This is a genomic window from Peribacillus sp. FW305-BF15 (assembly GCF_058783805.1).
Genome location: NZ_JBYSYV010000008.1, coordinates 115343 through 173013, shown reverse-complemented (window position 1 = coordinate 173013; position 57671 = coordinate 115343). Strand labels below are relative to the sequence as shown.

Below are 57671 nucleotides of genomic sequence, written 5' to 3'. Positions count from 1 at the left end.
AGAAAGTCGGTTTGCGCTGGTTAATGAATATACTTCCTCCGGTTGTGGTGGGACCGGTGATTATCGTAATCGGATTAAGCCTTGCCGGAACGGCAGTGGACATGGCAATGTATGATCCGCAAGATAAATACAGCGTCACTTATATAATTATAGCGCTGATCACTTTAGCGGTAACCATCATCTGCAACGTGTTCTTTAAGGGATTCATAAACTTGATCCCCATTTTAATGGGAATCATAGTGGGCTACGGCTGTTCGGCTGTAGCAGGAATAATAGATTATGAACCGATCAAGGCAGCAAAATGGTGGGAAATGCCTGAATTCATGTTTCCGTATGTAACCTATACACCTACCTTCTCATGGGAAGTCATTGCCATCATGGTACCGGTTGCCATCGTAACTTTATCAGAACATATCGGACATCAGATGGTACTGAGCAAAGTAGTCGGCAGAAACTTTTTGGAAAAGCCAGGCTTGCATCGCTCGATTTTAGGAGATGGCGCAGGAATCATGATTGGGTCCTTCATCGGTGGGCCGCCGCTGACTTCGTATGGTGAAAATATTGGGGTCCTGACCATGACGAAGGCGTACAGTGTCTATATCATCGGAGGGGCAGCATTGACTGCAATCATCTTTGGCTTTAACGGTAAGATTTCAGCAGTCATCAGCTCGATACCTACAGCTGTGATGGGCGGCATTTCCATCTTGCTCTTCGGTATCATCGCCTCAAGTGGATTGAGGATGCTGATTGATAATAAGGTAGACTTTGACAAAAAAAGAAACTTGATGATAGCTTCAGTCATCTTGGTGTTAGGAATCGGAGGAGCGTTCGTACAACTATCGGAAACGGTATCGCTTTCCGGAATGGCACTTTCAGCCATCGTCGGAATCCTTCTTAACTTGATTCTTCCTGACCGGGAAAAAATATCCGGAGATATATTTGGAAAATAAGATATTGCATCAAAACAATAGATCACCTTTTAAAAGAAGTCCAGAGAGGCTTAAAAGGGTGTTGCTGTAAAGATGAATGAGAACGGGGAAAAGTGTAAACCAATCCGTGTCCTCACAATCTTTATGACCTACACCCTGTCCTTAATGGCGGGGTGTTTTTTATGCCCCGCATCACAAATGTGAGAGGAGCAGGATCGATGAAAAAATTATTGACCATGAATGAATTGACAATAAGTGAAATTGAAAGGATTTTACATGAGGCAGAGTGTTTTGCCAACGGAGCCAGCTGGATTCCAAAGCAGCTGACCACAGTTGCCAATCTCTTCTTTGAACCAAGTACACGTACAAAATCAAGCTTTGAAATGGCTGAAAGAAAATTGGGACTTGAGGTCATTCCTTTTGATGCGGGTACATCATCCGTGTTAAAAGGCGAAACCTTATATGACACAGTTAAAACGTTAGAAGCGATAGGTGTAAATGCCTTGATCATCCGTCATGAACAGGATAATTATTTTGACGAATTGAATGAGAAGATCGGAATTCCAATAATCAATGCAGGGGATGGCTGCGGAAATCACCCAACCCAATCATTACTGGACTTATTGACGATTAAACAAGAGTTTAAAAGTTTCAAAGGTCTTAAGATTGCGATAATCGGTGATGTAAGGCATAGTCGGGTTGCGAAATCGAATGCAGAAGCACTGACTCGTTTAGGAGCGAATGTCGTATTTTCGGGCCCGCCTGAATGGTTTGACAGATCAAACAGTTTAGGAAGATATGAAGACATCGATCATGCGGTAGCTACATCGGATGTGGTCATGCTGCTTAGAATACAGCATGAAAGGCATATTGATAAATACGATCAGGCAAATGGAGATTACCTGGAAAAATTCGGCCTGACCAAACTACGTGAAAAAAATATGAAACCGGATGCGATCATCATGCATCCTGCACCAATAAACCGCGGTGTTGAAATAGACAGTGATTTAGTCGAATGCAGCCGCTCGAGAATTTTTAAACAAATGGAAAATGGCGTATTCATTAGAATGGCCGTATTAAAAAATGTGCTCGAACAAACCGAAGGGGGAAACATCCATGAAAACAGTAATCAAAAATGGAGTATTGCTAGATAATCAAAACTCATTCAAAAAAGCGGACATTGAGATAGAAGGCAAGGTCATCACAAAGATCGGCGAGAACTTGGAGACGGAAAATTGTAACGTAGTTGACGCTAGAGGATTACTGATTACACCCGGGCTTGTTGACCTGCATGTCCATTTACGCGAACCGGGCGGCGAACATAAGGAAACAATCGCAAGCGGGACGCTTGCAGCGGCAAGAGGCGGTTTCACTACGGTAGCGGCGATGCCTAATACTAGGCCAGTTCCTGATACAGTGGAGAACCTAGAAGCGCTTAACAGGAAAATTGAAGAAACGGCTCATGTCAGAGTACTCCCATATGCATCCATCACGATTAGGGAAGCTGGCAAGGAGCTGACCGACTTTGCTTCACTAAAACAAACGGGTGCTTTCGCCTTTACGGACGATGGCGTAGGAATTCAAGAAGCCGGGATGATGCTGGAAGCGATGAAACGGGCAGCCGCTCAAGATATGGCCATTGTTGCTCATTGTGAAGACAATAGCTTAATCAATAAAGGCTCCGTACATGAAGGAAGATTCTCAAAAGAACAAGGAATCAATGGGATTCCGTCGGTATGTGAAGCTGTACATATCGCCCGGGATATCCTTCTTGCCGAAGCGGCGGACTGCCATTATCACGTTTGCCATATTTCCACGAAGGAATCGGTAAGGACGGTAAGGGATGCCAAACGCGCCGGTATCCGTGTCACCGCCGAAGTTACACCGCATCACTTATTATTGTGTGAAGATGATATACCGGGACTTGATACGAATTATAAAATGAACCCGCCATTAAGGGGCCGTGAAGATCGGGATGCGTTGATAGAAGGATTGCTTGACGGAACCATCGATTTTATAGCAACAGACCATGCCCCGCATGCGGCAGAGGAAAAGGCGCAGGGAATGCAGCTGGCTCCTTTCGGAATAGTAGGATTGGAAACGGCCTTCCCGCTGCTTTACACCGAATTGGTTAAAAAGGGCATCATAACATTAAAGCAATTGATCGATTTCATGACAATCAAACCATCCGAAAGCTTCTCCCTTCCTTATGGAGAGCTAAAAGAAGGTGCTACTGCGGATATCGTACTCATCGATTTGGAAACGGAAAAAGAAATCAATGCTGAAGAGTTTGCTTCAAAAGGGAAAAATACACCTTTTAATGAAAAGAAATGTTATGGCTGGCCAGTCATGACGATTGCAGAAGGAAAAATAGCTTGGGAAAAAGGACGTGTTCAAGGATGAAAAGACAGCTAATTTTAGAAGATGGGACAGTATTCCTTGGGGAAGCATTCGGAGGGGACGTAGAAAAAATAGGTGAAGTCGTTTTTAACACAGGAATGACGGGTTACCAAGAGATTTTATCCGATCCATCGTATTGCGGTCAAATCGTTACACTTACGTATCCATTAATCGGGAACTACGGAATAAACCGCGATGACTTTGAATCCATCAATCCAGCGATAGCAGGATTTGTCGTTAAGGAAACAGCAGAACTTCCTTCCAACTGGCGAAACCAACTATCACTAGATGAATATCTGAAAATGAAGAACATACCTGGAATAAGCGGAATCGATACGAGAAAGCTGACAAGAATCATCAGGAAATCAGGTGCACTGAAAGGGGCGCTTTGCAATATCAATAAAGATGCAAATGAAGTGGTTTCCCAATTGAAGGCAACGGTGATTCCTTCTAATCAGGTAAAACAGGTTTCAACAAAAGCACCTTATTCCAGCCCGGGCAGAGGCCCGCGGGTTGTTCTTGTAGACTACGGCATGAAGCATGGGATTTTACGTGAGTTGACGAAGCGCGGCTGTGATGTCGTGGTTGTGCCTTATAACGTCACGGCCGAAGAAGTGATGCAATACCATCCGGATGGCGTAATGCTTTCAAACGGCCCTGGAGATCCGAAAAGTGTTCTTGAGACGCTCGAAATGATCCGTGCAATCCAAACGCAAGTACCGTTATTCGGAATCTGTTTAGGACATCAATTATTCGCACTTGCAAACGGGGCGGATACGGCAAAATTAAAATTCGGCCATCGAGGTTCGAATCATCCGGTCAGGGACCTTCGTACCGGAAAAGTATCCATCACATCTCAAAATCATGGATATACAGTTGAAGAGCTTTCCATTGAAAGTACAGATCTTATTGTGACACATACAGCATTGAATGACGATACGATTGAAGGCCTGCGCCATAAAAAGTATCCGGCTTTCACCGTACAATATCACCCGGAAGCATCACCAGGTCCGGAAGATGCCAACTACTTATTCAATGAATTCTTACAAATGATTGAAGCTGCAACCAACAAGGGGGAAAAAACATGCCAAAACGCAATGATATAAAAAGCATCTTAGTAATTGGTTCCGGTCCGATCGTCATCGGACAGGCCGCCGAGTTCGATTATGCAGGAACCCAAGCGTGTATAGCCTTAAAAGAAGAAGGCTATCGAGTGATCCTGATTAACTCTAACCCTGCGACAATCATGACAGACACTGAAATGGCTGACGCGGTTTATATCGAACCGATCACATTGGAATTTGTCAGCAAAATCATTCGTAAAGAGCGCCCGGATGCACTGTTACCTACCTTGGGCGGACAGACTGGCTTGAACATGGCAGTTGAGCTTGCCGAATCAGGAATTCTGGAAGAATGCAATGTCCAAATTCTTGGGACTAAACTTTCGGCTATACAACAAGCGGAAGACCGTGACCTTTTCCGTACGCTAATGAACGATCTTGGGGAACCTGTGCCTGACAGCGACATTATTCATAACCTGGAAGAAGCTTATACATTCGTTGAACGAGTCGGCTACCCGGTCATTGTTCGTCCAGCCTTCACGCTTGGCGGAACAGGCGGTGGGATTTGTGATAACGAAGAGCAGCTTATCGAGATCGTTGAGGGTGGCCTGAAAAGCAGCCCGGTTCACCAATGTCTGCTTGAGAAGAGCATTGCCGGTTTTAAAGAAGTGGAATATGAAGTGATGCGTGATTCCAATGATAATGCAATAGTCGTTTGTAATATGGAAAACTTCGATCCTGTCGGTGTCCATACAGGCGATTCAATCGTCGCGGCACCAAGCCAAACATTAAGTGACAGAGAGTATCAAATGCTTAGAAATACGTCTTTGAAGATTATTCGCGCCTTGAAAATTGAAGGTGGATGTAATGTTCAGCTTGCGCTAGATCCAAACAGCTATCAATATTATGTCATTGAAGTGAACCCAAGGGTCAGCCGTTCTTCGGCACTTGCTTCAAAAGCGACTGGTTATCCAATTGCAAAGCTAGCAGCAAAGATAGCCGTTGGTTTGACGCTCGATGAGATGATGAACCCTGTCACTGGCAAAACCTATGCCAGCTTTGAACCGGCACTGGACTATGTCGTTACGAAAATTCCGCGCTGGCCTTTCGATAAGTTCGAAAGCGCCAACCGTAGGCTCGGTACCCAAATGAAAGCGACCGGAGAAGTCATGGCAATCGGCCGTACATTCGAGGAATCAATCTTAAAAGCTGTCCGTTCCCTTGAAGCGGGTATATTCCACCTTAATTTGAATGACGAGTTTGAGGATGGAAAGATAGAGAAACGGATCAGAAAAGCCGGAGATGAACGGTTATTCTATATCGGTGAAGCGTTAAGAAGGGGAAAAACGATCGAAACCATCCACGAATGGAGCCAGATCGATTTATTCTTCTTGCATAAGTTGAAAAAGATAATCGACTTTGAAAAGCAGCTTAAAGAACATTCTTTTGATTGTGAAGTATTGCAAAAGGCTAAAGAACTAGGGTTTTCTGACAAAACGATCGCGGAAATATGGGGAGTTCCCGAAATTGATGTCTATGAATACCGGAAACAGCAAGGAATCATCCCTGTTTACAAAATGGTTGATACATGTGCTGCCGAATTCGAATCGGAAACTCCGTATTTTTATGGGACATACGAAGATGAGAATGAATCCATCGTCACTGACAAGAAAAGTGTCATTGTTCTGGGATCAGGCCCAATTCGGATCGGGCAAGGAGTAGAGTTTGATTATGCGACCGTACACTCGGTATGGGCCATCAAGGAAGCGGGATATGAAGCGATCATCATCAACAACAATCCCGAAACAGTTTCGACGGATTTCAGTATCTCCGACAAACTTTATTTCGAACCATTGACTATTGAAGATGTCATGCATGTCATCGATTTGGAAAAACCGGAAGGGGTCATCGTCCAGTTTGGCGGACAGACAGCAATCAACCTTGCAGATGGTCTGGTTGAAAGAGGAGTGAAAATCCTAGGTACTTCACTTGAAGACCTGGATAGGGCGGAAAATCGCAATAAATTCGAAAAAGCACTTCAGGATTTAGGCATTCCTCAGCCAAAGGGTAAAACTGCAACATCGGTTGATGAAGCGATCGTCATCGCTGAAGATATCGGGTACCCGGTTTTAGTAAGGCCATCGTATGTCCTCGGAGGAAGAGCGATGGAAATCGTCTATAAACAAGAAGAATTGCTGCATTACATGAAAAATGCCGTGAAAATTAATCCGGATCACCCTGTCCTGATAGACCGCTACTTAACAGGTAAGGAAATCGAAGTGGATGGTATTTCCGATGGCGAAACGGTCGTTATCCCTGGGATCATGGAGCATATTGAGCGCGCCGGCGTCCATTCAGGTGACTCGATTGCAGTCTATCCGCCACAAAACTTAACGGAAAAACAAAAAGAAGTAATCATTGATTATACGACCCGGTTGGCAAAAGGCTTGAATATAATCGGTCTCTTGAACATCCAATATGTCATCAGCAATGAAGAAGTGTATGTGATTGAAGTAAATCCACGTTCCAGCCGAACCGTTCCATTCTTAAGTAAAATTACGAATGTGCCGATGGCTAACTTAGCCACGAAGGTCATCTTGGGTCACACACTTGAAAGCCAGGGTTACAAATCGGGGTTAGTGCCAGAACAAACGGGGGTCTATGTGAAAGTGCCGGTCTTCTCATTTGCGAAATTAAGAGGTGTGGACATTTCACTCGGACCTGAAATGAAATCGACTGGTGAAGTAATGGGGAAAGATACCACCCTTGAAAAAGCTTTATATAAAGGGCTGGTCGCTTCCGGTTTCAAGATCAAGGGGCATGGTTCGGTGTTATTGACGATATCGGATAAAGATAAGCAGGAAGCGCTGCTTTTAGCAAGGCGTTTCCATAATATCGGCTTCAAGCTGATAGCCACCAGCGGAACTGCTGCCCTATTGGAGCAATCAGGAATTCCGACTGCGATTGTCGGAAAAATTGGCGAAGAAGGTACAAACCTGCTGGATGTCATCCGGAACGGGGAAGCGCAATTTGTTATAAATACTTTGACAAAAGGTAAGCAGCCGGCACGGGATGGTTTCAGAATCCGACGTGAATCGGTTGAAAATGGAGTGACATGCCTAACATCACTTGATACGGCAGAAGCCATTTTAAGAGTGATAGAATCCATGACCTTCTCGGCAGAAGCAATGGGAAAAACGGAAAAAAGTCGTGAGGTGAGCTATATATGATCAAGAAGGAAAGAATGAAGGTGTTAAATCATAAGGAACTGGCCCCGTCCATCTTTGAACTTACCCTGCAAGGTGAATTGGTTTCAGAGATGAATCAACCAGGCCAGTTTGTCCAAGTCAAGACAACAGAAGGCACTGAGCCATTGTTAAGACGCCCGATTTCGATTTCTTCTTACAACAGGAGTGAAAAACAGTTCACGATGATATACCGGGCTGAAGGTAAAGGAACGACACTGTTATCGCAGCGTAAAGAGGCGGAAGCGGTCGATATCCTTGGACCCCTTGGCAACGGATTTCCCGTTCATGAGGCTAAACAGGGTGAAACGGCATTATTGGTTGGCGGCGGGATTGGTGTCCCGCCCCTGTATCAATTATCACAAATGTTGGTTGCGAAAGGTGTTACGGTAATCCATGTATTGGGCTTCCAGACCAAGTCAGCCATCTTTTACGAAAAAGAATTCAGTGAATTAGGTGATACCTATATTGCCACGGTGGATGGTTCATACGGGACAAAAGGATTTGTTACGACGGTAATAGACAATCTGGAGCAAGAGTTTGCAACGATCTTTTCATGCGGGCCTACACCAATGTTAAGAGCCTTGGAATCGGGCTATCGTGAGAAAAAGCTTTTCCTGTCCCTTGAGGAAAGGATGGGATGCGGCATCGGTGCCTGCTTTGCTTGCGTGTGTCATACAGGGGATGACCCAACTGGTTTCAGTTATAAAAAGGTTTGCAGCGATGGACCCGTATTCCGGGCAGGAGAGGTGGTATTATGAGCAGGCTTTCAGTTGAATTACCAGGATTACACTTGAAAAACCCGGTCATGCCAGCATCTGGATGCTTTGGATTCGGCCGTGAATACAGTCAATTTTTCGACTTGGATATTCTTGGGGCGATCATGATCAAAGCGACCACTCCTGAGCCGAGGTTCGGCAACCCGACTCCGCGTGTTGCGGAAACCTCTTCGGGAATGCTGAACGCCATCGGTCTGCAGAATCCAGGCTTGGAAAAGGTCATCAGTGAAGAGCTGGCCTGGCTAAGTAGGTATGATGTTCCCATCATTGCCAACGTTGCAGGTTCGCAAATAGAAGACTATGTAAAAGTTGCCAGTGAAATAAGCAAGGCGGGGAATGTGAAAGCACTTGAATTGAATATCTCTTGTCCGAATGTAAAAGAAGGAGGCATAGCTTTCGGTACGGTACCGGAAGTTGCCAAAGAGGTAACCATGGCGGTAAAGGAAGTATCTTCCGTCCCAGTCTATGTGAAGCTTTCACCGAATGTCAGTAATATTGTGGATATGGCCAAAGCAGTTGAAGATGGCGGGGCCGACGGGTTGACCATGATAAATACATTAGTCGGCATGCGACTGGATTTAAAAACGGGCAAACCGATCCTTTCTAACAGAACGGGTGGATTATCTGGTCCTGCAATAAAACCTGTAGCGCTCCGGATGATTTATGAGGTTAGCCAGCAAGTTTCTATTCCAATAATCGGAATGGGCGGCATCGCTACGGCGGAAGACGTCATTGAATTTTTCTATGCGGGTGCCAGTGCTGTTGCAGTGGGAACCGCGAACTTCGTGGATCCCTTTGTATGCCCGACCATCATCGAAGAATTACCGAAATTGTTGGATGAGCTGGGATTTGACCATATTTCAGAATGTACCGGAAGGAGCTGGAAGCAAAATGAAACAGTCACTAATAATCGCTCTTGATTTCCCTGACCTCCTTCAAACGGAGACATTTCTAAAACAGTTCCATTCGGAAAAACTGGCTGTAAAAGTGGGGATGGAATTATTTTATCAGAATGGTCCATCAATCGTTTCTTTCGTAAAGGAGCAAGGCCATGATGTGTTTTTGGACTTGAAGCTTCATGATATTCCAAATACCGTTAAAATGGCCATGACCGGATTGGCAGCTTTAGGAGCTGACATGGTCAATGTACATGCGGCAGGTGGACAAAAGATGATGGAAGCAGCCATGGAAGGTCTGGATAAGGGTACGTCCGCTGGTAAAAAACGTCCATTATGCATTGGGGTTACCCAACTGACGAGTACGTCACAAGAACAAATGAATGCTGAGCAAAACATTGCCGGGTCTCTGGAAGATTCGGTCCTCCATTATGCAAAACTTACTAGACAGGCAGGATTGGATGGCGTCGTCTGTTCTACCCATGAAGTAAAGAACATACATGAACGCATCGGTCATGAATTCTTGACCGTCACACCTGGAATCCGAAGTGCAGGTGGACAGACGCATGATCAAAAGAGAATTGCCACGCCTGAACAAGCTAGGGATTTTGGAGCGGATGCCATCGTTGTAGGGAGAGCCATAACGGGGGCGGCAGATCCATTAAGGGCGTATTTGGATATGAAAGCAGCTTGGGAGGGAATATCATGTTAAATAATAAGATAGCTGAACATCTATTGGAAATAAAAGCAGTGTACCTACAGCCGAATGACCCCTTTACTTGGGCATCTGGAATTAAATCACCCATTTATTGTGATAATCGCTTGACCCTTTCATACCCAGAGGTTCGCAATGAAATAGCGGAAGGATTGAAAGGTTTGATTGAACAGCATTTCCCTGAGGCTGAACTGATTGCAGGCACAGCAACTGCCGGCATTCCGCATGCAGCTTGGGTGAGTGAAAAATTAAATGCACCGATGTGCTATGTTCGATCCAAAGCCAAGGAGCACGGTAAGGGCAATCAAATCGAAGGCCGCGCAGTTCAAGGACAAAAAGTGGTCGTTGTAGAAGACTTGATTTCAACCGGCGGAAGTGTGATTACTGCTGTTAACGCGCTGAAAGAGGCTGGATGTGATGTTCTAGGAGTCGTTTCGATCTTTACTTACGAATTGGAAAAGGGAAAAGAAAAATTCGAAGCTGAGGGCATTATTAACCATTCGTTGAGTGACTACTCTACTTTGATAAAAGTCGCTAATGATAAAGGGTACATCACGGCAGAAGAATTGGAAAAACTAAAAAAATGGCGGGAGAATCCGGCTGATACAGCTTGGATTTCGGCATGAAAATAGAGGGGGCCCAATCACTCAGGACTGGGCCCCCTCTATTTTTTTACTCCTTTACCGCTTCCTTTAAGCGTATGACAGTATCGGCATTCGGTGTAATATAAACGGTCTGCTGCTGGTCATAGATTACGAACCCGGGCTTGGAACCATTCGGTTTCTTAACATGGCGAACCTGTGTGAAATCAACGGGCACTGAACTCGATTGCTTTGCTTTACTGAAGAAAGCTGCTAATACGGCGGCCTCTTTTATTGTTTTTTCACTTGGCGATTCATTTCGAATCACAACATGTGAGCCGGGTATATCTTTTGTATGAAGCCATATTTCATCCCGGCGTGCAAACTTGTTCGTTAAATAATCATTTTGTTTATTATTTTTCCCGACAAAAATGAGATCTCCATCCGTAGCATAATATGTTTCAAGCTGCGGTTTTGCATTTGCAGGCTTTTTCATGCCTTTTTTCTTTTTTTGCCTAATGTATCCTTCTTCCTGAAGTTCTTCCCGAATCTCCTCTATATCCCTGGGTGACGCTGATTGGAGCTGCTGATGCAAGGCTTCGAAGTAGGCCAATTCCAATTTTGTCTTTTCGATTTGTTCTTGGACGACTCCGACTGCATTTTTGGACTTTTGGTATCTTGAGAAGTACTTTTGTGCATTATCTGACGGATTTTTTAATGGGTCAAGCGGGATGGTGACCATACTTTGTTCTTCATCATAATAATTGACAACTTCTATTTCCTTCATGCCTTTTTTCATTTGATATAGATTAGCTGTAAGCAGCTCACCGAACAACTGATACTGTTCACCGCGTTCCGTATCTTTCAATGTACGTTCGAGCTTGCCGATTTTTTTTGAGTTCTTTTCGATTTCATTAGTAATGAAACGTTCTACATCCTGGCTCTTTTGCTTAACCCGATCTCTTTCTGCCTTTCCGAAGTAATAGCGGTCGAGCATCTCGCTCAATGAAGAAAACGTACGTTGATTCCCAGACAGATGCTCTAGTGAAAGCATATAAAAAACTTCTTTATTTCCATCTTGTTTGATCGTGGCAGCATATTTCCGTTCCGAGATTTCCTGGATAATCTTTAAAAAGGCCGTTGGAAGGGTCGTGCTGTTGGCAAGTCCGGCCCGGTAGACGGCTTCCTTTGCAACTAATGGTGAAACCCCTGAAAAATGGGCAACAAGCTGTCGATCCAGCTTTCCTGCATTGAAGTCAATATTCTTCCTGATATCGTCCTCGGTAGCCTTGAAGGGATCATTCTTTTCCTGTGCGGGTGGAGCCTTATACTCGTGGCCGGGCAATATCGCCCGATAACTATTGACGGCATGTGAAACATGCTTAATGCTGTCCAAAATCATATTTCGTTCTTTATCTACTAAAACAATGTTGCTGTGTCGCCCCATAATTTCGATGATTAACTGCTTTTGAGAGACATCGCCAAGCTCATTACGGCCCTTCACTTCAAAAATGATCATCCTATCAAGTTCATATTGATAAATGTTTTCTATCGTATAGCCTTCGAGGTGCTTCCTAAGAAGCATGCAGAACATGGGTGCCTCTTTGGGATTTTCATAACTTTCTTCGGTCATTTGCACCCTCGAATAACTTGGATGGGCTGATAATAAGAGCTTATGGTTCTTACCTCCAGCACGAACAACCAGTATTACTTCATTTTTATAAGGCTGATGTACCTTATTGATTCGTCCACCTTCTAATAAAGAAGCGATTTCTTCCGTCATCGCTTTCGTAAATAATCCATCAAATGACATTCTATTTTTACTTCCTTTACATAAGATTTTCTAAGAACTCATTTTTGCAGGGCGTTATAAATGCATCACGTCTGCCCATTTTAGTAAATCACAATTTTTTTAGCCAACTGGGTGAAAGCAGCAGTTCAGGTACAGTGAATGGATGTATTTTTATTTCCTGATAGTGAATACAAAAATTGGTCCATTCATCATGATTACAATTCGTTCATTCAAAAAATTATCCGGATCGTTCTTCTTTCTGCAATTCTGTTTAATTATAGCATTATTTTGGACGAGTCTGAATAATCATGGAAGAAGAGCAGGTTGTTTTATGTATCGGTAAGCAGGCAGGTGTTGGAAGAGTAAAGCAAAAAGCGCCTGTTGAGATGTATACAGGAGCCTATTTCATTCTATTCAAAGGGATGTGTGATACTTGATGGAGTTCAGGGAAATGAATAATCAAGAAATGGAGAAAGCGCTTCAAACAAACGTTACACACGGTTTGGACGATGATGTAGTAAAGGACAGGCTGCAAAAGAATGGTTTTAACGAATTGAAGGAAGGAGAAAAACAGTCAGCCATTCTTTTATTTTTCGCCCAATTCAAAGATTTCATGGTCATAGTTTTACTTGCCGCGACATTGGTTTCGGGGATATTGGGTGAATATATCGATGCGATTGCCATCATGGCGATTGTTTTTTTGAATGGATTACTTGGTTTTTTCCAAGAACGGAAGGCAGAAAAATCCTTGGATGCCTTAAAGGAAATGGCTGCACCGCAAGTTAACGTGCTTCGAGATGGCCAGTGGATGAAAATCCCATCGAGAGAAGTGGTTGTTGGGGATATCCTGAAGTTTTCGAGCGGTGACCGTATTGGTGCCGATTTACGGATCATCGACCATTCAAGCCTTGAAATAGAAGAGTCGGCACTTACCGGCGAGTCACTCCCGGCCGTTAAATGTTCTGATCCATTGATGAATGAGGTTGAAGGTATCGGTGATCAGGAAAATATGGCGTTTATGGGAACGATGGTGACAAGAGGGAATGGAGTCGGAATCGTGATCGCTACTGGAATGAATACGGCGATGGGAAAGATTGCGGATCTCCTGCAGACTGCGGAAACAAAAGAAACACCGCTTCAACGGAGGTTGGAGCAGCTAGGCAAAATTTTGATCGTCACGGCCTTAATATTAACTGTAATCGTAGTCCTGACTGGTGTCATTCAAGGACATGACCTTTATACGATGTTTTTGGCCGGGGTATCTCTGGCTGTTGCGGCGATTCCCGAAGGCTTGCCGGCCATTGTGACCGTAGCCTTGTCTTTAGGTGTTCAGCGTATGATCAAACAAAAAGCGATTGTCCGTAAGCTTCCTGCCGTAGAAACGCTTGGCTGTGCAACAGTGATTTGCTCAGATAAAACAGGTACACTGACACAAAACAAAATGACGGTGACGAAGGTTTGGAGTGGAGGAAAAACTTGGGATGTCGGCGGTACTGGTTACAATCCGGTCGGAGAATTTTCTTTAGATGGAGTTTCAGTTGCCCCGAAAAACCATAATGCCTTGCTTCAAATAATTACATTCGGCATGCTCTGTAATAAAGCTGAGTTAAAGGAAAATGGAAAACAATATATTCTAGACGGTGATCCGACAGAAGGGGCGATGTTGGTCGCGGCAATGAAAGCTGGATTGACGAGGGAACACCTATCTAAGAGGTTTACGATAGTAAAGGAGTTTCCATTTGATTCGAGCCGCAAAATGATGAGTGTCATAGTGAAGGATGATAAAGAGAATCATTTCGTTATCGTAAAAGGTGCCCCGGACGTATTGATTGCCCAGTCCGACACGATTCTTTGGGAAGGAAGGTCGGAAATATTAAATCGGGAGAGCAAGGAAAGGGTGCAACATGACATGAATGGGCTTGCTTCGCAGGCACTTAGAATGATTGCAGTAGGTTATAAACCTCTTTCAAAAGGAACGATTTTGCTGCATGAAACCGAAGCTGAGCGTAATTTGACCTTCATGGGACTTCAGGGCATGATCGATCCCCCGCGTCCGGAGGTGAAACAGGCAGTTAAGGAATGCAGGGACGCCGGGATCAAAACTGTCATGATTACAGGCGACCATGTGATAACTGCAAAGGCAATTGCTAAAGAACTTGGAATTTTAAAAGGAAAAGACCGTGTACTTGAAGGACGGCAATTGGCGGACATGGAAGTCGGGGAACTTGAGGAAGTTGTTGAAACTGTTTCGGTATTTGCCCGAGTTTCCCCGGAACATAAGTTGAAAATCGTAAAAGCCTTGCAAAATAAAGGACATGTCGTTGCAATGACAGGGGATGGTGTCAATGATGCCCCTGCGATAAAATCAGCGGATATTGGTATATCCATGGGCATCACGGGGACTGATGTTGCTAAAGAAGCTTCTTCCTTGATATTGGTTGACGATAACTTTGCCACAATAAAATCGGCCATTAAAGAAGGCAGGAATATTTACGAAAACATCAGGAAGTTCATCCGTTACCTGCTTGCCTCCAATGTTGGGGAGATTTTGGTCATGTTTTTTGCGATGCTATGTGCCTTGCCATTACCATTGATACCAATCCAGATCTTATTCGTAAACCTTGTAACCGACGGACTGCCCGCGATGGCATTGGGCCTGGATGCCGCAGAAGAAGATGTAATGAAAAGAAATCCAAGAAATGCCAATGAAGGTGTTTTTGGAAGGGGGCTTGGCTGGAAGATCATCTCACGCGGTTTTCTGATAGGGGTTTCCACATTGATTGCATTTTATGTTGTATATCGTGCAAATCCGGATAATCTTGCTTATGCACAAACGATTGCTTTCGCTACCTTGGTCTTGGCTCAGCTTATACATGTATTCGATTGCCGAAGTGAACGTTCGATCTTCTCGAGAAATCCATTCGGTAACCTTTATCTAGTGGGGGCGGTACTTTCCTCCCTATTATTGATGGTAGCCGTCATGTATGTGCAGCCTTTACAAACCATCTTTCATACGGTACCGATTTCGGGAAGGGATTGGCTATTAGTAATAGGAATGGCATCCATACCAACTTTTTTACTGGCTGGAACCTTTTTAGCAAGAAAAGCACAGTGATATATGGTATAATCTTTAAGGTGGTAGAGTCTTGCTCTATTGCCTTTTTATTTTTGTGGTATTTTATTTGTAAGCTAATGTTTCCGTACTTTAGCTAATATATAATGAATGTCAAAAGGCCAAATTACTACATTATGTTTTGATAGGATGTGGAACCATGGTTACCAGTATGACGGGCTATGGAAGAGAAGAAGCGGAAAACGAACAGGTCAGGGTTTTTGCTGAAATCAAGACCGTTAACCATCGTTTTTGTGAATATACGATTCGAATGCCGCGCCAGCTTTTGGTTTTGGAAGAAAAGGTGAAAAAGAAGGCGAATCAATACATAAGAAGGGGACGGGTGGAAATCTTCATAACAGTGGAAGGTGAGAGCCTGGTTTCCAAAAAGGTGAAGATCGATTGGGATCTTGCTGATCAATATGTGGGATTGATGGATGAAGTCAAGGGAAAATACAATCTGGAAAGTTCAATTACATTACAGGATATGCTGCAACTTGAATCGATTTTCATGACGGAAGAAGTACCTGTGGTTCCTGCCGATTTGGAATCCCTTTTAATGAAGGCCGTCACGGGGGCATTGGAAAATCTGAAAAAAATGCGGGATCTCGAAGGTCAGGAACTTGCCTCGGACATGAAACGCCAGCTTGAAAAGTTTGGTGAGATTGTAGCAGGAGTCAAAATGCATGCACCTTCAGTCGTCGAAAAATATAAAGCCCGATTGGAAATCAAACTGGCCGAGTTGACTGATGGTTTGATTGAAGATAGCCGTATTGTGACAGAAGCGGCCATTTTTGCAGATAAATGTGATATAAATGAAGAACTGACCAGACTCGATAGCCATTTACAGCAATTTTCAAGGACCCTTACCCATAGTGAACCAATTGGGAGGAAACTTGACTTCCTTGTCCAGGAAATGAATAGGGAAGTCAATACGATTGGATCAAAGGCAAATGATTCGGCCATTACGAAAGATGTGGTGGAAATGAAAAGTTTGCTTGAAAAATTAAAGGAACAGGTTCAAAATATCGAGTAGTCGGTTTATGATGAACCTAACAAGGTGACAATAGATATGAATGGGGGACAAAAATGTCAATTAAGCTCATTAATATTGGTTTTGGGAATATCGTTTCCGCGAACCGGATCGTATCCATCGTGAGCCCTGAATCGGCTCCGATAAAAAGGATCATCCAAGACGCCCGAGATCGCGGATCCTTAATAGATGCTACATATGGCAGAAGAACCAGGGCCGTTATAATTACAGACAGCGACCATGTTATCTTATCTGCCGTTCAACCGGAAACGGTTGCTGCAAGGCTACAAGATAGAGATGACAGCGTAGAAGAGGGGTAACTGAAACAATATGAGAGAAAAAGGTTTATTAATCGTTTTGTCCGGACCATCCGGTGTTGGTAAAGGAACTGTTAGGAAGGCGATTTTTTCTCAGCCAGGAACGGCATTCGAATATTCAATTTCGATGACGACAAGGCTGCCTCGCCATGGTGAAGTGGACGGAGTGGACTATTTCTTCAAAAAACGCGAGGAATTCGAAGCACTGATCGAAGAAGGCAAATTGCTGGAATATGCTGAGTTCGTCGGTAATTATTATGGAACACCCGTGGATTATGTCCGTGAAACAATCGATTCCGGAAAAGATGTATTTCTGGAAATAGAAGTTCAAGGAGCTAAACAGGTCCGGGAGAAGTTCCCTGAAGGACTTTTCATTTTCCTTGCTCCTCCGAGTTTGACCGAACTCGAAAGCCGCATCGTTACTCGCGGAACCGAGACGGAGGAAGCGATAAAAGGCCGGATGAAAGTGGCCAAGGAAGAAATAGAACTTATGGATCTGTATGATTATGTTGTTGAAAATGATCATGTGGATGCCGCATGTGCTAGAATTAATGCAATTGTAATAGCCGAGCATTGCCGTCGGGAAAGAGTTGCTGTTTTATATAAAAAAATGCTGGAGGCGGAATAAATTATGTTATATCCATCAATTGATTCTCTATTACTTAAAATCGATTCAAAATACTCACTTGTATCAGTGGCAGCTAAGCGTGCCAGGGAAATGCAAATTAAAGATAATTGCCTCATAACGAAACCGGTTTCCCATAAATCAGTAGGTCGTGCCCTTGAAGAGATTCATTCCGGTAAATTGACTTACGATAATTCTTACGAGGAAAACTAAAAGAACACATAGCTTGACCTATCGGGCCTGACACCCTAAAGCAAACAGGAGCGTTACATTTGGAAAGTGCTTCCTTTCTGCGGCCAAGGTGTCAGGCCTGTTTGTTTTGATTTTTTTAAAGTAATGTTTGGGGGAATCCATAGGTTATTGCGCATTTCAAATGAAATTTCTTCGGTTTTCCGTCATAATTAGAAAGAATAGAATGTATAGTTAGGGGAAATTTGCATGCTTATCGATAAAAAAGTACTTCTTTGTGTCACCGGCGGGATTGCTGTATATAAGGCTGCTGCCCTGACAAGTAAATTAACTCAGGAAGGTGCGCATGTTAAAGTGATCATGAGTGAATCAGCACGTAAGTTCGTGACGCCGCTCACCTTTCAAGCACTTTCGAGAAATGATGTGTACACAGATACTTTTGATGAGAAGGATTCTTCAGTCATTGCCCACATCGACTTGGCTGATTGGGCTGATATCATCCTGTTGGCTCCAGCTACAGCCAATGTCATTGGCAAAGTAGCCAATGGAATCGCGGATGATATGATCACGACCACCCTATTGGCAACGGAAGCACCTGTTTGGGTTGCGCCGGCAATGAACGTGCACATGTACGCACATCCAGCGGTTCAGAAAAATATGGAGACACTTCGGTCGTTTGGATATCAATTCATTGAACCGGGTGAAGGGTATTTGGCCTGCGGATATGTAGGGAAAGGGCGATTGGAGGAACCTGAAACAATCGTAGAACATCTTAATCAATATTTCAATGAACGCAAATTACAGCAACAGCCTCTTAAAGGAAAGAAATATTTAATCACGGCAGGACCGACACGTGAAGCGATTGATCCGGTGCGTTTTGTGACGAATCATTCCAGCGGCAAAATGGGCTATGCCTTAGCCGAAGCGGCAATTGAAATGGGCGCTGAGGTAACATTGATTACCGGCCCAGTGAACTTGACGCCACCTCCCAAGGCCAGAGTAATACCAGTGGAATCAGCAGCAGATATGTATGATGCGGTATTCGATCAGTTCGCTGCCAGTGATGTCGTAATCATGACGGCTGCTGTGGCGGATTATAAACCGAAGGTCTATCATACTCGAAAGATGAAAAAGCAGCCAGGGGAAAATGTGATTGAATTTGAACGGACAAAGGATATTCTAAAGGAACTCGGTGAAAATAAAACGCATCAGATTTTGGTGGGCTTTGCGGCTGAAACGAACAACGTTGAAGAATACGCAAGAGGAAAATTGGTCAAAAAGAATGCAGATATGATCGTTGCCAATAATGTTACCGTTGCAGGGGCAGGATTTGGAACGGATACGAACATCGTGACCATTTACGATAAAGATGGAAGTGCGACCGAACTTCCAAAAATGAGTAAAGCGGATATAGCTAAAAGCATCCTGGCAGAAGTATCTCGCAAGCAAAAGGAATGATGTCTTATGGATATAGCATCCGTCATCGTGGATGTACCTGCTAAACAAACGGATCGAGAATTCGACTATCGCATCCCTGAAAAGTGGAACCAAGTCATCAAGCCCGGAATGAGAGTCATCGTCCCATTCGGTCCAAGAATGGTGCAGGGGTTCGTCACAGGCTTAAAAGCTAAAAGCGACTTTGCGAAATTACGCTTTATAAAGGAACCAATGGATTTGGAGCCCATCATCAATGATGAATTGCTTCAGCTTGGTGACTGGTTGACCAAGGAGGCGATGTGTTTTAAAATTTCAGCGCTACAGGCCATGCTTCCGGCAGCGATGAAAGCAAAGTATGAAAAAGTCATTAAAGTAGTTGAAGATAAAAAGGACCAGATTCCTCCCTCCATTCAAAACCTTTTCGGAAAAAATGATTCACTATCTTGGAAAGACGTGATTGAAGGAGAGAATGCCTCCCTGGTCCAAAAGGAAATGCAAAATGGCAATCTTGAGCTCGAATACAATGTGAAAAACCGACTTAACAAGAAGACGGTCCGAGTCATTAAATCTTTGCTTTCCCCTATGGAACTGAAAGAAATGGCATCAGCCATATCCAGCCATGCAAAAAAACAACAGGAACTCCTTCAATACTTTATTGAACATCAAGAACCCATCCCGTTAAAGGAATTGCTTGAATTGATGAACACATCAAGCGGTACCGTCAAATCCCTAGTTTCAAAAGGGGCCTTGGCTGAAATGGATCAAGAAGTATACCGTGATCCTTATGAAAACCGTGTGTTCGAAAAATCCATTCCCTTTACACTGACAGCTGAACAAGCCGCTGCATTAAAGCCGATCCAAGAGAAAATACATCATGATGAACATGATGTCTTCCTTTTATATGGTGTAACCGGCAGCGGGAAGACGGAAGTGTATTTACAGGCAATTGCCTCTGTCATTGAAAAAGGGAAGGAAGCCATCATGCTTGTACCTGAAATCTCCTTGACGCCACAGACGGTGAAGAGGTTTAAGGAACGATTTGGGGAGCTGGTAGCTGTCATGCATAGCGGTTTATCCGTAGGTGAAAAATATGATGAATGGCGTAAAATTCACCGCAAAGAAGTAAAAGTGGTGGTCGGGGCGCGTTCTGCCGTGTTTGCTCCTTTTGAAAGCCTGGGGCTGGTCATCATTGACGAAGAGCATGAATCCAGTTATAAGCAAGAAGAAACACCAAGGTACCATGCTAGGGATGTTGCCATTGAAAGAGCAAAATCATATGGTTGTCCGGTTATTCTTGGCAGCGCCACACCTACACTTGAATCTTTTGCTCGAGCCAAGAAAAATGTCTATAAATTATTGACCCTTAGCCAGAGGATGAATAAAAATGCTTTGCCAGCAGTGGATATTGTAGATATGAGGGAAGAACTAAGAACGGGAAATCGTTCCATGTTTTCGGAGCTGCTCTTTACCAAGCTGAAAGACCGGCTTGAGAAGGGGGAGCAAACAGTCCTGATGCTAAATAAAAGGGGGCATTCTTCCTTTGTGATGTGTCGAAGCTGCGGATTGGTCATCAACTGCCCTAATTGTGACATTTCACTTACATATCATCGCTTTAATGATATAATGAAATGCCATTATTGTGGGTTTGAAGAGGGAATGCCTTCCGTTTGCCCTGAATGTGAAAGTGAACATATAAGGTTCTTTGGTACAGGGACTCAAAAGGTTGAAGAAGAGCTTGCAAAAATCCTGCCTGAAGCAAGGGTCATACGAATGGATGTTGACACGACGAGTAAGAAGGGTTCACATGAGCGATTGCTGAATGCCTTTGGTGAAGGAAAAGCGGATATATTGCTAGGCACCCAAATGATAGCCAAGGGCCTTGATTTTCCTAATATCACTCTTGTTGGAGTCCTTTCAGCCGATACGATGCTACATCTGCCTGATTTCCGCTCTTCGGAAAAGACATTTCAGCTGCTGACGCAGGTCAGCGGAAGGGCGGGACGTCATCAGCTTCCGGGAGAAGTGGTCATCCAAACCTATACGCCTGAGCACTACAGCATCGAGCTTTCTGCCCTGCAGGATTATGATGCTTTTTATGAACGGGAGATGTATCTAAGGAGGCAAAGTCATTACCCTCCATATTATTATGTTGTCCTTATAACCGTTTCACATGAAGATTTAATGAAGACGGTGAGTGTTACTGAGAAAATCACCAATTATTTAGGCTCGCGATTGAATCGGGATTCTGTCGTACTAGGTCCGGTTGCTTCGCCCATTAGTCGAATCAACAATAGATATCGCTATCAATGTCTGATAAAATACAAACGAGAGCCGGACCTGAATCAGCATTTACGCACACTTTTAGAGCATTACCAAAAAGAAACCGCTCAAAATCATCTGCAGATTTCAATAGATTTAAATCCACAGATCATGATGTAATTATTTTAGAGATGGATGATTACCGCGAGCTGTAACAGCTTGCGTTTTTATATAATGAAGTGTTGTTTTTCATATCTAGGAGGGTACCTTTAATTTTGGCTATTTTACCGATTGTTTTGTTTCCTGAAAAAATTTTACAACAAAAATGCGATAAAGTAACAAGTTTTGATAAAAAGTTGGCAAAGCTGTTAAATAACATGTATGAAACGATGGTGGAGGCGGATGGCGTTGGACTTGCAGCACCTCAAGTTGGCGTGAAAAAGCAAGTGGCCGTCGTTGAAATAGAGGAAGGATCAGGTGCAATCGAACTGATTAATCCGGAAGTGCTGGAATTGGAAGGAGAACAGACAGGTGTTGAAGGATGCTTGAGCTTCCCGAGTTTATATGGTGAAGTAGTGCGTCCTTACCGTGTCAAAGTCCGGGCACAAGACCGAAAAGGATCTTATTTCGAGATAGAAGCGGAGGATTTCCTTGCAAGGGCCCTTCTACACGAAATCGATCATCTGCAAGGAGTCTTATTTACAAGTAAGGTTTCCCGGTATATTTCGGAAGAAGAGTTAGAAAGGTATGGAGAAGAATGACAAAAATAATTTTTATGGGTACACCGGACTTTTCGGTGCCGGTATTGAAAAGAATCATTGATGAAGGGTATGATGTGATCGCTGTTGTCACACAGCCAGATCGTCCAGTGGGCCGCAAAAAGGTGCTTACGCCGCCGCCAGTTAAAGTCGAAGCCGAAAAGCATGGGATACCCGTTTATCAGCCTGAAAAAATCCGGGAAAAAGAAGAACTTGAAAAAATCATTGCATTGAATGCTGATTTAGTGGTGACGGCGGCATTCGGACAAATTCTTCCGAATGAATTGTTGGATGCCCCTAAGTACGGTTGTATTAATGTACATGCCTCCCTGCTTCCTGAACTGCGTGGAGGGGCGCCAATTCATTATTCCATTTTACAGGGGAAAGAAAAGACAGGGATAACCATCATGTATATGGCAGAAAAATTGGATGCCGGTGATATATTGACTCAGGCGGAAGTTACTATAGAGGAAGAAGACAATGTTGGTACACTGCATGATAAATTAAGTAAGGTAGGATCGGATTTACTTGCGGAGACACTTCCGAAACTTATAAATGAAGAGTTACAGGCAATCAAGCAAGATGATGCTAAAGCATCTTTTGCGCCTAACATCAAACGGTCGGAGGAAAAAATCGACTGGTCGAAATCAGGGGAAGACATCTATAACCATGTACGCGGCCTGAATCCTTGGCCTGTTGCTTATACAACCTTAGACGGTTCCATTATAAAAATATGGCAAGTAAAGAAATTAGAAGCTGGCAAGCAGGCCTTGCCGGGCACGATCGTTGAGGTGCAAAATGATGGTTTCATCGTTTCGACAGGCAATGAGACGGCAATACTAGTAACAGAACTGCAGCCTTCAGGAAAGAAAAAAATGCCGGCGAAAGATTACTTGCGCGGAGCCGGATCGTTCATTAAAGCAGGCATGAAGTTAGGAGAACAGAATGAAGCAAACTAAAAAGGGAGTACGTGAAATCGCTCTCGATATTTTGGAATCTGTAGAGAAAAACCAATCCTACAGTAACCTATTATTGAACAACTTGATTAAAAAGCACCAGTTATCCGCCGTGGACAGCGGTTTGCTTACAGAGATAAGCTACGGTACCATCCAGAGGAAAATGACTTTGGATTATTTTTTGAACCCGTTTATTAAACAACCTAAAAAAACGCAAAGCTGGGTCATCAATTTACTTAGACTTTCCGTTTACCAAATGGTCTATTTAGATAAAGTGCCTGATCATGCAATCATTTTCGAGGCCGTAGAAATTTCCAAAAAGCGCGGACACAAGGGCACCTCTTCGATGGTCAATGGTGTGCTTCGTAATATTCAAAGAAATGGTGTTCCTTCTTTAGAGGAAATTAAAAATGATCTGGAACGGCTTTCCATAGAAGTGAGTCATCCTATTTGGCTGGTCCAGCGTTGGGTAGAGCAATTTGGCTATGAAAAAACCAAGGAAATGTGTGAAATCAACTTAACTGCGCCATTACAGACAGGACGTGTTAACTTAAAAAAGATCTCACGCCGTGAACTGATCAGCATATTAACGGAAGAAGGATATGATGTTGAAGCGAGTGAAGTCGTTCCCGAAGCAATCGTCAGCTATAAAGGGAATCTTGCTCATTCAGAAAGCTATAAAATGGGGTATTTATCGATTCAGGACGAGAGTTCAATGCTAGTTGCCCATGCATTGGGTGCGAATGAAAATGATGCTGTGCTCGATTGCTGTGCTGCACCTGGAGGGAAAACGACCCATATCGCAGAAGGCTTGACCACAGGACAAGTATATGCACTCGACCTTCATGAACATAAGGTCAAGCTAATTAAAGAGCAGGCGGAGCGCCTAAAACTCAGAAACAATATTAAGACAATGGCCCTTGATAGCAGAAAAGTGCAAGAGCACTTTAATAAGGAAGGGTTTGACAGGGTCCTGATCGATGCACCATGTTCCGGGTTGGGAGTCATGCGCCGGAAACCTGATGTAAAGTATACTAAAACAAAAGATGATATAATGAAACTCTCAAGTATACAACAACAATTATTGGAATCGGCTGCCCCGCTTGTTAAGCAAGGAGGACGGTTAGTATATAGTACCTGTACGGTGGATAAAGAAGAAAATGACAAAGTCGCTGCAGCATTTTTGGAAAGCCATCCGGATTTTGAAAGCGATGCAACCTTGTCCACAAGAATGCCTGAAAGCGTTCAGCCATATATCGAGGGTCATACGCTGCAAGTTTTTCCGCAATATTTTAGCAGTGACGGATTCTTTATTGCGAGTTTTAGAAAGAAGGTGCTGTAATGGCAGAAATCACTAAATCATCTAGAGTAAGAAAAGACACGACACCAGAAAAACCATCGATCTACTCATTGGAGCTTCACCAAATTAAAGAATGGCTTCTTCAAAATGGAGAGAAGGCATTCCGGGCCGAGCAAGTATATGACTGGCTATATAAAAAGCGTGTCTCCAGTTTTGAAGATATGTCCAACCTTTCGAAATCATTACGGGATAAGTTGGAGTCGCAATTCACCTTCACAACATTGAAGACTTTGATTCAGCAAACGTCCAATGACGGAACGATGAAGTTTTTATTTGAACTCCAAGATGGATATTCGATTGAAACGGTGCTGATGCGTCATGAATACGGAAACTCCATTTGCGTGACAACGCAGGTAGGATGCAGAATTGGCTGTACATTCTGTGCTTCGACACTTGGCGGTTTAAAGCGGAATCTTGAATCAGGGGAAATTGTTGCCCAGGTCGTTAAAGTTCAGCAAGCACTTGATGAGTCGGAAGAGCGTGTTAGTTCCGTCGTTATCATGGGAATTGGTGAACCGTTTGATAACTACGATAATATGATGTCATTCTTGAAGAATATAAACCATGAAAAGGGCTTGAACATCGGGGCCCGTCATATTACCGTTTCCACAAGTGGAATCATTCCTAAAATCTATAAGTTTGCCGAAGAAAGCATGCAAATAAACTTTGCTGTTTCCCTTCATGCACCGAATACGGAATTGAGAAGTAAATTGATGCCGATCAATAAGGCCTACAAACTTCCAGACCTGATTGAGGCCATCAAATACTATACAGAAAAAACAGGCCGCCGTGTAAGTTTTGAATATGGTCTATTCGGTGGCGAAAATGATTCAGTGGAGCACGCTGAAGAATTAGCAGCTTTAATAAAAGAGATAAAATGCCATGTGAACTTAATACCGGTTAACTATGTACCGGAACGCAACTATGTACGAACACCTCGGGACCAGATTTTTGAGTTTGAAAAAACATTGAAGAAGCGCGGAATTAATGTAACGATCCGAAGGGAACAAGGCAGTGATATTGACGCAGCCTGCGGCCAGCTTCGGGCCAAGGAGCGCAAAGAAGAGACGAGGTGACCCTATGAGGGCAATATTTAAGACAGACCGTGGAAAAGTCCGCCAGCATAATGAAGATAATGGCGGAATCTTTAAGAACTCGGAAGGCGTTCGCCTTGCCATCGTTGCAGATGGCATGGGCGGCCACCGTGCCGGGGATGTAGCCAGTGCAATGACGATAGACCTTTTGAAAAAGGGCTGGGAAGTATCCACCGGAATCGAAACGGCAAATGATGCCGAAGATTGGCTTAAGCAGCAAATCTTCACGGTCAATCAGTTGCTTTTTGAACATGCAGAAGCGAATACGGAATGTAAGGGCATGGGGACCACCATTGTTGCAGCCATTTGCACCGACAAGTTTGCTACCATTGCCAACATCGGGGACAGCCGGTGTTATTTGTATAATGAGAGTGGTTTTAAGCAGGTCACGGAAGATCATTCACTCGTTAACGAATTGGTCCGTTCCGGTCAGATTTCGAAAGAAGATGCCGAAAACCATCCACGGAAAAATGTTTTATTACGAGCCTTGGGGACAGAAATGCAAGTGGAAATGGACATTATGACGGTCATCTTCGAAGAAAATGATTTACTATTGCTTTGTTCGGACGGATTGACGAATAAAGTGAGTGAACTGGAACTGGAAGAAACGGTAACCAATGCACAGTCACTTGAAGAAAAGGCGAATTCATTAATAGATAAGGCCAATCACTACGGTGGGGAAGATAATATCACTCTTGTGCTTGTTCAATTTACTGAAGAAAGTGAAAGCAGGTGAATTGAATGTTGATTGGCAGAAGGATCAACGGCCGTTATAAACTGATCCAGATGGTCGGCGGCGGCGGTATGGCTAATGTTTACCTTGCAAGGGATATGATCTTGGATAGGGATGTTGCATTGAAAATCCTTCGCATGGATTTTAATAATGACGAAGAGTTCATCAAGCGCTTCAATCGGGAAGCCCAATCGGCAACCAGTTTGGCCCATCCCAATATCGTAAGTATTTATGATGTTGGTGAAGAAGATTCCATCTATTATATTGTAATGGAATACGTTGACGGTTTTACACTTAAGCAATACATACAAAAATATTATCCAATTCCAGTTGATGAAGCCTTGGATATCATGAGGCAAATCACGGCAGCGATTTCCCATGCCCATCATAATGGGATCATCCATCGTGACATCAAACCACAGAACATTTTGATTGATAAGGAAGGAACCGTCAAGATTACGGACTTTGGGATTGCATTGGCCCTAAGTGCAACAAACATAACGCAGACCAACGCAGTCTTGGGTTCGGTTCATTATTTATCTCCGGAACAGGCCAGAGGCGGTATGGCCAATAAGAAATCGGACATTTATTCACTTGGCATCGTCATGTTTGAATTGTTGACGGGAAGATTGCCTTTTTCGGGTGAATCAGCCGTGTCGATAGCTCTTAAACATTTACAATCGGAAACTCCTTCACCAAAACGCTGGAATTCTGAAATACCCCAGAGTGTGGAAAATATTATCTTGAAAGCGACAGCCAAAGATTCATATTACCGCTATGAGAGTGTGGACTCGATGGAGGATGATATACGGACGTCGCTTAATCCGGAGCGTTCAAATGAACTTCCTTTTGCGATTCCTGAAGATCATGATGCAACAAAAGCCATCCCCGTCATAACGGATGATCAGCTTTCAAGCATCGACGAGACAATCATAAGGGGTCCCGAAAAAAATACGTTAGTTTATGCGGACGATGAGGAAAGTGAATCAGAAGCAGAGAATAATTCAAAAAAGAAACAGAAGAAACAAAAGAAACAGAAAAAACAAAAAAACAAGTCGGAACACAAAGGTAAAAAGCGAAAGAACATGCCTGCGATCTTGGTGACCACCTTTTTAGTTCTCGCACTGCTTGCTGTTTTATCTGTCACAGTTTTACCTCCCCTTCTTGTCTCGAAGGAAGTGACGATCCCTGACCTTAAAGGGGAAGAATTGGATGACGCCATTACTGAATTGCTTGAAATGGATTTGGAAATTGGAGAGACGATCGAGATTGAAGATGAAGAGGTTGAAGCTGGTCTTGTGATCAAAACCAATCCTAAGGAAGGTAAGACGGTCAAGGAAGGTGCAGTGATCGATATTTATCAAAGCGTTGGTAAAGAGACGATTTCATTGTCCAGCTATGAAGGTCGAGATTACTCTGATGTTAAATCCCTGCTTGAAAAAATGGGATTCAAAAACATAAGCGTTACTGAAAAATATGATGACAGTGCTCCAGGCACGATCATAGATCAATCTCCCTCGGGTGCCACTGAGGTCGTACCATCCGAAACGGAGCTTGAGCTGACGGTCAGTAAAGGGGCAGATCTGTTGAGCTTGAAGAACTTAACGGGGTTCAATAAAGCTGCCCTTGATGATTATTCCAGTGAAAGTGGAATAAAGATCGATGTCGAAGAAGAAATCTATGATGATTCCGTAGCGGAGGGGCTTGTCATTTCCCAGTCACCGGAACCTGCTACGAAGGTGGAAAAGGGCAGTACTGTGAAAGTGGTCATTTCAAAAGGGAAAGAAGAGATTCCGCCCAAGAGTGTAACGGAGGAAGTCAAAATCGAGTATGATCCGGTTGAGCCAGGCAAATCACAAAAAATCCAAATTTTCATCGAGGATATCGACAATAGCATGACGGAGCCTCAAGAAACATTCTATATATTGCAAGATGCGAAGAGAACGATCGAATTAATGGTTTCCCCGGATAAGAAAGCAGGATATAAAATCATGAGGGACAATCAGGTCATCATTGACGAATCCGTCTCATATCCAGAATAAATTTAATAATTAGGAGTGTGGTTATGCCCGAAGGAAAAATTATCAAAGCATTAAGTGGATTTTATTATGTCCTTGATGGTGAAGAGGTCTATCAATGCCGTGGAAGGGGCCTGTTCAGGAAGAATAAGGTAACCCCGCTCGTTGGTGATTATGTTGTTTTTGAAGCGGAAAATAAAACGGACGGGACCGTGACCGAAATAAAACCTCGAAAGAATGAATTGATACGTCCGCAAATCTCGAATGTAGACCAGGCAATCCTTGTCTTTTCGGCAGTGGAACCTGATTTCAGTCCGGCCTTGCTTGATCGATTTCTCGTATTGATCGAAGATAACGAAATCGAACCGATTATCGTCGTGACGAAACTGGACTTGGTTACAGCTGAAAATCAAAAGAATTTGTCTCAGTATATCAAGGACTATCAGAAACTTGGCTATACTGTACTGGAGACATCTTCCGTTACCGCCGGAGGGATTGAAGAACTAGTGCCGTATTTAGAAGGAAAAACCAGTGTATTTGCGGGTCAGTCCGGTGTTGGGAAATCGTCTTTGCTGAATGCGATCAATCCGGAATTGGCTTTAAAGACGGATGATATTTCTTCACACCTGGGACGCGGGAAGCATACGACCCGGCACGTTGAATTGATCCATATTGGCTCTGGACTTGTCGCGGATACTCCAGGGTTCAGTTCACTTGAATTCATGGAAATGGAAGCTGAACGGCTATCCTATTGCTTCCCGGAAATGCATAAGCATGGGGAAGACTGTAAATTCAGGGCCTGTCTCCACGATAAAGAACCGAAATGTGCAGTGAAGGAAGCGGTTGATTCCGGGGAAATTCCCCGTTATCGATACGAGCATTATATGCAATTCTTAGAAGAAATAAGAGATAGAAAGCCGAGGTATTAAAATGGTTAAAATCGCACCATCCATTTTATCAGCTGACTTTGCAAAATTGGGAGAAGAAATTCTTGATGTGGAAAGGGGCGGAGCGGATTTGATCCATGTGGATGTCATGGATGGGCATTTCGTGCCGAATATAACGATAGGCTCACTAATTGTTGATGCTATCCGCCCAGTAACGAAGCTTCCGCTTGATGTTCATTTAATGATCGAACAACCTGATCGTTATATCGAGTCCTTTGCGAAAGCGGGAGCTGATTATATAACTGTACATGTAGAGGCCTGCACACATTTGCATCGAACGGTTCAATTGATCAAATCTTTTGGTGTAAAGGCAGGCGTGGTGCTTAATCCAGCCACTCCGGCTTCCTTGATACAACCTATAATCGAAGATATTGACATGGTATTGTTGATGACGGTTAATCCGGGTTTTGGGGGGCAAAAGTTCATTAAATCCGTTCTTCCGAAAATTGCCGAAGTGAAGGCGATGGCAGGAATGTATAATCAAAATCTCGAGATAGAGATTGATGGTGGAGTAAATGAAGAAACGGCTAAACTATGTATTGAACAAGGGGCGACAATCCTGGTGGCCGGTTCGGCAATATATGATCAGGAAGATCGACACGCAGCGATTCAAAAGATTCGGGGAAAGTGATATAAGCCGACACTATCATATTCATATGATGGTGATCGGCTTTTTTTATCAATTAAACTAAGGCACCTTGGATATGATTTTTATTTGGAAAAGGATGATTTCGATGATTATCAGTATAATGGCTGGAGGTCCGGAATGTTTTTGGCCGGATTTGACATGGTATAAGGAGAAGACAGATCTTTGGGTCGGGGTTGACAGGGGAGTATGGTCTCTGCTTGAAAAAGGTATCGAACCTAAGTACGGTTTTGGGGATTTTGATTCGGTTTCGGAAGGTGAATACGAAAAGATTGAGCAAATGCTGGAAGAAATCAATCTTTATTCCTCGGAAAAGGATGAAACGGATTTAGAAATCGCATTTAAATGGGCAATGGGGCAAAAGCCAAGAGAAATTCACATTCTGGGCGCAACAGGGGGAAGAATGGACCATTTTCTCGGGAATATCCAGCTGCTCCAAAAAGAAAGTGTCCTCCCTCATCATGGTGATATGGATATATACATAGTCGATCGGCAAAATATAATCACAGTAAAGACAGCAGGTTCATATAAGGTCACTGCTTTGAAAGATAAGAAATACTTGTCCTTGCTCCCAGTAAACGCTGAAGTCACCGGCATTACTCTTTCGGGTTTCAAATATCCGCTGGACGGTGCAAGCTTGGAAATGGGTTCGACGCTTTGCATCAGCAATGAACTAATTTCCGAATCTGGGAATGTTTCATTTGAGAAAGGCATATTAATGGTGATAAGAAGCAGTGATTAAAATTCATGCTTAGAGCAGATTCGGATATAATTACGATCATCCTATATCCGCTTAAAAGCTTATGTTGTAATAGAAAAATTCCACTTCATCTTTAATTGTGGGATGCAAAGAGGAGGGGCATGATGAAATTTTATACGATTAAATTGCCAAAAGTTCTGGGCAGTTTGGTAAGGGCTATGCTCGGAGCGTTTAAAAAAGGCTGATACTTATCTCCATGACACCTCTCAAATTAAGGGAGGTGTTATTTTTTAGTTAAATAGGGCGGCCATCCATTAATGGGTGAAGGCATCCTTCTTGATGCAGACTGGACCTGGTCAAGGATTTGAAACCATCCCCATTAAATACCGGCCATTACAAGTAAAAAGGCATCCTAAGAGGATGCCGTAACATTATACGCGTTCTACTTTGCCCGATTTAAGAGCTCTTGCAGAAACGTATACACGTTTAGGTTTACCGTCAACTAAAATACGTACTTTTTGAAGGTTAGCGCCCCATGTACGCTTGCTAGCGTTCATTGCGTGAGAGCGGCTGTTACCAGAACGAGTTCTTCTTCCAGTGATTACACATTTACGTGCCATGTCAAATTCCCTCCTAACTACAACAAGCTTAAGTTTTTCGCAGTCGTCTTAAGTCTTTGTAAAATACTTTAATAATTTATCATACCTACCGCTAGAATGCAATACTTCAGTTAATTACTTTCAAGAAAAAAACCTTGACATACATACTTCAAAATTGAATTATATAGAGTACCGTAAGACATTTACTTTTAAAACCATAGACATTATAGTAAAATGTCTTTAGTTGACTTGATTTTTGGGAGGGAAAAGAAAATGTCTATCGAATTACAAACGAAGTATGGACAAATTGATATCTCTAATGAGGTTATCGCTACTGTAGCAGGCGGCGCAGCCGTGGATTGCTACGGAATTATAGGAATGTCTTCCAAAAAACAATTTAAAGACGGCATTGCCGAAATTTTAAGAAAAGAAAACTTTACTAAAGGTGTAATTGTCCGTCAAGAAGAGGAAGAAGTTCATATCGATATGTATATTATCGTAAGTTATGGAACGAAAATCTCGGAAGTTGCACATAATGTGCAATCAAAGGTAAAGTACACTCTGGACAAAACTGTAGGATTAGCTGTTGATTCCGTTAACATTTTTGTACAGGGAGTTCGTGTGACGAACCCTTAAGTATAGGAGGAAAGTTTTGTGTCAATTACAAGTTTGAACGGAAAGCGCTTTGCAGAAATGATCATTCAAGGTGCCAACCATTTAGCGGCTAATGCCCAAATGGTTGATGCGTTGAATGTTTTCCCTGTTCCGGATGGAGATACAGGAACGAATATGAATTTATCGATGACTTCGGGAGCGAAGGAAGTGCAAAATAACGTCCAGGAACACATCGGAAAAGTGGGTGCGTCGCTTTCAAGAGGATTGCTTATGGGCGCACGCGGCAATTCGGGAGTTATCCTTTCGCAACTTTTCCGCGGTTTTGCTAAAGCGATTGAACATAAATCGGAAATCAATAGTGAAGAATTTGCCCAAGCTTTTGAAGCAGGGGTTCAGACAGCTTATAAAGCCGTTATGAAACCTGTTGAAGGAACCATTTTAACGGTTGCAAAAGATGCAGCCAAGCAAGCGGTTTCATCAGCAGCAAAGCATATAGACCTAATTCAGGTAATGGAAGAAATCGTTACGGAGGCCAATGCTTCATTAAAACGCACACCTGATCTTCTTCCAGTCTTAAAAGAAGTGGGTGTCGTTGATAGCGGGGGGCAAGGGTTGGTGTTTGTATATGAAGGTTTCCTTGCTGAGCTGAAAGGTGAAGCCCTTCCAGTCCGATCCGCTAATGGTCCAAGCATGGATGACATGATCAGTGCCGAACATCATATGAATGTACAAGGACATATGAACACGGAAGATATCGTGTTTGGCTACTGTACGGAATTCATGGTCCGGTTGGAAAGTGAAAAACTTGCCAATCAATCATTTGATGAAGAAAAATTCAGAAATGATTTAAGTGAATACGGAGATTCTTTACTAGTCATCTCAGATGATGAAGTCGTCAAAGTACATATTCACTCTGAACAGCCTGGCACCTGCCTGAATTATGGACAGCAATATGGTAGTTTAATAAAAATGAAAATCGATAATATGCGTGAACAGCATACTGCGATTGTAGGTGAGACGAATACACCGCTTCAAACTAAACCGCCCACCAAAGAGAAGTACGCTGTAGTGTCAGTGGCGATGGGCGCTGGCATCAGTGAATTATTCAAAAGCATCGGCGCTAAGTCCGTCATCGAAGGCGGGCAAACGATGAATCCTAGTACGGAAGATATCGTTAAAGCTGTCGAAGGGGCATATGCAGATCATGTGATCATCTTGCCTAACAATAAAAATATCATCATGGCCGCCAATCAGGCTGCAGATGTACTTGGGGATCATGTGACTGTCATTCCAACGAAAACAGTACCACAGGGAATGGCTGCATTGTTGGCTTTCAACCCTTCACTTGATGCTGAAGAGAATAAAAAAGCGATGATCGAAGCCCTTTCGCATGTGAAAACGGGCCAGATTACTTATGCTGTCCGGGATACCAACATTGACGGTCTTGCAATCGAGACCGGGGACTTCATGGGAATTGCTGAAGGCACCATCAAGGTGAAGGATAAAGACATGACTCAAGCGGCAAAAGATCTTCTTTCCGATATGATTGACGAAGATTCAGAAATCCTTACCATTTTGTATGGTGAAGATGCCACTGCTGAAGATGTCGAAAGTCTTGTTGCGTTTTGTAATGAGAATTTCGAAGACGTTGAAGTTGAAGTCCATAATGGGAAACAACCTTTATATTCTTTCATTTTTTCAATTGAATAAGTAGAGAACATGAAAATAAGGGAAACCTATCCGTTATAATGTTTGGAGGATCCCGAAAAAAATAAAAGGCAATAAACTGCATATGTCATTAGGCTATGCAGTTTTATTTTGGCTGTTTTCACATACTTTGTTGCTATTTACCAGGAGGGGTGGTTGATTTCCCCTCCAGATGCTCGCTTTCCTTGGTGCGGGCGGTGAGCCTCCTCGGCGTAAACGCCTGTGGGGTCTCACCTGTCCCGCTGCTCCCGCAGGAGTCTCGCACTTCCGCTCCAATCAATCTTAAATAGTTTCGTTTTAAAAACAACAATCTTTACGAAAAGAGCCTTTATTTTTATGAAAAGAAGGATTACGGACAGCATAATTGTAATTACAATATATCAGGCTTTATTATTAAACTGACTCCAAGTGAATAGAAGGAGGAGCTAATCATGAAATTTAGAAGTGTATTCGATATAATTGGTCCTGTTATGATCGGCCCCTCCAGCTCCCATACAGCAGGAGCTGCAAGGATCGGTAGGGTTGCCAGGAATTTATTCGACCGGGAACCAAAATGGGCCCATATTTCTTTTTACGGTTCGTTTGCCAAAACCTATAAAGGCCATGGAACCGATGTAGCCATTGTAGGAGGCTTGCTTGATTTTGATACATTTGATGAGAGAATCAAAGAATCGCTGGAAATAGCACGCAAAAAGAAAATGAAAATTACATTTCGAGAAGAAGAGGCAGTACCGGAACATCCCAATACAGCAAAAATAACAGTTGGTGATGATGATGGTGAACTGGAACTTGTCGGAATATCGATAGGCGGGGGAAAGATCGAAATCATCGAATTGAACGGATTTAAATTGAGGCTGTCCGGGCACAACCCTGCCATACTCGTCGTTCATGATGATCGATTTGGTGCCATTGCCAATGTTTCAAACATATTAGCCAAGCATCAAATCAATATTGGCCAAATGGAAGTCTCCCGAAAAGAGAAAGGGCAGATGGCCTTGATGACGATTGAAGTGGACCAAAACCTGGAGGATCACGTCATAGCTGAAATTACAGCACTCCCCAATATCACTCAAGTAGCAAGGATTGTGGATTGATAGAGCAATCGTTTCCACTTAGGAAGGAGAAGAAATCATGTTTCGAAATGTAGCGGAATTAGTAGAATTAGCTGAATCAAAGCAGAAAAAAATTTCAACACTGATGATCGAGCAGGAAATGGAAGTAACGGGAAAAAGCCGTGAAGAAATCATCCGCCAGATGGGAGTCAACCTGGATGTAATGGAACAGGCAGTTGAAAAAGGACTTCAAGGTGTACGGTCCGTTTCCGGCCTGACGGGAGGGGATGCAGTCCTTCTTCAGAATTACATTAAATCCGGAAACTCCTTATCCGGTGAACTGCTGTTGGATGCGGTAAGCAAAGCCGTGGCAACAAACGAAGTGAACGCAGCCATGGGGACGATTTGTGCGACACCGACTGCCGGATCTGCTGGTGTAGTGCCTGGTGCGCTTTTCGCTTTGCAAAATAAATTAAAACCGAATCGGGAACAGAAAATTGAGTTCCTATTTACAGCAGGGGCGTTTGGTTTTGTAGTAGCGAATAATGCTTCGATTTCTGGAGCCGCAGGGGGCTGTCAGGCGGAGGTCGGTTCTGCTTCGGGTATGGCATCGGCAGCCATCGTTGAAATGGCAGGAGGGACACCGGCACAAAGTGCGGAAGCGATGGCAATCACATTAAAGAACATGCTTGGTCTTGTGTGTGATCCTGTTGCTGGGCTTGTGGAGGTGCCTTGTGTGAAGCGTAATGCCATGGGTGCAGCCAATGCCATGGTTGCAGCAGATATGGCTTTAGCGGGTATCACAAGCCGCATACCGTGTGATGAAGTAATTGATGCGATGTATAAAATCGGGCAAACGATGCCATCTGCTCTTAGGGAAACTGCACAAGGAGGTTTAGCGGCTACACCGACTGGGCGGGAGTTGGAAGCGAAAATCTTTGGCTTACCGCTAAATAAGAAGTGAACTCGACTTTACGCGAACCCATTACCGCAGTAAAAGGCATTGGGGCCGAAACGGCAGCAGCTTTGGGGGAAATGGAGATCCATACCGTCGCGGATCTCCTTGAGCACCTCCCATATCGCTATGAAGATTACCGGTTGAGGGATTTAGAAACGGTCGAGCATGATGAACGGGTTACTGTAGAAGGCAAAGTTCATACGGTACCCACGTTAGGGTACTTCGGAAAGAAAAAATCCAGGCTCACGATTAAAGTTTTGACTGGGAGATATTTAATAAATGTCATTTTTTTTAACCAGCCTTATCTGAAGCCGAAGCTTGCGATAGGCGAAACTGTAACGGTGACGGGAAAGTGGGATCGTCATCGTCAAACTATTACAGGCTCGGAATGCCATGTTGGTGATCGGAGCCGGGAGAAAGAGTTCGAACCGGTGTACTCAGTGAAGGGCAGCATTACCGTCAAAGGGCTCCGCCGCTTCATCTCCAATGCATTTTCTGAATATGGGACAATGATAGAAGAAAATCTGCCCCCGCAATTATTGGCGGCATACAAACTGATGCCGCGTAATGATGCTCTTCGTACCATGCATTTCCCTCAATCGGCCAATGAGGTGAAGAAGGCCCGACGCCGTTTTGTGTATGAAGAATTTTTATTGTTTCAACTTAAAATGCAGGCACTTCGTAAAGTACAGCGGGAGCAGTCAAAAGGAATAGGCCAGGAGTTTGACATGGAGCGGCTGGAAGCCTTTGTTGAAACCCTCCCTTTTCCTTTGACGAACGCTCAGAATAGGGTCGTCGAGGAAATAATGAATGACATGAAGTCTCCCTACAGGATGAACCGTCTGCTTCAAGGGGATGTCGGGTCTGGGAAAACGGTGGTTGCCGCCATATGCCTGAAGGCGACGATTACAGCAGGTTTCCAAGGTGCACTTATGGTCCCGACGGAAATCTTGGCTGAGCAGCATACACAATCGCTGAAAGCCATGTTGGAACCTAGTGGAGTAAAGGTCGCATTGTTGACAAGTTCGGTAAAAGGCAAAAAGCGCAAGGAACTTTTGCAAATGCTGGAATCCGGGGAGCTGGATCTTTTGATAGGAACTCATGCATTGATTCAAGATGAAGTGAATTTCCGAAACTTAGGTCTTGTCATAACGGATGAACAACATCGTTTCGGAGTGGAGCAGCGCCGCATCCTTCGTGAAAAAGGTACCAATCCAGATGTGCTTTTCATGACGGCTACACCAATTCCGCGAACTCTTGCAATTACAGTGTTTGGGGAAATGGACGTCTCGACGATCGATGAAATGCCTGCCGGGCGTAAAGCGATAGAGACCTATTGGGCGAAACACCAAATGCTTGATCGGATCTTATCCTTTGTCGAAAAGGAACTAAAGAAAGGGAGACAGGCTTACGTCATCTGTCCATTGATTGAGGAGTCGGAGAAACTCGATTCTTTACAGAATGTTCTTGATGTTCATGCAATGCTGACACAATACTTTGCGAACAGGTACAAAGTGGGTCTTATGCATGGACGGCTGCCTGCGGATGAAAAGGAAGAAGTGATGCAGCAGTTCAGTGCCAATGAAGCGCAAATCCTTGTTTCCACGACTGTCGTCGAGGTTGGGGTGAATGTTCCAAATGCAACGGTAATGGTCATTTATGATGCGGAGCGCTTTGGACTTTCACAGTTGCACCAGCTGCGCGGAAGGGTTGGGCGGGGGAGCGATCAGTCCTTTTGCATCCTGCTGGCTGATCCGAAAACGGAAGTCGGCAAAGAGCGGATGAAAATCATGACTGAGACAAACGATGGTTTTGCCCTTTCCGAAAAAGATTTGGAACTCCGTGGACCTGGGGACTTCTTCGGTAAAAAACAAAGCGGCCTTCCCGAATTCAAGGTAGCCGACATGGTCCATGATTACAGGACCCTTGAAGTGGCAAGGATGGATGCAGCAAAATTGATTGCCTCCCAAAGCTTTTGGCATTCCCCGGAGTATGCACCTTTGCGGGACTATTTAGAGGGAACGGGAGTATTTACAGGAGAAAAGCTGGACTGAACTGAATAAAAAACCAATAGCAGATTGTGAGATTTTACGCAATATCTTGCAATCTGTTTTTAAAATATATATACTACTATTAGTACCTAGTCATAATACTACGGATGGTGACCTTCAAATGCGAAGAAATAAGAAGGAACGCCAGCAATTATTAATCGAAACGATTAAACAGAATCCTTTTGTAACGGATGAGGAGCTGGCTGAAAAATATTCGGTGAGCGTCCAGACCATTAGGCTTGACCGTCTTGAATTATCGATACCGGAACTGCGTGAACGGATTAAAAGCGTGGCCGAGAAAAAATTCAGTGACGAAATCAGGGCATTGCCTTTGGATGAAATCATCGGGGAAGTAATTGATCTTAATTTAGATGATAATGCAATTTCGATTTTGGATATAAATAAAGAGCATGTCTTTAAGCGGAATGGAATCGCAAGGGGACATCACCTTTTTGCCCAAGCAAATTCATTGGCTGTGGCAGTCATAAATGATGAATTGGCATTAACTGCGAAAGCATCCATTTTATTCACTCGTTCTGTAAAGGAAAATGAAAGAGTGGTAGCTAAAGCGAGGGTTAAAAACGTGGACCACACCAACGATCGTTCCGTGGTGGAGGTTAGAAGCTACGTAGGTAATGAACTGGTTTTTAAAGGCGAGTTCGAAATGTATCGCTCTTAACTTGCTAGTAAAGGATGAAAAAAATGAAGATAACGATAGATGCAATGGGTGGCGATAATGCTCCCAAGGCACAGGTTTTGGGAGCGATGAAAGCTGTCGAGGCTTTTTCCGATGTGGAAATTACCTTGATAGGCAATGAATCCGAGATTAACCAATACTTAGCGAAGCATGGCCGAATAAGGGTTATACATACTGATGAAAAAATATTAAGTACCGATGAACCTGTTCGTGCGGTTCGCCGCAAGAAAAGCGCTTCGATGGTATTGGCTGCACAGCAAGTGGCTGACGGAGAAGCGGACGCATGCATTTCTTCAGGCAATACGGGGGCGCTGATGGCTGCAGGTTTGTTTGTGGTCGGAAGGATAGAAGGCATTGAACGTCCGGCATTGGCTCCCACCCTTCCGACGATCGATGGCAAGGGTTTTGTATTACTGGATGTAGGCGCGAACTCCGATGCGAAACCGGAGCATCTCCTTCAATTCGCCATAATGGGGTCTGTTTATGCCCAAAAAGTGCGGGGAATCGAAAAGCCCCGTGTCGGATTACTTAATATCGGAACAGAAGAAAAAAAAGGGAATGAACTGACTAAGCATGCCTTTACATTACTGCAGCAATCATCGGAGATATCCTTTATAGGTAACGTAGAGGCAAGGGACCTCCTAAACGGGCCGGCGGACGTTGTCGTGACGGACGGCTTCACGGGGAATATGGTGTTAAAGACTCTTGAAGGTACTGCTATGGGCGTATTCAAAATGGTGAAAGCTGCCTTGATGAGCAACCTCAAAAGTAAGTTGGCTGCAGCAATGGTAAAGCCAGAACTAAAAGTCATAAAAAATAAAATGGATTACTCGGAGTATGGCGGTGCTGGCCTCTTCGGTTTGAAGGCCCCTGTCATTAAGGCGCATGGTTCTTCAGATGCGAATGCGGTCTATAATGCTATACGCCAGACTCGCGATATGGTTGGAAATGACGTCATATCGACAATTGCGGAGACAATAGAAAAACAATAATAAATCATAGAGGCAGGGGAGTAACAGATGGGTAAAATTGCTTTTGTCTTTCCAGGACAAGGATCACAATCAATAGGAATGGGGCATGGCTTATTTAAGGAAAAAGAGCGTGCTCAGCAAATTTTTCGATCAGCAGATGAAAAACTTGATTTTCCGCTTACGGAATTGATCTTTAATGGCACACAACAAGAATTAACGGTGACTTATAATGCACAGCCAGCCTTATTGACTACGAGTTATGCTTTTGTCAAGGAGTTGGAAGAAGCGGGAATCAAACCCGATTATACTGCCGGGCACAGTTTAGGTGAATATACGGCATTAGTGGCATCTGGTGCAATTTCTTTCGAAGATGCCGTATATACAGTGCGTAAACGCGGTGAATTCATGGAAGCTGCGGTACCGAATGGTCAAGGCTCAATGGCTGCGATTTTGGGAATGGACCGTGAAGCTCTATCTGAAGTCACTTCTGAAATTACGGCCACAGGTGAATCCGTTCAATTGGCCAATATTAATTGTCCAGGGCAAATCGTCATTTCAGGCACCTCCGAAGGGGTTAAACTTGCAAGTGCAAAAGCCAAGGAAAATGGGGCTAAACGGGCTCTTCCTCTTGAAGTGAGTGGACCGTTCCATTCTGAATTAATGAAACCGGCAGCAGAAAAGTTACAGGGTGTCCTTGATGAAGTAAGCTTCAAACAGGCAGAAATTCCTGTCATTTCAAACGTAACGGCTAAGCCCATTACAGCACCTGCCGAAATAAAAGAAAAATTAATCGAACAGCTGTATTCACCGGTCCTTTGGGAGGACAGTGTGAAAAATCTACTTGAATTGGGCGTGGATACGTTCATCGAGGTTGGCCCAGGGAAAGTGTTGGGCGGATTGATAAAGAAAATTGATCGTTCCGTTCAAATTCATTCGGTATCCGATATAGACACTCTAACTAAAACAATTGAAACATTGAAGGGGGTACAAGCATGATCCTCGAAGGTAAAAAAGCGCTTGTAACGGGAGCATCACGAGGTATTGGCAGGGAAGTTGCATTGGAACTTGCCCGACAGGGAGCAGACGTTGCCATTAACTATTCCGGCAGTGAAGCTAAAGCGAATGAAGTGGTTGATGAAATCAAGGCATTGGGCCGAAAAGCATTCGCCATCCAATGCGATGTTGCAAATAGTGAATCGGTGACAAGCATGATCAAAGAGGTCGTCGAACAATTTGAAAGAGTGGATATCCTGGTTAATAATGCCGGCATCACACGTGATAACCTATTGATGCGCATGAAAGAAGATGAATGGGATTCTGTGATCAATACGAATCTTAAAGGCGTGTTCCTATGCACCAAAGCTGTTACAAGGCAAATGATGAAGCAGCGCAGCGGCAGGATCATCAATATGGCATCGATTGTCGGCGTCAGCGGAAATGCAGGGCAGGCTAATTATGTAGCGGCTAAAGCAGGTGTCATCGGTTTGACTAAAACGACGGCAAAGGAACTTGCTTCAAGGGGCATTACGGTCAATGCGATTGCCCCAGGTTTCATCTCAACGGATATGACTGGGGAATTGCCTGAGGACGTTCAAAAAGCCATGCTGGACCAAATTCCGCTTGCACGTTTCGGTGACCCTAAAGATATTGCTGCAGTGGCGTCTTTCCTTGCTTCCGATGCAAGCAAATATATGACTGGGCAAACTCTTCATGTAGATGGCGGCATGGTCATGTAAGTTTTCTTTGATTTTTTTCGAAATTAATTTATAATGTCTTGAGGGGAGGTGAACACATTGGCAGATGTATTAGAAAGAGTAACTAAAATCGTTGTAGATCGTTTGAACGTAGAAGAATCAGAGGTAAAACTTGAAGCTTCTTTCAAAGAAGATCTTGGTGCCGATTCCCTTGATGTAGTTGAACTAGTCATGGAATTCGAAGACGAGTTTGATATGGAAATTTCGGACGATGACGCTGAAAAAATCGCCACAGTAGGTGATGCTGTGAATTACATACAAAGCACTATGTAATGAATTGTCATTTGACTAAAAGCTCCGTTTTTTAACGGGGCTTTCTCTTATTGCTTAAAGAAGTTTGGTTCAGCGGCAGGTAACGGAATGAGTATGTTCACGGGTATGCTCCGCCTGCATGCAGTGGTCTTTTGCCTTTAGTTTTCTTTAAGCGGATAATCATGTATGATGGTACATAGGAAGCTTGACAGGAATTCCTGCCAGGTTTCTTTTTATATATTGGAAAAATATGCTTTTTGAACCGTGGAGGGTTTTGTGTGATGCGTAGGAACGGAAATAATCGTAAACCATCAATCAAGGAAAATAAATTCAAACAGTTGCAAGAAAATCTGGGTTTTCATTTTAAAGATGAAAATTTATTGAAACAAGCTTTTACACATTCATCTTATGTGAATGAGCATCGCCGTAAGCCTTATGAAGATAATGAAAGGCTTGAATTCTTGGGGGACGCTGTACTTGAACTGACCATCTCTAAATACTTATATCAAAAATATCCGATGATGAGCGAAGGTGAACTTACCAAACTAAGGGCAGCCATTGTGTGTGAGCCTTCACTAGTTGCTTTTGCCAATAGCCTTTCTTACGGGGAATATGTATTACTCGGAAAAGGGGAAGAAATGACAGGTGGAAGGGAACGACCTGCCATGCTTGCGGATGTATTCGAAGCCTATATTGGTGCTTTGTACCTTGATCAAGGATTAGAGCCAGTTGTGCAGTTTTTGACGAATGTCGTGTTTCCGAAGATAGACGAGGGTGCTTTTTCTCATGTGATGGATTATAAGAGCCAGCTTCAGGAGCTGATCCAGCGCGATGCCATCGGTGTCCTGCAATACAAGATCTTGCAGGAAAAAGGACCGGCTCATAATCGGGAGTTTGTTTCGACGGTCTCCCTGAATGGGGAAGAACTTGGCTCTGGAATAGGAAAGTCCAAAAAAGAAGCGGAGCAGCATGCAGCCGAGCATGCATTGATTGTTTTAAAAGAAAAAAATCAACAAGATAGTTGAACAGTAGAGGGGGAAAGGTCATGTTCCTCAAACGTTTGGACGTTGTAGGATTTAAATCTTTCGCAGAGAAAATTTCGATAGATTTTGTACCTGGTGTCACGGCAGTGGTTGGACCAAACGGAAGCGGTAAAAGTAATGTGACCGATGCAGTCCGGTGGGTCCTTGGAGAGCAGTCTGCGAAATCACTGCGTGGAGCAAAAATGGAAGATATCATCTTTTCGGGAAGTGACACGAGGAAAGCGTTGAATTTTGCGGAAGTATCATTGACCCTTGATAACGAGACCAATTCCCTGCCGATCGACTTTCATGAAGTCAGTGTGACAAGACGTGTATATCGATCGGGAGAAAGTGAATTTTTCATTAATAATCAAGGTTGCCGTCTGAAAGACATCATAGACCTTTTCATGGATTCCGGTCTTGGGAGAGAAGCGTTTTCCATCATCAGCCAAGGGAAAGTGGAAGAAATCCTTAGCAGTAAGGCTGAAGAAAGACGAGTGATTTTTGAAGAAGCAGCAGGTGTCCTGAAGTATAAAACGAGAAAGCGAAAAGCGGAATCGAAGCTGACGGAAACACAGGATAACTTAAACCGTGTCCATGACATCCTCCATGAATTGGAGGGGCAGGTTGAGCCGTTAAAAATTCAGTCTTCCCTCGCCAAGGAATTTTTGGCGAAGAAAGACGAGCTAGAGCAAATAGAAGTGGCTTTAACCGTTTATGAAATTGAAGAGCTTCATAAAAAATGGGAAAAACTATCACAGGAGCTTGAAAAACATAATGAAATGGAACAGCAAATGGCAGGACAGCTTCAGGACAGGGAAGCGCATCTCAAAAAGTTAAGGGATAGTCTTGCGACGCTTGAGACATCGATCAATGGCCTTCAGGAGATTCTCCTGAATGCCAGCGAAGAACTTGAAAAGCTTGAAGGCCGTAAAGAAGTTTTGAAAGAACGGAAAAAAAATGCCGCCCAAAACAAGTCACAGCTGGAAAAAGCGATTGTGGAAGGTGAGGCCGCTGTCGAGCGTTTGTCTTTGCAAAAGGAAAGGGAAACGGAAATCCTGCATGCACTGAATTTGGAAGTGAAAGGGATTTCTGAAACCTTACATGAAAAACAAAAAAGCCTCGGCCTATTCAATAGTGATATCGAAGCGGTGATCGAAGCGAAAAAGAGTGACTATATCGAGTGGCTCAATAAGCAGGCCTCGGCCAAAAATGAAAAACAATACCTGCTTCAGCAGCTTGCGCAGCAGGAACATAAAAATGCAAAACTTGATATGGAAAATGAAAAGTTCTTAACTGAAAGAATGGAAATCACTGCTAAAAAAATGGAATATTCACAGCTGATGGACAATATGACCAAGCAGCTTGAAGAGCATGTCACTTATTTCCGAAATCAGCAGAATAAATTGAATGCGGCAAAAGATACGTATCAAAAACAAGAAACCACCCTTTATAAGGCCTATCAATTCCTTCAACAGGCTAAATCGCGTAAGGAACTGCTTGAAGAAATGGAAGATGATTATGCTGGCTTCTTTCAGGGTGTAAAAGAGGTTTTGAAAGCGAAAGAAACCCTTCGAGGCATTGAAGGGGCAGTTGCGGAATTGATAAAGGTTCCAAAGGAATATGAAACGGCCATTGAAACGGCTTTGGGCGGAGCGATGCAGCATGTTGTCGTGGAACGTGAAGAGCATGCACGGGAAGCTATTTCCTTCTTGAAGAAAAATAGGTATGGGCGTGCGACTTTCTTGCCTTTATCAGTCATAAAGGCAAGAGAAATATCAGCTAACCAATTATCGATGCTGAAGAGCCATTCAGCTTTTGTAGGGACTGGTTCCTCATTGATCCAATATGATGATAAGCATGCAGCGATTGCTGAAAACCTATTAGGAACAGTGATTATCACCACAGATTTAAAAGGGGCAAATGACCTGGCGAAAATGATGCAGCACCGTTTCCGCTTCGTAACACTTGAAGGGGATATCGTCAATCCAGGTGGTTCAATGACTGGTGGAGCCTTAAAGCAAAAAACGACCTCCCTGCTTTCAAGGAAAACGGAATTGGAGGAGCTCCAACAAAAACTTGCTGCCATGGAAGTCAAAACGAATCAGCTTGAAAAGCAAGTCAAACAGCTCAAAGTGGATGTGGGTGTTCAAGAGCAAACGCTTGAACAAACCAGAAAAACGGGAGAGAGACTTCGGCTACAAGAACAAACCCTTAAAGGGGAACTCCGTGAAGTGGAGCTTCAGGAAAGAAATGTGAATGAACGGCTGCATCTTTATGATTTGGATAAAAATTCATATTTAGAAGAACAACAGCAAAAAACGGCAAGACTTGAAGAGCTGGAAGAACTTTTGGAATCATGTAAATCGGAAATTGATGGTCTGGACCGGTTGATTTCCGAAATGACCGAACAAAAGCAATCACAACAATCTTCAAAAGAGAGCCTTGCTGAAGAAACGAATGAACTGAGGGTAATGCTGGCTTCCAAGCGTGGCCAGCTGCAAAACCAAAAAGAGAAGATGGAACGCATTGAATCGGACCTTTCTAAGGAATCAAGCAGGCTTGCTGAAAACAAAGATGATTTAGGGCTCCTGACCAATGAAATGACAGACAGTTCAAGCGGGGAAGAGTCCCTGGAAGATATGGCTCAGCAGAAATTGCTCGATAAAAATGGAGCAATTGAAGGAATCACCATAAAAAAACAGGAAAAAAACGAGCTTCTAATGGAAGTTGAAACGCTCGAACTGTCCTTGAAAGAAGAAAATCGACTTTATAGAGGCATTGTCGAAGTGATGAAGGATGAAGAAGTGAAATTAACTCGTCTGGATGTCGAACTGGAAAATCGTCTCGACCACTTGCGAGAAGAATATACCCTTTCCTTTGAAGGTGCTAAAGAACAGTATCCATTGATGATGCCTGCCGACGAAGCTCAAAAAAGGGTGAAGCTCATCAAGCTTGCTATCGAGGAACTGGGGACGGTGAATTTAGGTGCAATTGATGAATACGCACGTGTAGCTGAACGCTATGAATTCCTTCTTAGTCAAAAGGAAGACCTTCAACAGGCGAAAGATACATTATTCCAAGTCATCGATGAAATGGATGATGAAATGAAACGCCGCTTTGCGGATACTTTCTATTCGATCCGTAAAGAATTCGAACAAGTCTTCAAAGCTTTATTTGGCGGAGGCAGGGCGGAGCTGAAACTGACGAATCCTGATGATTTGCTAAATACAGGGGTGGATATCATTGCACAGCCTCCCGGAAAAAAACTGCAAAACTTGAGCCTCTTATCCGGCGGAGAACGAGCATTGACAGCCATAGCCCTTTTATTCTCCATTCTAAAAGTGCGTCCTGTTCCTTTCTGTATCCTTGACGAAGTCGAGGCAGCGCTAGATGAGGCGAATGTCGTCCGGTTCAGCCAATTTTTAAGAAAGTTCAGCAGGGAAACGCAGTTCATCGTGATTACTCACCGCAAAGGCACGATGGAAGAGGCAGATGTCCTATATGGCATTACGATGCAGGAGTCAGGTGTCTCCAAACTTGTTTCCGTCCGGATGGAAGAATCAGAAAACTTTATGGAAGTTTAAAATTCATGAATTAGAGGAAGTGGGACAATGAGTTTTTTCAAAAAGTTAAAAGAGAAATTTACGACTCAGGAAGAAAAAGAAAAATCAGTTGAAGCAGAAGTATCCATTGGGGAAAAATTCAAACAAGGTTTGACAAAGACGCGGAATTCCTTTACTGGAAGGGTTAATGAACTTGTTGCCCGTTATCGGAAAGTGGATGAAGACTTCTTTGAAGAACTTGAAGAAATCCTGATACAGGCTGATGTAGGCTTTGATACTGTGATGGAACTGATTGATCAATTAAAAATGGAAGTCAAGCTTCGCAATATCTCTGATACGAGGGAAGTGCAGTCCGTTATTTCCGAAAAGCTTGTTGAAATCTACCAAGGTGATGGTGAAGCGACTTCTAGCCTGAATATACAAGAAGAAGGTTTGACGGTCATTTTGTTTGTAGGGGTTAATGGGGTAGGTAAAACGACGACCATTGGTAAACTTGCCCACAAATTCAAAACAGAGGGAAAATCTGTCGTATTGGCTGCAGGGGATACCTTCCGTGCCGGTGCGATTGAACAGCTTGAGGTTTGGGGTGAGCGTGTCGGTGTCAGTGTAATCAAACAGGGTGAAGGCTCTGACCCAGCAGCTGTCATGTTCGATGCCATTCAGGCCGCTAAGGCACGAAAAGCGGATATCCTTATCTGTGACACTGCCGGTCGCTTGCAGAATAAAGTGAATTTAATGAAGGAATTGGAAAAGGTGAAACGTGTAATTGAACGTGAAGTACCAGGTGCACCACACGAGGTGCTGCTTGCCCTTGATGCTACAACTGGACAAAATGCCCTTATCCAGGCCAAGACATTCAAGGAAGCGACGAATGTTTCCGGTATTGTTTTAACAAAGCTTGATGGCACCGCAAAAGGTGGAATTGTCTTGGCGATTCGCAATGAATTGGCCATTCCTGTTAAATTTGTCGGGCTAGGTGAAAAAATGGATGATTTACAGGAATTCGATGCCGAGAAATATGTTTATGGCCTTTTTGCTGATATCATCGATAAAGAAGAGGTTTAAGGGAAAATTGTAAGCCGGAAGAGTTCATTCTCTTCTGGTTTTTTTACCATGATAATTGGAGGACCTATTGAAGAAAGGTCCAAAAAAGAAGCGGAAAATGAAAAAAATAATGCTTTGCAAACACGTGGTAAGGAGTTTAACTTGACATCAAATAAACAAGGCTTTACAATATAAACTTGTAAAGGGTTTTCACTTAACAGCAGGGAGGCTTGCTAAGATGCTTGAAAAGACAACGCGGATTAATTATTTGTATGACTTTTACCAATCGTTGTTAACAGAGAAGCAGCAGAGCTACATGTCCCTCTACTATCTGGATGATTACTCTCTTGGCGAGATTGCCGATGAATACGAAGTCAGTAGGCAGGCAGTCTATGATAATATAAAAAGAACAGAAGCGATGCTTGAGGAATATGAAGCAAAGCTATTGTTATTTCAAAAATTTCAAGAGCGTAACCAGTGGATTGCGAATATGAAGGGACTCATAGAAAAGGAATCCTTTTCAAAAGAGAAGCTGCTAGACGCAATCACAACGCTTGAGAAGTTGGATTAGGAGGCGGCAATATGGCATTTGAAGGATTGGCCGACCGACTGCAGAGCACGATGCAAAAGATCCGTGGAAAAGGGAAGGTCAACGAAGCGGACGTTAAAGAAATGATGCGTGAAGTTCGATTGGCCCTGCTTGAAGCGGATGTTAACTTTAAAGTCGTGAAGGATTTTGTAAAACGTGTCAGTGAACGTTCGGTAGGTCAGGAAGTGCTGAAAAGCTTAACCCCCGGTCAACAGGTAATTAAAGTAGTTAAGGAAGAATTGACTGAGCTGATGGGCGGCGAACAGAGCAAGATTGCCGTTGCCTCGAAACCACCGACTGTCATTATGATGGTAGGTCTTCAGGGTGCTGGTAAAACGACGACCACCGGAAAGCTTGCCAATCTTCTTAGAAAAAAATACAACCGCAAGCCATTGCTCGTTGCGGCTGATATTTACCGTCCGGCGGCGATTAAGCAGCTCGAAACACTTGGCAAACAATTAAGCATGCCTGTTTTCTCCCTTGGGGACCAGGTCAGCCCTGTCGAAATTGCCAAACAGGCAATTGAAAAAGCTAAGGAAGAACATCATGACTATGTGTTGATTGATACCGCAGGCCGTCTTCATGTTGATGAAAACTTGATGGGCGAACTGAAGGATATCAAAGAGTTGACAAAACCTGATGAAATCTTCCTGGTTGTCGATGCGATGACAGGTCAGGATGCGGTCAATGTAGCCCAAAGCTTCAATGAACAGCTAGGCCTGACAGGAGTCGTTTTAACGAAACTTGATGGGGATACACGTGGTGGTGCGGCACTTTCAATTCGTTCAGTCACCGACACGCCGATCAAATTCGTCGGTATGGGTGAAAAATTGGATGCGCTTGAAGCGTTCCATCCAGAACGGATGGCGTCAAGGATCCTCGGCATGGGTGATGTATTGACCCTTATCGAAAAAGCACAGGCCAATGTAGATGAAGAAAAAGCGAAAGAATTAGAGAAAAAGATGCGTACCGCCACTTTTACCTTTGATGATTTCCTTGATCAGCTTGGTCAGGTGCGGAATATGGGACCGCTTGATGATATTCTGAAAATGATTCCCGGTGCGAATAAAATGAAAGGGATGGACAACCTTCAGATCGATGAGAAACAGATCGGTCATGTTGAAGCTATCATCCGTTCAATGACAACGCATGAAAAGGAACATCCGGAAACCATGAATGCATCCCGCAAGAAACGGATTGCAAAAGGAAGCGGCAGATCGATTCAAGAAGTGAACCGTCTACTGAAGCAATTCGAAGAAATGAAAAAGATGATGAAACAGGTTACGAACATGCAAAAAGGAAAGAAAAAGGGATTCAAATTCCCGTTCATGTAAGGTTTATTTCAGGTTAAAACTGAGGCGAATACGGGTCGAAGCCATGTATTTCAACACTTTTTTTACCTGTTAAGAAAAAAACCTTTACAAACATGCAAGACATTTGATATTATACTATCTTGTGTGAAACTATTCGGAGGTGCTTATTTAAAATGGCAGTAAAAATTCGCTTAAAACGTATGGGAGCTAAAAAATCTCCTTTCTATCGTATTGTAGTTGCAGATTCTCGTTCACCACGTGACGGACGTTACATTGAAGTGGTAGGAACTTATAACCCGGTTACTCAACCAGCTAAAGTTGAAATCAACGAAGAGCTTGCTCTTAAATGGTTACAAGATGGAGCTAAACCATCTGATACAGTTCGTAACTTATTCTCTACACAAGGCATCATGGAAAAATTCCATGTTGCAAAAAACAGCAAGTAATCGACGGTAGTTGATGAAAGCACTTATTGAAACGATTGTTTCAGCACTTGTGGATTATCCGGAAGAGGTCATTGTGACCTCCAAGGAAGAATCCGACCGGATTGTTTATATCCTCTCCGTTCATAAAGAGGATATGGGCAAGGTTATCGGTAAACAAGGGCGTGTTGCTAAGGCGATTCGGACTGTGGTATATGCAGCAGGATCTTCACAGCAGAAGAAAATCTATTTGGAGATTTCCGAATAAGGAGGGTTAATACCCCTCCTTTTTTTGTACTTCAAGATAGTGAAATTTCGACTTGGATCCTAATTGAATAGACCCGGACTTTAAACTTTACGCCTTTTTAAGACGCATCTTTTATCGATTTACGTTATACTTAAGAGAATGACCCCCATTTCAAAAAGATTACCCCATCATACATATTTTTTGAAGGAAATAAGAAATCATAGATAATAGGAGGTGCTGGAATGAAAATTCTCCAAAATGTAATCGTTAACCAAGTATTAACGGAATCCAGCAAGAATCAGCTCCTCGAGAAATACAAGTCAAAACGCCTTCAGCTTCAAAAAGAGAGTGAACAGCTTCGCTTTGAACTGAAAAAACTTGAAAAAACAAGAACTCTCCAACCTGCTAGTCTCCGTGCTCATTTTGAAAAAGAAATAAACCAGAGGCAAGAAAAAATTAAACTGCTTGAATTTCAAATGGAGCAGTTGGAGATCCTTCCCGCAGGTAGTGAATTGAAGGAACGGGAAGTTCAAAGTATCATTGATGTGGAAATTGGGGCAGATTGGGACGAAATCATGGCAACGAAGACCATTGTCATAAAAGATGGGATCGTCTCGGAAATTCGTTAGAGGTGAAAGAATGGAAAAATGGTTTAATGTAGGTAAAATTGTCAACACACATGGTCTTTTAGGAGAAGTCCGTGTAATTTCTTCAACAGACTTTCCAGAAAAACGATACAAAGTGGGAAATACTCTGTATCTGTTTAGGGACACGGAGAAAAAACCCTTGCCCCTCATCATCAGGTCGCATCGCACCCATAAAAACTTTAACCTATTGACGTTCGAGAACTATTATAACGTCGGACAGGTCGAGGCATTTAAAAACGGGGTCCTGAAAGTGAAGGAAGCACAGCTTGGTAAATTGGACGAAGGTGAGTTCTACTTCCATGAAATCATCGGCTGTTCGGTATTTACGGATGAAGGAATGGAAGTTGGGGAAATCGTTGAGGTTCTTACGCCTGGTGCCAATGATGTTTGGGTCATTAAGAAAGCTGGCAGTAAGGACATCCTGATCCCGTATATTGAACAAATTGTTAAAGAAGTGGATATTTCCGCTAAAAAGGTCATCATTACGCCGATGGAAGGACTTTTAGACTGATGAAAATCGATGTGCTTTCGCTTTTTCCAGAAATGTTCGAAGGGGTATTTGGTTCGTCAATCTTAAAAAAGGCTGCGGAAAAGCAGGCTGTTAGCTATAAGGTGACCAATTTTCGAGATTATGCAGATAATAAGCATTCGACGGTAGACGATTATCCTTATGGAGGCGGTGCCGGAATGGTATTAAAGGCACAGCCGATCTTTGATGCTGTGGAAGCTCTTAAAGGGCAAGCTGAGCTAACCCCAAGGGTAGTCCTCCTTTGTCCCCAGGGAGAGCGTTATACGCAGAAAAAAGCCGAAGAGCTTGCTGAAGAAGAACATCTCATTTTCATTTGCGGGCATTATGAAGGGTATGATGAGCGCATCCGGGAGCATGTCGTAACGGATGAAATATCTATAGGTGACTTTGTGCTTACAGGCGGGGAATTGGGTGCAATGGTCATTATTGACAGCGTTGTTCGCTTGCTGCCGGGCGTTTTGGGGAATGTTGACTCCCCGATCCTTGATTCCTATTCTTCTGGTTTGTTAGAGCATCCCCATTATACTAGACCTGCAGATTTCCGGGGGATGAAAGTTCCCGATCCGCTAATATCCGGGAATCATAAAAAAATCGATGAATGGCGGATGAAGGAATCTCTGCGCAGAACTTGGATTCGACGTCCGGATTTACTCGATAGTTATGAACTATCGGAAGTTGAAAAAAAATTATTGTCCGAGATTAAAAAAGAAGACTGATGTCTATTGCATCGACGTTTAGAGTATGATAGGATATACCTTGTGACTTGGGCAAAATGCTCAGTCTTATAACGATGTTCCGCTGCAAACAATAAGTATTTGCAAGAGCGTCCAGGAGGAGTTGAAATCGATGCAAAATCTTATTAACGAAATCACAAAAGAACAACTTCGCTCAGATCTTCCATCATTCAGACCTGGTGACACAGTACGTGTACACGTAAAGGTTATTGAAGGAACTCGCGAACGTATCCAGTTGTTTGAAGGCGTTGTAATCAAACGTCGTGGCGGCGGAGTTAGTGAAACTTTCACAGTACGTAAGATCTCTTACGGCGTTGGAGTTGAACGTGCTTTCCCTGTTCACACACCAAAAATTGCGAAACTAGAAGTTATCCGTCACGGTAAAGTACGTCGTGCGAAACTTTATTACCTACGCGAACTTCGTGGTAAAAAAGCACGTATTAAAGAAATTCGTCGTTAATTCTTCGGATATCTTCATGCGGGTTTACCATGATCCACATAAGGTGAATAACCAAACAGTATCATGCAAAAAAAGGGAGCTTGTTTATCAGGCTCCCTTTTTGCACTTTAAGAAACGATGAATGCACATAGGGTGAAAGCTATATAGAATCCTGCTCGCTATAGCGTCTGCAACATGTTAAAATAATTGTTGATATGCTTCAAAAAGGGTGGATAAGGATGGCGAAAAAGAAAAATGAATTGTGGGAATGGACAAAGGCGGTCATAATCGCGGTTATAGCGGCGACGCTGATTCGTTATTTCCTCCTGGCTCCTATTGTTGTGGACGGCAATTCCATGATGCCGACATTAAAGGATACGGACCGCATGATCGTTAATAAAATCTCCTATTCGATTGGCGAACCCAAAAGATTCGACATTATCGTTTTCGAAGCTCCAGAAGGCAAAGATTACATAAAGCGGGTCATCGGATTGCCAGGGGAAAAAGTTGAATATAGAAATGATACTCTTTACGTGAATGGAAAAGCTTATGATGAGCCATACTTGGATGAATATAAAGAACAATTGATTGATGGCGGGGCTTTGACGGAACCTTTTACATTAAGTGATGTCATAGAACAAGGAACGGTGCCTGAAGATCACCTATTTGTCCTGGGGGATAATCGCCGTTTCAGCAAGGATAGCCGCCATATTGGTGTAGGTGTCGTTCCTTACGATAAAGTGTTAGGAAAAACTAAATTAGTTTATTGGCCGATCGAGGACTTTCGATTGGCGGAATAGTAGGAAGGTGGATTCCATTGACAATACAGTGGTTCCCTGGCCATATGGCCAAAGCAAGACGGGAAGTAACAGAGAAATTAAAACTGATCGACATTATCTTTGAACTTGTGGATGCCCGGATTCCGGCATCTTCACGAAATCCGATGATCGACGAAATCATTCAGCATAAACCGAGGGTCATCCTTTTGAATAAAGCTGATATGGCCGATCCGGCAAAAACGAATATGTGGCTGGAACATTACAAATCGCAGGGGAAAACGGCGATTGCCATTAACTCACAGGCAGGAAACGGTTTAAACCAGATTACAGCTGCATCCAAAAATCTTTTAAAAGAAAAGTATGAGCGGATGGAATCAAGAGGAATAAAGCCGAGAGCGATCCGTGCCATGATAGTCGGCATTCCGAACGTGGGGAAATCGACTTTAATCAATAGACTTGCCAAAAAGAACATTGCCAAAACAGGAAATACACCTGGAGTCACTAAAGCGCAGCAATGGATAAAAGTGGGTAAGGAATTGGAATTGCTCGACACGCCGGGGATTCTCTGGCCGAAATTCGAGGATCAAGAAGTAGGTTTGAAGCTTGCGTTGACAGGTGCGATCAAGGATACGATTTTAAACTTGCACGAAGTCTCATTATACGGCCTTCGCTTTTTGGAAAAAGAATACCCGGAAAGACTGAAATCCCGTTATAACCTGGATGTAATTCCACAGGAAACGCTCGAATTGTTTGATGCTGTCGGAAAGTTCAGGGGCTGTTTAGCATCTGGGGGCTTCATCGATTATGACAAAACCGCAGAGTTGGTCGTACGTGAAATCCGTTCAGAAAAGATGGGCCCGCTTACGTTCGAGGTTCCTTCGGATTATGAAAAGGATGATATCCTCCCCGAATAAGATTAACATTGACTTGAGTGTTGTAATACGGAGCTGGAGTTGGATGTCGAAAAGATTTTTTCTTTTTGATGTCTCTTTTCCGCTCCGTATTTTTGTTTGAACTGTAGAAAGGAAGCAAGACTGCCGATAATTAAAATGATGGGTGATAAAAGATGATAACTGCAATGAGCATTAAGGAAATCTCCTTAAAGTTAAAGACGATAAGAGAGCCTGAAGATTTATTTTTACAGAAATGCCGGGAGGACGGTCGGAAGGGAGTAACCGACTTAGTAAACAAATGGCAAAGAACTTATGAAAAAGAACAACAGGTAAGGGATGCTTTCACGGAAATGACTGAGTTTGAAAGGCAATTAAGGAAACAGGGATTTTCCATTCTCGCTGGCATCGATGAAGTGGGAAGAGGACCTCTGGCAGGACCGGTTGTGACAAGTGCAGTCATCTTGCCTGATTCTTTTTATTTGCCAGGGCTTAATGATTCTAAAAAGATTCCGGAGTCAAAAAGGGAACAGTTTTATGAGATGATTTTTAAGGAAGCGATATCCGTAGGTGTAGGTGTTGTACATAGCGAAGTAATTGATGAAATCAATATATATCAAGCTACGAAAAAGGCAATGGTGGCTGCAGTGAACGATCTGTCAGAACTTCCGGATCATTTGTTGATCGATGCGATGGAACTGGATGTGCCGATTCCCCAGCTTTCGCTCATAAAGGGTGACGCAAGAAGCATTAGCATCTCTGCGGCATCCATAATAGCCAAGGTGACTCGTGATAGGATGATGAAGGAATATGGTGAAAAATATCCGGAATATGGTTTTGAAAAGCACATGGGTTACGGGACAAGCCAACATTTAGAAGCGCTCGACATACACGGGCTTACACCTTGGCATAGAAGAAGTTTTGCGCCAGTTAAGGAAATCGCTGCACGAACGAAGGAATAAGGGGGGGATGGGTGGTGCAATCCATAGCAAGCAGTCAACCCGTAGCTTCACCCATTGAAATAAAAGGAACTGCGAGTTTGAAAAACGGGCAAATCCTTTTCGGGAAGGTAAATAAGGTTTTTCTTAACCAAACGGCCGAGGTACAGTTTGACCATCAAAAAATGGTTGCCACTCTTGATATCCCGCTTCGTACAGGAGTGAAGTATTGGTTTCAAGTGCAGCAGTCAATTGAGGGGTCTGTCGTGTTAAAAGCTTTAGATGCTCCCAATTTGAACGTTTCTGGCTTAAAGGGAACAGTTGCACAATTGATCGCTCACCTCGGCATAAAACCTGAACCGGCCGCAATCAAGCTTGCCGAATATCTGCTGGCAAACCGCCTTCCGATAACCAAGGAGACTTTTCGATCCGCTTTGCAATGGTTAAAAGCGGCTGATGCTGCAGAAGTTGGTCTGCCTGTAATAAAAACAATGTTCATTCAGCAACTGCCTTTTGTAAAAGGTGTATTTGATGCATTATTTACGCAGTCCAAAGGTGAACCTTTTCACAAACTCCTCAGTGGCTTCAGGCAGCAGCTGCAGGATGGTGGGGCAGTAACGGGGACTGCCTCCAAACTAAAGGAGGTATTGGACTCTTTACATGTTGCCAAACAGAACCAGCTTCAACAAATCGGTTTACAAAAACTTGTGACCACTTGGCTGAATTCAGATTCAACGCCAGTAATGAAATCCGGGGCATTTTCCCTGCTTCAAAAGACGGGTTTCGTTCCAAAGGGAATGACTGAATCCGTCTTTCTGGAAAGTTTAGTGGATGGAGCTGAGGTTAGGTCCGGTATTCCTAAAAATTCAGCGATTGATAAATTACACCAAGGATTGCAGCTGCTTTCCGAGGCTAAAGGCGGAGCATTTGCACATGTTGAAGAAATCGAAATGGCTATTAACCGCATATTGAATAGTCATGATCACGAGAAGGCAAAACTGCCGATCGATATCCACTCGATGCAGAGAAAAAACATTTCTGCAGAAAAACTTACCCCTCTTGCTTTTCATTTACTCCAGAATGCTTTTGCCGAAGCGATAGCTACAAAGGCGGTAGGCGGAAAAATAGAAGTGAATGACCTTATAGGCTACTTGAATATGGACACAGAGCAAGTAGCTGAGTCGAAGGGTAAAAGCGGCTGAGTTACTGTTTAAGTCGCTTAATGAGCCTCCTGAGGCCCAATATGCTAGGATTAATGAGAAGCTGGTCCTTTCACATGTATTGGCAGCTGATTTTTAATCAATCGATTTTACCAATGGACCTTCTGTCGCACACCAACTGAAAGAAATGACCAAGATCCTTGGACTCCAGCTGGAACATGCACTCATTAATCTTCCAGGAGATGATTTGGCGGATTTCCCCAATGATCTAGAGACACTTAAACCGCTGCTGCTTAAATTGCTGAATGAGCAAATTCCGGCAGCTATCAAGGAGATGGCAGAACAAATCCTGAATCGGATTACAGCGCAACAGATCCTTTCACAGGAAAACGGGCCGATTCAGAATTTACTCCTTACACTTCCACTCAATCTGGGGTCTGTTCAAACGGATCTGACGTTACAATGGAGCGGAAGGAAGACAAAAGAAGGCAAAATAGACCCGGATTACTGGCGAGTCCTATTTTATTTAGAATTGGGGCGCCTTGAAGAGACGGTCATCGACATGCAGGTTCAAAACCGAATCATAAAGGTGACGGTCATCAATGGGCATGGTGCAACCCTTGAAGAGGCGGCCGGTCAATATCTTGGCATCCTGAGAGAGAATCTTGGGAAAATGGATTACAGATTATCAGGAGTTTCGTTTGTTAATCCCGTATATGAAAAAGAGCGGGACCTTAGGGGGAAAGCGATTCCTTTTTCAGAAGCGGGTTCATATAGTGGAGTGGATATTCGAATATGATAAAAGATAAACGAAAAGAAGCCATTGCTTTAAAGTATGATCAAAAGACATCCAAAGCGCCCGTCATATTGGCCAAGGGGAAAGGGAAAACGGCTGAAACTATTATGGAAAAGGCCATGAAACACGATATACCGGTCCAAAGGGACGAATCGCTTGCTGCACTTTTAGGTCAATTGGATATAAATCAAACGATTCCGGAAGAATTGTATGGAGCTGTTGCAGAGGTATTTGCATTCATTTATAAAGTTGACAAGGGCATGAATCGGTAGGAGACTAACCATTTGGTTTCTGTTGGTTTATGTAGAATATTAGGGAAATCACTGACGATTTTTCATTATATTAAAAAAATACTAAACTATTTGTTAAAGGACAAGGCCATGGCTTTGTCCTTTTGCTTTTCCTTTGAATCAAGACCAGGTTTTAACAGTAGTTTTTCATGAGGATATCTTTGGATCAAAAGATTGAAAAGGCTTTCATGGAAGTGTTTTTTGATAGAAATATGACTCTATTTGTACTAGAATTGCAGATCCGAAATAAATGGTATTAATAAGAAAAAAACACAACGGCGCAGAAGGTTTTTTCTATTTCATTAAAGGGTAAGGAAGTATATTATAATAATATTTCAAAAATTATGTGAAAGAATATTATGCACGAGGGAGAATTTTGTTGTAATATGATAGAGAAAACACGCATTAAATTTCAAAGTTGTTTTTTAGTAGATAAGGAGGATGGGAAATGAATATCCATGAGTATCAGGGGAAAGAGATATTGCGACAATACGGGGTATCCGTTCCAAATGGCCGGGTTGCCTTTACTGTTGATGAAGCAGTTGAAGCAGCGAAGGAGTTAGGTACGGAAGTTGTTGTCGTCAAAGCTCAAATTCATGCGGGCGGCCGCGGTAAAGCCGGCGGAGTCAAGGTAGCGAAGAATCTTGATGAAGCACGTACATATGCAGAAGAGATTCTTGGCAAGACACTGGTGACCCATCAAACGGGACCTGAAGGCAAGGAAGTTAAGCGTTTACTTATTGAAGAAGGCTGCGACATTACTAAAGAGTATTATATCGGGCTTGTCCTTGACCGTGCTACGGACAGTGTCGTATTGATGGCTTCTGAAGAAGGCGGTACGGAAATTGAGGAAGTGGCCGAAAAGACACCAGAGAAAATATTCAAAGAAGTAATCGATCCGGTTGTCGGCCTGACTGGTTTCCAAGCACGGAGGATTGCATTCAATATCAATATTCCGGCTTCACTTATAAATAAAGCTTCTAAACTGATGATTAACCTATATACAGCTTTCGTTGATAAGGATTGCT

General features: G+C 43.3%; 57 protein-coding genes (2 of these 57 running past the window's edge). 55 read left to right on the top strand and 2 right to left on the bottom strand.

Annotated elements, in window-relative coordinates; translation table 11 throughout:
• From AC3WLU_RS10760 to pyrE, 9 genes are all read left to right on the top strand, one after another.
• Positions 1–950, top strand: partial view of a solute carrier family 23 protein gene (locus AC3WLU_RS10760; protein ID WP_057278435.1) — the 3' portion only. It extends 340 nt beyond the left edge of the window; the window shows 950 of its 1290 coding nt (coding positions 341–1290); its start codon lies off the left edge, out of view; its stop codon occupies positions 948–950.
• A gap of 197 nt (positions 951–1147) precedes the next feature.
• Entirely contained in the window at positions 1148–2083 is a 936-nt protein-coding gene (locus tag AC3WLU_RS10755; RefSeq protein ID WP_278088531.1) for an aspartate carbamoyltransferase catalytic subunit, read from the top strand.
• Positions 2046–3332 carry a dihydroorotase gene (pyrC, locus tag AC3WLU_RS10750; protein WP_411739748.1) on the top strand — a complete coding sequence of 429 codons (1287 nt, stop codon included), beginning with the start codon at positions 2046–2048 and terminating at the stop codon, positions 3330–3332. Before AC3WLU_RS10755 ends, pyrC begins: the two co-directional genes overlap by 38 nt.
• Complete coding sequence (locus AC3WLU_RS10745) at positions 3329–4435, top strand: carbamoyl phosphate synthase small subunit (protein ID WP_492597252.1); 1107 nt, start codon at positions 3329–3331, stop codon at positions 4433–4435. The genes pyrC and AC3WLU_RS10745 overlap by 4 nt, the downstream gene beginning before the upstream one ends.
• Positions 4414–7620: a carbamoyl-phosphate synthase large subunit gene (gene carB / locus AC3WLU_RS10740; RefSeq protein ID WP_057278431.1), complete on the top strand. Its 3207-nt coding sequence runs from the start codon at positions 4414–4416 to the stop codon at positions 7618–7620. The genes AC3WLU_RS10745 and carB overlap by 22 nt, the downstream gene beginning before the upstream one ends.
• Complete coding sequence (locus AC3WLU_RS10735; protein ID WP_034313832.1) at positions 7617–8396, top strand: dihydroorotate dehydrogenase electron transfer subunit; 780 nt, start codon at positions 7617–7619, stop codon at positions 8394–8396. Before carB ends, AC3WLU_RS10735 begins: the two co-directional genes overlap by 4 nt.
• On the top strand, positions 8393–9334 hold the full coding sequence (locus AC3WLU_RS10730) for a dihydroorotate dehydrogenase (protein ID WP_492597251.1): 942 nt from the start codon (positions 8393–8395) through the stop codon (positions 9332–9334). Before AC3WLU_RS10735 ends, AC3WLU_RS10730 begins: the two co-directional genes overlap by 4 nt.
• On the top strand, positions 9306–10022 hold the full coding sequence (pyrF, locus tag AC3WLU_RS10725; protein WP_054396936.1) for an orotidine-5'-phosphate decarboxylase: 717 nt from the start codon (positions 9306–9308) through the stop codon (positions 10020–10022). Before AC3WLU_RS10730 ends, pyrF begins: the two co-directional genes overlap by 29 nt.
• Positions 10016–10651 (top strand): orotate phosphoribosyltransferase, encoded by a 636-nt coding sequence (gene pyrE / locus AC3WLU_RS10720; RefSeq protein WP_268936716.1) that lies wholly within the window; start codon positions 10016–10018, stop codon positions 10649–10651. Before pyrF ends, pyrE begins: the two co-directional genes overlap by 7 nt.
• Before the next feature lie 46 nt (positions 10652–10697).
• Here the strand turns inward: pyrE and AC3WLU_RS10715 are convergent, their stop codons facing one another.
• Entirely contained in the window at positions 10698–12419 is a 1722-nt protein-coding gene (locus AC3WLU_RS10715) for an Rqc2 family fibronectin-binding protein (RefSeq protein ID WP_492597250.1), read from the bottom strand.
• 287 nt (positions 12420–12706) lie between these two features.
• Here AC3WLU_RS10715 and AC3WLU_RS10710 point away from each other — a divergent pair, with 287 nt between their 5' ends.
• The 18 genes from AC3WLU_RS10710 to spoVM all read left to right on the top strand — a co-directional run bounded on the left by AC3WLU_RS10710 (position 12707) and on the right by spoVM (position 30827).
• Positions 12707–12835 (top strand): hypothetical protein, encoded by a 129-nt coding sequence (locus AC3WLU_RS10710; protein ID WP_262869245.1) that lies wholly within the window; start codon positions 12707–12709, stop codon positions 12833–12835.
• Positions 12835–15513, top strand: a complete 2679-nt coding sequence (locus AC3WLU_RS10705) for a calcium-translocating P-type ATPase, SERCA-type (RefSeq protein WP_492597258.1) — start codon at positions 12835–12837, stop codon at positions 15511–15513. The genes AC3WLU_RS10710 and AC3WLU_RS10705 overlap by 1 nt, the downstream gene beginning before the upstream one ends.
• A gap of 157 nt (positions 15514–15670) precedes the next feature.
• Complete coding sequence (locus AC3WLU_RS10700; RefSeq protein WP_264640660.1) at positions 15671–16546, top strand: YicC/YloC family endoribonuclease; 876 nt, start codon at positions 15671–15673, stop codon at positions 16544–16546.
• 53 nt (positions 16547–16599) lie between these two features.
• Positions 16600–16863 carry an extracellular matrix/biofilm regulator RemA gene (gene remA, locus AC3WLU_RS10695; RefSeq protein WP_034313813.1) on the top strand — a complete coding sequence of 88 codons (264 nt, stop codon included), beginning with the start codon at positions 16600–16602 and terminating at the stop codon, positions 16861–16863.
• A 10-nt stretch (positions 16864–16873) separates the two neighbouring features.
• Positions 16874–17488 (top strand): guanylate kinase, encoded by a 615-nt coding sequence (gene gmk, locus AC3WLU_RS10690; RefSeq protein WP_034313809.1) that lies wholly within the window; start codon positions 16874–16876, stop codon positions 17486–17488.
• Positions 17489–17491: 3 nt separating this feature from the next.
• Positions 17492–17698 carry a DNA-directed RNA polymerase subunit omega gene (rpoZ, locus tag AC3WLU_RS10685; protein ID WP_101224607.1) on the top strand — a complete coding sequence of 69 codons (207 nt, stop codon included), beginning with the start codon at positions 17492–17494 and terminating at the stop codon, positions 17696–17698.
• Positions 17699–17923: 225 nt separating this feature from the next.
• Positions 17924–19132 (top strand): bifunctional phosphopantothenoylcysteine decarboxylase/phosphopantothenate--cysteine ligase CoaBC, encoded by a 1209-nt coding sequence (gene coaBC / locus AC3WLU_RS10680; RefSeq protein ID WP_492597249.1) that lies wholly within the window; start codon positions 17924–17926, stop codon positions 19130–19132.
• Between the two features lie 6 nt (positions 19133–19138).
• Positions 19139–21550, top strand: a complete 2412-nt coding sequence (gene priA / locus AC3WLU_RS10675) for a primosomal protein N' (RefSeq protein ID WP_492597248.1) — start codon at positions 19139–19141, stop codon at positions 21548–21550.
• Between the two features lie 95 nt (positions 21551–21645).
• Positions 21646–22131 (top strand): peptide deformylase, encoded by a 486-nt coding sequence (gene def / locus AC3WLU_RS10670; RefSeq protein ID WP_034313798.1) that lies wholly within the window; start codon positions 21646–21648, stop codon positions 22129–22131.
• The gene (gene fmt / locus AC3WLU_RS10665) at positions 22128–23087 is read left to right on the top strand and encodes a methionyl-tRNA formyltransferase (protein WP_413008743.1); all 960 of its coding nucleotides are present in this window, start codon (positions 22128–22130) and stop codon (positions 23085–23087) included. The genes def and fmt overlap by 4 nt, the downstream gene beginning before the upstream one ends.
• Positions 23074–24426 carry a 16S rRNA (cytosine(967)-C(5))-methyltransferase RsmB gene (rsmB, locus tag AC3WLU_RS10660; protein WP_057278424.1) on the top strand — a complete coding sequence of 451 codons (1353 nt, stop codon included), beginning with the start codon at positions 23074–23076 and terminating at the stop codon, positions 24424–24426. The genes fmt and rsmB overlap by 14 nt, the downstream gene beginning before the upstream one ends.
• Positions 24426–25520, top strand: a complete 1095-nt coding sequence (gene rlmN, locus AC3WLU_RS10655) for a dual-specificity RNA methyltransferase RlmN (protein WP_413008745.1) — start codon at positions 24426–24428, stop codon at positions 25518–25520. The genes rsmB and rlmN overlap by 1 nt, the downstream gene beginning before the upstream one ends.
• A gap of 4 nt (positions 25521–25524) precedes the next feature.
• On the top strand, positions 25525–26274 hold the full coding sequence (locus AC3WLU_RS10650; RefSeq protein WP_034313784.1) for a Stp1/IreP family PP2C-type Ser/Thr phosphatase: 750 nt from the start codon (positions 25525–25527) through the stop codon (positions 26272–26274).
• A gap of 5 nt (positions 26275–26279) precedes the next feature.
• On the top strand, positions 26280–28313 hold the full coding sequence (pknB, locus tag AC3WLU_RS10645; protein ID WP_492597247.1) for a Stk1 family PASTA domain-containing Ser/Thr kinase: 2034 nt from the start codon (positions 26280–26282) through the stop codon (positions 28311–28313).
• Between the two features lie 23 nt (positions 28314–28336).
• A complete protein-coding gene (gene rsgA, locus AC3WLU_RS10640; RefSeq protein ID WP_492597246.1) occupies positions 28337–29218 on the top strand; it encodes a ribosome small subunit-dependent GTPase A in 882 nt (293 codons plus the stop codon).
• 1 nt (position 29219) lies between these two features.
• Complete coding sequence (gene rpe, locus AC3WLU_RS10635; RefSeq protein ID WP_098184658.1) at positions 29220–29867, top strand: ribulose-phosphate 3-epimerase; 648 nt, start codon at positions 29220–29222, stop codon at positions 29865–29867.
• A 103-nt stretch (positions 29868–29970) separates the two neighbouring features.
• The gene (locus AC3WLU_RS10630; RefSeq protein WP_063591674.1) at positions 29971–30624 is read left to right on the top strand and encodes a thiamine diphosphokinase; all 654 of its coding nucleotides are present in this window, start codon (positions 29971–29973) and stop codon (positions 30622–30624) included.
• Between the two features lie 122 nt (positions 30625–30746).
• Entirely contained in the window at positions 30747–30827 is an 81-nt protein-coding gene (gene spoVM / locus AC3WLU_RS10625; RefSeq protein ID WP_034313769.1) for a stage V sporulation protein SpoVM, read from the top strand.
• A 186-nt stretch (positions 30828–31013) separates the two neighbouring features.
• Here the strand turns inward: spoVM and rpmB are convergent, their stop codons facing one another.
• Positions 31014–31202 carry a 50S ribosomal protein L28 gene (gene rpmB, locus AC3WLU_RS10620; RefSeq protein ID WP_034313767.1) on the bottom strand — a complete coding sequence of 63 codons (189 nt, stop codon included), beginning with the start codon at positions 31200–31202 and terminating at the stop codon, positions 31014–31016.
• A gap of 252 nt (positions 31203–31454) precedes the next feature.
• Here rpmB and AC3WLU_RS10615 point away from each other — a divergent pair, with 252 nt between their 5' ends.
• The 28 genes from AC3WLU_RS10615 to sucC all read left to right on the top strand — a co-directional run.
• Positions 31455–31817: an Asp23/Gls24 family envelope stress response protein gene (locus AC3WLU_RS10615; protein WP_034313762.1), complete on the top strand. Its 363-nt coding sequence runs from the start codon at positions 31455–31457 to the stop codon at positions 31815–31817.
• A gap of 18 nt (positions 31818–31835) precedes the next feature.
• On the top strand, positions 31836–33506 hold the full coding sequence (locus tag AC3WLU_RS10610; RefSeq protein ID WP_034313758.1) for a DAK2 domain-containing protein: 1671 nt from the start codon (positions 31836–31838) through the stop codon (positions 33504–33506).
• Between the two features lie 428 nt (positions 33507–33934).
• Positions 33935–34597, top strand: coding sequence for an L-serine ammonia-lyase, iron-sulfur-dependent subunit beta (sdaAB, locus tag AC3WLU_RS10605; protein WP_413000520.1), 663 nt, complete (start codon positions 33935–33937; stop codon positions 34595–34597).
• 37 nt (positions 34598–34634) lie between these two features.
• Entirely contained in the window at positions 34635–35519 is an 885-nt protein-coding gene (gene sdaAA, locus AC3WLU_RS10600) for an L-serine ammonia-lyase, iron-sulfur-dependent, subunit alpha (RefSeq protein WP_492597245.1), read from the top strand.
• Positions 35516–37567 (top strand): ATP-dependent DNA helicase RecG, encoded by a 2052-nt coding sequence (gene recG / locus AC3WLU_RS10595; RefSeq protein WP_054396921.1) that lies wholly within the window; start codon positions 35516–35518, stop codon positions 37565–37567. The genes sdaAA and recG overlap by 4 nt, the downstream gene beginning before the upstream one ends.
• A gap of 118 nt (positions 37568–37685) precedes the next feature.
• Positions 37686–38243: a transcription factor FapR gene (gene fapR, locus AC3WLU_RS10590; RefSeq protein WP_034313744.1), complete on the top strand. Its 558-nt coding sequence runs from the start codon at positions 37686–37688 to the stop codon at positions 38241–38243.
• A 23-nt stretch (positions 38244–38266) separates the two neighbouring features.
• Entirely contained in the window at positions 38267–39253 is a 987-nt protein-coding gene (plsX, locus tag AC3WLU_RS10585; protein WP_034313740.1) for a phosphate acyltransferase PlsX, read from the top strand.
• Between the two features lie 27 nt (positions 39254–39280).
• Positions 39281–40228 (top strand): ACP S-malonyltransferase, encoded by a 948-nt coding sequence (gene fabD / locus AC3WLU_RS10580; protein ID WP_328135787.1) that lies wholly within the window; start codon positions 39281–39283, stop codon positions 40226–40228.
• Positions 40225–40968 (top strand): 3-oxoacyl-[acyl-carrier-protein] reductase, encoded by a 744-nt coding sequence (fabG, locus tag AC3WLU_RS10575; RefSeq protein ID WP_034313733.1) that lies wholly within the window; start codon positions 40225–40227, stop codon positions 40966–40968. Before fabD ends, fabG begins: the two co-directional genes overlap by 4 nt.
• A gap of 57 nt (positions 40969–41025) precedes the next feature.
• Complete coding sequence (locus AC3WLU_RS10570; RefSeq protein WP_034313729.1) at positions 41026–41259, top strand: acyl carrier protein; 234 nt, start codon at positions 41026–41028, stop codon at positions 41257–41259.
• A gap of 260 nt (positions 41260–41519) precedes the next feature.
• Positions 41520–42263 carry a ribonuclease III gene (rnc, locus tag AC3WLU_RS10565; RefSeq protein WP_034313726.1) on the top strand — a complete coding sequence of 248 codons (744 nt, stop codon included), beginning with the start codon at positions 41520–41522 and terminating at the stop codon, positions 42261–42263.
• Between the two features lie 20 nt (positions 42264–42283).
• The gene (smc, locus tag AC3WLU_RS10560) at positions 42284–45847 is read left to right on the top strand and encodes a chromosome segregation protein SMC (protein ID WP_413008760.1); all 3564 of its coding nucleotides are present in this window, start codon (positions 42284–42286) and stop codon (positions 45845–45847) included.
• 27 nt (positions 45848–45874) lie between these two features.
• On the top strand, positions 45875–46891 hold the full coding sequence (gene ftsY / locus AC3WLU_RS10555; protein WP_133348281.1) for a signal recognition particle-docking protein FtsY: 1017 nt from the start codon (positions 45875–45877) through the stop codon (positions 46889–46891).
• 217 nt (positions 46892–47108) lie between these two features.
• The gene (locus AC3WLU_RS10550; protein WP_034313718.1) at positions 47109–47441 is read left to right on the top strand and encodes a putative DNA-binding protein; all 333 of its coding nucleotides are present in this window, start codon (positions 47109–47111) and stop codon (positions 47439–47441) included.
• An 11-nt stretch (positions 47442–47452) separates the two neighbouring features.
• Positions 47453–48793 carry a signal recognition particle protein gene (gene ffh, locus AC3WLU_RS10545; RefSeq protein ID WP_034313716.1) on the top strand — a complete coding sequence of 447 codons (1341 nt, stop codon included), beginning with the start codon at positions 47453–47455 and terminating at the stop codon, positions 48791–48793.
• A gap of 152 nt (positions 48794–48945) precedes the next feature.
• The gene (gene rpsP / locus AC3WLU_RS10540; RefSeq protein WP_034313715.1) at positions 48946–49218 is read left to right on the top strand and encodes a 30S ribosomal protein S16; all 273 of its coding nucleotides are present in this window, start codon (positions 48946–48948) and stop codon (positions 49216–49218) included.
• Positions 49219–49231: 13 nt separating this feature from the next.
• Positions 49232–49462, top strand: coding sequence for a KH domain-containing protein (locus AC3WLU_RS10535; RefSeq protein ID WP_048684915.1), 231 nt, complete (start codon positions 49232–49234; stop codon positions 49460–49462).
• Between the two features lie 221 nt (positions 49463–49683).
• Positions 49684–50070, top strand: a complete 387-nt coding sequence (locus AC3WLU_RS10530; protein WP_034313711.1) for a YlqD family protein — start codon at positions 49684–49686, stop codon at positions 50068–50070.
• A 10-nt stretch (positions 50071–50080) separates the two neighbouring features.
• Complete coding sequence (gene rimM, locus AC3WLU_RS10525) at positions 50081–50599, top strand: ribosome maturation factor RimM (protein ID WP_034313708.1); 519 nt, start codon at positions 50081–50083, stop codon at positions 50597–50599.
• Positions 50599–51333 (top strand): tRNA (guanosine(37)-N1)-methyltransferase TrmD, encoded by a 735-nt coding sequence (gene trmD, locus AC3WLU_RS10520; protein ID WP_098865182.1) that lies wholly within the window; start codon positions 50599–50601, stop codon positions 51331–51333. Before rimM ends, trmD begins: the two co-directional genes overlap by 1 nt.
• A 130-nt stretch (positions 51334–51463) precedes the next feature.
• Positions 51464–51811: a 50S ribosomal protein L19 gene (gene rplS, locus AC3WLU_RS10515; protein WP_034313702.1), complete on the top strand. Its 348-nt coding sequence runs from the start codon at positions 51464–51466 to the stop codon at positions 51809–51811.
• A 218-nt stretch (positions 51812–52029) separates the two neighbouring features.
• Positions 52030–52590, top strand: coding sequence for a signal peptidase I (lepB, locus tag AC3WLU_RS10510; RefSeq protein ID WP_034313700.1), 561 nt, complete (start codon positions 52030–52032; stop codon positions 52588–52590).
• 17 nt (positions 52591–52607) lie between these two features.
• Complete coding sequence (gene ylqF / locus AC3WLU_RS10505; RefSeq protein ID WP_063576892.1) at positions 52608–53483, top strand: ribosome biogenesis GTPase YlqF; 876 nt, start codon at positions 52608–52610, stop codon at positions 53481–53483.
• A 155-nt stretch (positions 53484–53638) separates the two neighbouring features.
• On the top strand, positions 53639–54421 hold the full coding sequence (gene rnhB, locus AC3WLU_RS10500) for a ribonuclease HII (RefSeq protein ID WP_223255880.1): 783 nt from the start codon (positions 53639–53641) through the stop codon (positions 54419–54421).
• Between the two features lie 11 nt (positions 54422–54432).
• On the top strand, positions 54433–55599 hold the full coding sequence (locus tag AC3WLU_RS10495; RefSeq protein WP_492597244.1) for a TP0910 N-terminal domain-containing protein: 1167 nt from the start codon (positions 54433–54435) through the stop codon (positions 55597–55599).
• A gap of 145 nt (positions 55600–55744) precedes the next feature.
• Positions 55745–56356 carry a hypothetical protein gene (locus AC3WLU_RS10490; protein ID WP_492597243.1) on the top strand — a complete coding sequence of 204 codons (612 nt, stop codon included), beginning with the start codon at positions 55745–55747 and terminating at the stop codon, positions 56354–56356.
• A complete protein-coding gene (locus AC3WLU_RS10485; RefSeq protein WP_057278413.1) occupies positions 56353–56625 on the top strand; it encodes an EscU/YscU/HrcU family type III secretion system export apparatus switch protein in 273 nt (90 codons plus the stop codon). Before AC3WLU_RS10490 ends, AC3WLU_RS10485 begins: the two co-directional genes overlap by 4 nt.
• A 466-nt stretch (positions 56626–57091) precedes the next feature.
• A protein-coding gene (sucC, locus tag AC3WLU_RS10480) for an ADP-forming succinate--CoA ligase subunit beta (protein ID WP_034313681.1) crosses the window boundary here: on the top strand, positions 57092–57671 show its 5' end (the start). 581 nt of this gene lie beyond the right edge of the window; only the first 580 of its 1161 coding nucleotides appear in the window; it begins with the start codon at positions 57092–57094; the stop codon falls past the right edge of the window.

Bases quoted from the DNA above. Each gene is read 5' to 3' on its own strand.
- AC3WLU_RS10755 (WP_278088531.1), top strand. From the start codon at position 1,148: ATGAAAAAATTATTGACCATGAATGAATTGACAATAAGTGAAATTGAA.
- pyrC (WP_411739748.1), top strand. From the start codon at position 2,046: ATGAAAACAGTAATCAAAAATGGAGTATTGCTAGATAATCAAAACTCA.
- AC3WLU_RS10745 (WP_492597252.1), top strand. From the start codon at position 3,329: ATGAAAAGACAGCTAATTTTAGAAGATGGGACAGTATTCCTTGGGGAA.
- carB (WP_057278431.1), top strand. From the start codon at position 4,414: ATGCCAAAACGCAATGATATAAAAAGCATCTTAGTAATTGGTTCCGGT.
- AC3WLU_RS10735 (WP_034313832.1), top strand. From the start codon at position 7,617: ATGATCAAGAAGGAAAGAATGAAGGTGTTAAATCATAAGGAACTGGCC.
- AC3WLU_RS10730 (WP_492597251.1), top strand. From the start codon at position 8,393: ATGAGCAGGCTTTCAGTTGAATTACCAGGATTACACTTGAAAAACCCG.
- pyrF (WP_054396936.1), top strand. From the start codon at position 9,306: ATGAAACAGTCACTAATAATCGCTCTTGATTTCCCTGACCTCCTTCAA.
- pyrE (WP_268936716.1), top strand. From the start codon at position 10,016: ATGTTAAATAATAAGATAGCTGAACATCTATTGGAAATAAAAGCAGTG.
- AC3WLU_RS10715 (WP_492597250.1), bottom strand. From the start codon at position 12,419: ATGTCATTTGATGGATTATTTACGAAAGCGATGACGGAAGAAATCGCT.
- AC3WLU_RS10710 (WP_262869245.1), top strand. From the start codon at position 12,707: ATGGAAGAAGAGCAGGTTGTTTTATGTATCGGTAAGCAGGCAGGTGTT.
- AC3WLU_RS10705 (WP_492597258.1), top strand. From the start codon at position 12,835: ATGGAGTTCAGGGAAATGAATAATCAAGAAATGGAGAAAGCGCTTCAA.
- AC3WLU_RS10700 (WP_264640660.1), top strand. From the start codon at position 15,671: ATGGTTACCAGTATGACGGGCTATGGAAGAGAAGAAGCGGAAAACGAA.
- remA (WP_034313813.1), top strand. From the start codon at position 16,600: ATGTCAATTAAGCTCATTAATATTGGTTTTGGGAATATCGTTTCCGCG.
- gmk (WP_034313809.1), top strand. From the start codon at position 16,874: ATGAGAGAAAAAGGTTTATTAATCGTTTTGTCCGGACCATCCGGTGTT.
- rpoZ (WP_101224607.1), top strand. From the start codon at position 17,492: ATGTTATATCCATCAATTGATTCTCTATTACTTAAAATCGATTCAAAA.
- coaBC (WP_492597249.1), top strand. From the start codon at position 17,924: ATGCTTATCGATAAAAAAGTACTTCTTTGTGTCACCGGCGGGATTGCT.
- priA (WP_492597248.1), top strand. From the start codon at position 19,139: ATGGATATAGCATCCGTCATCGTGGATGTACCTGCTAAACAAACGGAT.
- fmt (WP_413008743.1), top strand. From the start codon at position 22,128: ATGACAAAAATAATTTTTATGGGTACACCGGACTTTTCGGTGCCGGTA.
- rsmB (WP_057278424.1), top strand. From the start codon at position 23,074: ATGAAGCAAACTAAAAAGGGAGTACGTGAAATCGCTCTCGATATTTTG.
- rlmN (WP_413008745.1), top strand. From the start codon at position 24,426: ATGGCAGAAATCACTAAATCATCTAGAGTAAGAAAAGACACGACACCA.
- AC3WLU_RS10650 (WP_034313784.1), top strand. From the start codon at position 25,525: ATGAGGGCAATATTTAAGACAGACCGTGGAAAAGTCCGCCAGCATAAT.
- pknB (WP_492597247.1), top strand. From the start codon at position 26,280: ATGTTGATTGGCAGAAGGATCAACGGCCGTTATAAACTGATCCAGATG.
- rsgA (WP_492597246.1), top strand. From the start codon at position 28,337: ATGCCCGAAGGAAAAATTATCAAAGCATTAAGTGGATTTTATTATGTC.
- rpe (WP_098184658.1), top strand. From the start codon at position 29,220: ATGGTTAAAATCGCACCATCCATTTTATCAGCTGACTTTGCAAAATTG.
- AC3WLU_RS10630 (WP_063591674.1), top strand. From the start codon at position 29,971: ATGATTATCAGTATAATGGCTGGAGGTCCGGAATGTTTTTGGCCGGAT.
- spoVM (WP_034313769.1), top strand. From the start codon at position 30,747: ATGAAATTTTATACGATTAAATTGCCAAAAGTTCTGGGCAGTTTGGTA.
- rpmB (WP_034313767.1), bottom strand. From the start codon at position 31,202: ATGGCACGTAAATGTGTAATCACTGGAAGAAGAACTCGTTCTGGTAAC.
- AC3WLU_RS10615 (WP_034313762.1), top strand. From the start codon at position 31,455: ATGTCTATCGAATTACAAACGAAGTATGGACAAATTGATATCTCTAAT.
- sdaAB (WP_413000520.1), top strand. From the start codon at position 33,935: ATGAAATTTAGAAGTGTATTCGATATAATTGGTCCTGTTATGATCGGC.
- sdaAA (WP_492597245.1), top strand. From the start codon at position 34,635: ATGTTTCGAAATGTAGCGGAATTAGTAGAATTAGCTGAATCAAAGCAG.
- fapR (WP_034313744.1), top strand. From the start codon at position 37,686: ATGCGAAGAAATAAGAAGGAACGCCAGCAATTATTAATCGAAACGATT.
- plsX (WP_034313740.1), top strand. From the start codon at position 38,267: ATGAAGATAACGATAGATGCAATGGGTGGCGATAATGCTCCCAAGGCA.
- fabD (WP_328135787.1), top strand. From the start codon at position 39,281: ATGGGTAAAATTGCTTTTGTCTTTCCAGGACAAGGATCACAATCAATA.
- fabG (WP_034313733.1), top strand. From the start codon at position 40,225: ATGATCCTCGAAGGTAAAAAAGCGCTTGTAACGGGAGCATCACGAGGT.
- rnc (WP_034313726.1), top strand. From the start codon at position 41,520: ATGCGTAGGAACGGAAATAATCGTAAACCATCAATCAAGGAAAATAAA.
- smc (WP_413008760.1), top strand. From the start codon at position 42,284: ATGTTCCTCAAACGTTTGGACGTTGTAGGATTTAAATCTTTCGCAGAG.
- ftsY (WP_133348281.1), top strand. From the start codon at position 45,875: ATGAGTTTTTTCAAAAAGTTAAAAGAGAAATTTACGACTCAGGAAGAA.
- AC3WLU_RS10550 (WP_034313718.1), top strand. From the start codon at position 47,109: ATGCTTGAAAAGACAACGCGGATTAATTATTTGTATGACTTTTACCAA.
- ffh (WP_034313716.1), top strand. From the start codon at position 47,453: ATGGCATTTGAAGGATTGGCCGACCGACTGCAGAGCACGATGCAAAAG.
- rpsP (WP_034313715.1), top strand. From the start codon at position 48,946: ATGGCAGTAAAAATTCGCTTAAAACGTATGGGAGCTAAAAAATCTCCT.
- AC3WLU_RS10535 (WP_048684915.1), top strand. From the start codon at position 49,232: ATGAAAGCACTTATTGAAACGATTGTTTCAGCACTTGTGGATTATCCG.
- AC3WLU_RS10530 (WP_034313711.1), top strand. From the start codon at position 49,684: ATGAAAATTCTCCAAAATGTAATCGTTAACCAAGTATTAACGGAATCC.
- rimM (WP_034313708.1), top strand. From the start codon at position 50,081: ATGGAAAAATGGTTTAATGTAGGTAAAATTGTCAACACACATGGTCTT.
- trmD (WP_098865182.1), top strand. From the start codon at position 50,599: ATGAAAATCGATGTGCTTTCGCTTTTTCCAGAAATGTTCGAAGGGGTA.
- rplS (WP_034313702.1), top strand. From the start codon at position 51,464: ATGCAAAATCTTATTAACGAAATCACAAAAGAACAACTTCGCTCAGAT.
- lepB (WP_034313700.1), top strand. From the start codon at position 52,030: ATGGCGAAAAAGAAAAATGAATTGTGGGAATGGACAAAGGCGGTCATA.
- AC3WLU_RS10490 (WP_492597243.1), top strand. From the start codon at position 55,745: ATGACCAAGATCCTTGGACTCCAGCTGGAACATGCACTCATTAATCTT.
- AC3WLU_RS10485 (WP_057278413.1), top strand. From the start codon at position 56,353: ATGATAAAAGATAAACGAAAAGAAGCCATTGCTTTAAAGTATGATCAA.